The following is a 57,130-nucleotide window of genomic DNA, read 5'->3' on the forward strand; positions in this document are numbered from 1 at the left end:
TCGATGCCGGGGCGGGAATCGTCGAGGCGATGGTCGACGCCATGGAAGAGGAGAAATCGCCGATGGTGCCGCCGATATTGCCAGGGCGGAAATCACCGGAATACCAGATCGGCGCGTAAGCTGCCGCGGCAGCACCTGCAGCGGTGGCGAGCCAGGTCTCGAAGGCGCTCGACCAGGGCTTCTCCACCCCGAGAGCGACCGCATAGGGTAGCAGCTTTTCGAAGTGCTGTGGCGACATTTGCGGCGCGCCCTGCATGTTCATCCGGTCGCGTTCGGCGAGCGTCAGATATTGCCTGAGACCGGCGATGCCATCCATCATCTTCCGTCCGAGCGGCGTCGGGGCGCCCATGATGAAAAAGAAGACGACGTTGAGCGCGAAAATGCCGACGATGCCGGCGACCAGCGGCAGCAGGCCCGCTTCCCACAGCGGCACGACCGCGGCGGCAAAGCCGTTGACGACGACGGATACCAGGACGAAGCCGAAGAAGGCGCAGATCAGAACGGAAAGAATTCGCTGGCCCAGCCCGGCGCCAGGGCGCCGGAATCTGCGGCCGATGATGTTGGTAAAGATCGTAACAAAGATCGACAGGACACCGGGCATCACGATCAGCGGCACCGCATTTTCATGCAACCGCCCAAAGATGATGATGGATGCCAGGATCAAAACCGAGAGAGCAATACCGATCACGACATAGAGCGAATTGGCCTTATAATATTCGCCGCGATGATCGCGCTCGATCGCGCTGCGAAATTTCGCACCCAGACGCTGTACTGCTTCGCCATTCTCCTTGTCGATGACGAGCGGCGCGAATGGTCCGACGGCCTGAATGAGCACCTTGTCGCCGCCGCTGAGATCGTTGCCGGACTTGCCTGTCGGGCGGATAACGACCTTTTCCTTCAGATCGTCGAGAATGACGTAGCCGCGCACGGCAAGGTCGATCGCGGCTGCGGAGAATGCCGTCCAGCTGGAACTGGCGAAGCCCTTGTTGTCGATATAGTTGACCAGCGCCGGCGAAATGCCTTCAGGCGGATCCCAGCGCGGGACCATGACACCCGCAGGCGGATCGCGGCCGACCGCGATCCAGCTTCGCATGTAATAGGCAAACAGCAGGATCAGCCCACCGATGGCAATGATCGTGTCGAGGTGATCCCGAAGGAACCAGCCCCATTGCTGGCTGTCGCTCGGCGGTGTGATCGCTCCTTTGGCCAGCTTGATGGCGATCGTCAGGCCTTCAGCCGCTGCGAGCGGCCTGGTCGTTGCGAAGGTAACGATATTGTCCTGTTGGCTCGCACTTGCATTCTTGCCGGTAGCGCCGAGCGGCCCCGTAAAGAAGGCAAGCTGCTGCGGCTGCACGCCATCTGGCAGGGTGACGGTTGCCTTTGCATTGAGGATCGGGAACAGCCAGCCATTGCCCGTCACGTTCCAATAAAGCTCGTCATGATCGCCGAAATAGCGCATCTGCCTGTTAGTGTCATAGGTCAGGCGAAATGTATGCGGGCCTGGGTTCAGGATACGATCGGCCTTGCCGATATAGATGCGCTCGCCGCCGCTGATGCGTTCGGTGCGCCAATCTTCCGGCTGGCCGTCACGCTCGACGGAGACGACCTTGAAATCCACTTCGATCTCGCGACCGTTGGCGTCGGTCATCGTCAGCGGGAAATCCCGGAATATCCCGCGGCGGATGTTTTGGCCCTCGGCATTGACCGAGATCGTCTCGACGACTCGCATGGAGCCGTCACGATGCAGCGCGATCGCCTGATCGAAGTTGGTGATGAGTTCGGCTGCCGTCACCGCCGTTGCACAAAGCAGCAGGCACAAAGCCAGGAAGAACCCGCAAAGCCGTGTCATCGCTCCCCCAAAGGATGGCCGCGACGCCGTTGCCGGCGCCGCTCACGTCAGGAACATGCCTGCGCTCAGCCCTTGAGATGGCGGAGCGTCAGTCTTCGTAAGCGACACCAAGAGACGCCAGCACGTTCCAGTAGGACGGGAAGGTCTTGGCGACGCAATCGGGGTCGAGAATGCTGATGCCGCCGATCTTCAGACCGGCGAGCGCAAAGCTCATGGCGATGCGGTGATCGGCAAAGCTGTCGATTTCTGCTGGCAGCACCTTGCCGGCGAGGCTCGGATCGGATGCGACGATGAGATCATCGCCCTCTTCAGTCCCGAGGTTCGGCACGATGCGGGACAGGCCGCTCGACAAGGCGCGGATGCGGTCGCATTCCTTGACGCGCAGGTTCTCGATGCCGACGAAGCGCACCGGCGTTTCATTGAAGGCGGCGAGAACGGCAAGCGTCGGGATGGCGTCCTGCATCTGCGAGCCGTCGATGACGGCGGGCAGATGCGGAAACTTCGAGATCAGGTCATAGGCCTTCGCATCCGGCTGCGAGAATTGCTCTGCCGGCGTGCCGAGATCGATCTTGCCGCCACCAAGCACTTCGGCCGCCCAGAGATAGGTCGCGGCGGAGGCATCCGGCTCGATCACGAAGTCGGCGGCATGATAGCCGGTGGGCTCGACGCGCCAGGCGACCGGGCTCACACGCTCCACCTTGGCGCCGAAAGCGCGCATGGCCGCGACCGTAAGATCGATATAGCCGAGAGCACCGATATGCTCGCCGAGCAGTTCGACATCGACAGCGCGGTCACCGCCGGCAGCCATCATCAACAGGGCCGAAACATACTGGCTGGACAGGCCGCCATCGATCTGCACGCGGCTGGCCTCGAAGCGGCCGGTGCCGTTGATGGTGACAGGCGGGCAACCGGTTTCCGTGGAAGCATCGATGCCGAGCGAGCGCAATGCGTCGACGAGCGGGCCGATCGGCCGCTTGCGCATATGGGCATCGCCATCGACGATGACTTTGCCGTCGACCAGTGCTGCAGCTGCCGTCAGGAAGCGTGTCGCCGTGCCGGCATTGCCGAGGAAAAGCGGAGCAGCCGGTGCCTTGAGCTTGCCGCTGCCGGTCACGATGAAAGTCGTGTCGTCGGGCTCGTCGATGATCACGTCCATGGCGCGCAGCGCTTCGGCCATATAGCGGGTATCGTCGCTCTTCAGCGCGCCGGTCAGCCGGCTCGTGCCCTTGGCAAGGCCCGCCAGCAGCAGCGCGCGGTTGGTGATCGACTTCGATCCCGGCGGCATGGCGCGTCCGGTCAAGGGCTTGCCCGGCGGGATAATCGTGAGTTTGGCTCTACCCATCATCATTCTCTTTGGTCAGTCAGGAAGCCGGCCGATGGCCGGCGGTCGGCATCCTTTACCGCCTCACATGAAAAACCGATAGCGGAAATCTCAGAACTTTACCGTTGGAACGGCACGGTCCGCTTCGTTTGATATCTCGAAATAGGCCTTCTTGGTAAAGCCGAAGGGGCCGGCGATGAGATTGTTCGGGAAGGTCTCGACCTTGACGTTCAGATCGCGTGCAGCACCATTATAATAGCGGCGGGACATCTGGATTTCACCCTCGACGCCTTCCAGCGAGCGCTGCAATTCGAGGAAATTGGTATTGGCCTTGAGATCGGGATAGGCTTCGGCGAGAGCGATCACGCGGCCGAGTGCCTGCGACAACAAGTCCTCTGCCTGGCCTCGGGCGGCGACATCTCCAGACGGCACGGCCTGCGCCTTATTGCGCAGTTCGACAACCTCTTCCAAGGTTTGGCGCTCATGGCCGGCATAGCCTTTGACCGTCTCGATCAGATTGGGAATGAGATCGGCGCGGCGCTTCAACTGCACGTCGATGCCTGACCAGGCCTCTTCAGCCGCCTGACGTGCGCGGACGAAGCCATTATAGGCGAAGACGACATAGAGCGCGGCCAGCACTATGATCGCGAGAAGAATAAGCATCTGAATCCCCCGTGGCGACTGCAACCCAAGGGACACTAGGCAGATTTCACGCCAATGTCACCCGGCTTTAACAGCGGCGCAGAGCCAAGAGGTCGCGATGCCCAATCCCTGAGGAAGTTTGCCTCAGGCGGCCTGCTGGTTCCAATTGATGCCGCCGGCATCGGTCAGCAGAAAAGCCTCGCCGCAAGCCTTGGCAAGCGTGCGCACACGCAGGATGTAGCTCTGACGTTCTGTCACGGAGATGACGCCGCGGGCGTCGAGCAGATTGAAGACGTGGCTCGCCTTGATGCACTGGTCATAGGCCGGGAAAACGCATTTGTGCAGGCGTTGATTATCGCTATCGCCGGGCGCGCCGGCAGCCAGCAATGCCTGGCATTCCTTCTCGGCATCGATGAAATGGCGGTGCAGCATCTCGGTATTGGCATATTCGAAATTATGCCGGGAATATTCCTGTTCGGCCTGTAGGAAGACGTCACCGTACGTGATCTTGTCTTCGCCCTCGAGGCCGTTGAAATTCAGGTCATAGACGCTGTCGACGCCCTGGACATAGGTCGCAAGACGCTCCAGGCCGTAGGTCAGCTCACCGGCGACGGGAGCGCATTCGATGCCGCAGACCTGCTGGAAATAGGTGAACTGCGAGACTTCCATGCCGTCGCACCAGCATTCCCAGCCGAGGCCCCATGCGCCGAGCGTCGGGCTTTCCCAGTCGTCTTCGACGAAGCGGATATCATGCAGAAGCGGATCGAGCCCGATCGCCTTCAACGAGCCGAGATAGAGCTCCTGCAGATTAGGCGGATTGGGCTTCAGGATGACTTGGTACTGATAATAATGCTGCAGACGGTTGGGGTTCTCACCGTAGCGACCATCGGAGGGGCGGCGGGACGGCTGGACATAGGCGGCCCGCCACGGCTTCGGCCCCAGCGAGCGCAGCGTGGTGGCAGGATGGAACGTGCCGGCGCCGACTTCCATGTCGTAGGGCTGCAGAACCGCGCAACCCTTGTCGGCCCAGTAATTGTGCAGCGTCAGGATCAGCGCCTGAAAGGAGCGCTTCGGATTCATATGGTCGGGCACGTTGGCAGTCATGGGAACTGATTTCTTCCGCTAGCGAATTGTTTGGCGGACAGGTGCCACGGCGTGGCGAACGGGTCAAGTTTTTACTCTGCGGAGTGCAAGGACATTGCCCGCACTTGATCCCAGGGGTCAGAATGGATTGACGATGGTCAACTGCTTCTCGACTATCAGGCCGGCGTGCAGATCTTCCGAATAAAACCGCTCGCAGCCAGCCCCGATCGCTGCGGCCATCATAGTCGCATCGTAGAAAGAAAGCTGATAGCGCTGGGCAAGATCGAGCCCTGCCAACGTGATCTTCTCGCTTACCGGAACAATGGTCGCCGACAAAGCGACGACAGCATCAACCGCTTCGCGAATATCAGCCCACGACATATTGAGTTTCTTACGCCCCACATTGCCAAACTCATTCAGCGCCTGAGCGCTGATAACGAAGGGCTGGGTCAACAGCGCTTGTGCCTTTTCGGCCCGCTCGTCCTCCGAAAGAGCATAGAGGAGAACATTCGTGTCGAGAAAATCCAAAACAGGGCGCATCAACGAGAATTGGCGTCTTCGCGGTCAAACTTCCAATCCTTAGGGAGTTTGAGCTTGAACGATCTGATCTTTTCCAGGGCTTTCTGTCGCCTGTCGTCGCGTTCGATCTCGAAGGCGTTTCCCGTGCCGACACGCACAACGATATCGTCACCCTCCTTGAGATCGAGCGCATCCACAACCGCAGAAGGAATGCGGATGGCTAAACTATTCCCCCATTTTGCGATCTGCATAAAACACTCCAATGATATACATTAGGCAAAGTATATCAAAAACTCACGAACGAAGCAATTTGACTTACTCATCCTCGCGCTTCACATGATATTCGCCGGTCTTCGGGTCCTTGACCAGCGTTCCCATCGCGCCGGTACGGCGTTCCGTTTCGGCGCGGCGGGATTTTTCGGCGAGCCGCTGGGCATCGCGCACGAAACGCCGATAGAGCAGCCAAAGGCCGCCGACGGCGACGACAAAGAAGATGATCTGGGGCATTACCCAGCGCTCCCGCTTACAATCCGTACCGGCTCCACAATGCCCTTTCCTCTGCTGCTTCTGCAAGTCCGGATGCGAGCCCCGCGCCGAGGTTATCGATGCCTCCCAATGAAATGCCCGGAGCCTTGCGGCCGAAGAGGCTGCGCGGCGTGGTGATCAGCGTCGGCTTGACCTTGTCACCGAAGCGCTTCCGCAATTCCTGGCGCATATCGCCGAGGCCATCGATCAGGCCGAGCTCCAGCCCGCGGCTGCCGGTCCAGAACAGGCCGGAGAACACCGTTTCGTCGGCCGAGAGTTTTCCTGTGCGACGCTCGAGCACCATGTCGATGAAGACCTTGTGGATCTCCAGCTGCAGGCTCTTCAGATATTCGATGTCCTTTTCCTTCTCCGGCTTGAAGGGATCGAGGATCACCTTGTTGTCGCCGGCAGTATAGACGCGACGTTCGACGCCGATCTTCTTCAACAACTCCGGAAAACCGAACCCACCGGAGACGACGCCGATCGAACCGACGATGGAGGTGGCATCGGCAATGATCTCGTCACCCGCCAGCGCGATCATATAGCCGCCTGAGGCTGCGACATCCTCGACGAAGACCAGCACCTTCTTGTTTTTCTCGGCGGCAAGATCGCGAATGCGATTGTAGATCATGCGCGATTGCACCGGAGAACCGCCCGGCGAATTGACGATAATAGCGACAGCCGGCGCCGTCTTCATGCCGAAGGCTTTTTCAAGAGCCTGGGATGAGCCTGCCAGATTCAGCGATTGGCGCAGCGGCCCTCCACCGGAAGAGATGACGCCGCTCAGGCGGACGACAGGGACGATCACCTCCTCCTTGCGGAAGCGCTTCGGAAGCATGCGTCTCAAGAACCCAACCATTCGTCATCCCTGTTTCATGATGTTTGCTGCCTCGTGATGTATGCATGGAAACGACAAACGCAATATTGCGGATCGTATTTGATGCCCTGATACTGAGGGCAACCGGATGGCTATCGGCGCGGATACGAAGCGCGGCCATTGTTCATATCATCGACGAAATCGGTGAATTTATGCGTCCCTTCGCCGTGCATGATCAGAGGCGCGCGCAGTGCCAGCCTCGCCCTCGAACCCTTGATCGCCGTCACCAGAATGCGCACCGCACTCTCGCCCTCGCGGGGATGGATCGGCGTGATTTCAATGCCGCCAAAGCGGCGGCCACAGGCGGCGATGATCCCGCCAATCGATTCCGGCCGCGCGATCAGCGAGAGCTGGCCTCCCGGGATCATGATCGCGCCTGCCGTGCGGATCCACCGTTCGAACAGCCCCTCGGTCATGGCATGCGCTTCGGCCTTCAGCGCGTCAGGCGTCAGCCGGTCGCTGGCATCGTTGAAGGGCGGGTTCATGATGACGTGGTGGAAGCTGTCGTCGACAAGGCCCGCTTCATTGCGGTCTTTACCGGTCAGCGTGACATCGGCTTCGATGACCGAGACGCGGCCGGCAAAACGGGCATTTTCCGGCAGCTGGAGGCTCTTGCGCGCGAATTCGGCCATATCGGATGAGCGCTCGAACAGCACGACCTCCGCCCGATCGAGTCTCGAGGCCACGGCCATTCCGGCTGCTCCGGCGCCCGCACCGAGATCCGCCACCCGGATCGTACGCTCATCTGTCACAAGCGCCGCCAGCAGCATGGCATCCATGCCGGAGCGGTGCCCCCTGCCCTTCGGCTGCACGACATGGAAGGCGCCGCGATGGAAGGCATCGATGGTTTCGGAGGGCTTGCCGGTCATGGCTGATCTCAGGTCCGCACCGGGCGCAACTCGTCACCGAGACCGGCATCGATGAGGATGCGGCGGGCCAGATCGGCACGCTCTTCCTCCACCAGAAAGCGTCGAGGCAGCATGCCGAGCGAACCTTCCAGAACGCTCATCGCCTGATCCGCCACCAGGCAATGGATTCCTGCATCCTTCATCAGACTCTCCGCAAATGAGAGGAGGACCGGGTCGTTGGTGCGGATCAGCTCGTGCATAAGCCTTAGAATTCCTGTCAAATTTACGCGACGAGACAATTCGCCTCTTGCCGCCTCTTTCGCCCCTTCTTATTGTGCTTTGCAGGAAATGAACAGGAGTCCGGATCGTTGGGCGTCGTGATACCGCTGGAAGAAAGCAAGAATAAACTGGCATCCATCAAGCCATTGGTGGACCTGACCAAGGCGGACATGGAACGCGTCAATCAGCTTATCCTGTCCAAGGCCGGCTCCGATGTGCAGATGATCCCCGAGGTTGCGGAGCATCTGATCTCCTCCGGCGGCAAGCGTTTGCGGCCGATGCTGACCATCGCGTCTGCCGCTCTTTACGGCTATCAGGGCGACAATCACATCAAGCTCGCGACATCGGTCGAATTCCTGCATACGGCCACCCTGCTGCATGACGACGTGGTCGACGAAAGCGATCTGCGCCGCGGCAAGTCCACAGCCCGGATGATCTGGGGCAATCAGGCAAGCGTGCTGGTCGGCGACTTCCTGCTCGGCCAGGCCTTCCGCATGATGGTGGAGGTCGGGTCGCTCGAAGCGCTTGACGTCTTGTCGTCGGCCGCCTGCGTCATCGCCGAAGGCGAGGTGCTGCAACTTTCCGTTTCCAAGAATATGGAAACGACGGAGGACGATTATCTCTCGGTCATCCGCGCCAAGACCGCGGCATTGTTTGCCGCCGCAGCCGAAGTCGGCCCGATCGTTGCCAATGCCGGCAAGGCCGAGCGCAATGCGCTGAAGTCCTACGGCACAAATCTCGGCCTCGCCTTCCAGCTCGTCGATGACGCGCTCGATTACGGCGGCAAAGCCGCCGATCTCGGCAAGAATGTCGGCGACGATTTCCGCGAGGGCAAGATCACGCTTCCGGTGATCCTCGCCTATCGCCGCGGCACGGAGAAGGAGCGCGCCTTCTGGCGCGAGGCCATCGAAACCGGCAACAACAGCGACGAGAATCTGGAAAAGGCGCTTGGCCTGATCACGAAATACGGCGCGCTGGCCGACACAATTGCCCGTGCCGTGCACTACGGCACGATTGCCCGCGACGCTCTGGCACCCCTGCCGGAAACGCCTTGGAAATCGGCACTTCTCGAAGTGATCGATTTCTGCATCGAGCGCGTTAATTGATGGTGGCGGCCTGAATTTGTTGCAGGGCCGCTTCAAAAAAGCCATCCTGTTGTGAATCAGTTGACACGAATGCGTTGTGCCGCCGGCGACTTCGCCGGCCATTCCCTTGATGAAAGGCTTTCTAATGCGGCAGAGACTTGCCATCCGTTTCCTTTCGGGCGTAGCCTTGGCGGCAATCCTTTCGGTGTCCGCCCTGACTGGCGCGCGCGCAGAGGATAAGCCGGCAGCGCCGGAGGCCAGTGCTCCGGTCACTTCTTTCGATCCGGATAGCGTCGATACCTTCGCAGGCGCTTTCCTGGCCGCCCGTACCGCCGATGTCGATCACGACTACGATACTGCCATCGCACTCTATAAAAAGGCGCTGATGATCGACCCGAGCAATCCGGAGATCCGCCAGCGACTGATGATCTCGCTGCTGCTGAACGGTAATCTGGAAGAAGGCGTCAAATACGCCAATGAGCTGAAGAGCGATCCTTCCGTCGAACGCGTGACTACCATCGTGCGCGGCATGGACGCCATCCGCCGTCACGAATACCGCACCGCGCAGGAAATCCTCAAATATAACGGTCCGAACGATCTCGACCGGATGATGACCAACCTGCTCGCCGCCTGGGCGCGCGCCGGATCCGGCCGGGGCAAGGAAGCGATCTCGATGATCGACAAGATGAAGGGCCCGGATTGGTTCAACATCTTCAAGAACTATCATGCCGGCGCCATTGCGCTGACGATGGGCGACCTGAAGTCGGCACGCTCGCATCTCAACGATGCCATCCTCGACAAGACCGGCGGCGCGACTGCACCTGACACCTTCATGCGCGCCGTCATGGCGCTCGCGCGCCTCGAAGCCAAGGCCGGCGACAAGCAGAAAGCCTTGGATGCGATTTCGGTCGGCGACAATCTTGTCAGCAATTATGCGCCACTGAATGCGTTGCGCGACAGCATCAGCAAGGGCGATACGCCGGACCAGCAGGTCACCAATGCCAGCGAGGGTGCGGCCGCCGTTCTCTTCACCATCGGTGCCGCACTGAACCGTGATGGTGCCGAGGATGTCGTCTCGCTTTACCTGCAGATCGCCAACTCCCTCGATCCGAAGGCCGCCGATACGCTAGTCCTGCTCGGCGGGCTGGCCGAAAAGCAGGAGCAGACCGATCGCGCGATCGGCTTCTACAAGAAGGTACCCGATAATTCGCCGATGGCCCGCATCTCCGAGCTGCAGCTCGGCCTCGCACTCGCCCAGGCGGGTAAAGTCGACGATGCACGCAAGCATCTGAAAGCATTGATTGATTCCGATCCCAACGATGTCCGCAGCTATCTCGCCTATGGCAGCGTCCTTTCGGATGCCAAGGACTTCCAGGCCATGGCCGACAATTACGACAAGGCTGTGCAGATCATCGGCCCCGTGCCGAAGCGCAGCGATTGGGCCGTGTTCTTCCAGCGCGGCATTGCCTATGAGCGGCTGAAGAAGTGGGCGGATGCAGAGCCGAACTTCAAGAAGGCCCTTGAGCTCAATCCGGATCAACCGCAGGTTCTGAACTATCTCGGCTATTCCTGGGTCGACATGAACATGAACCTCGACCAGGGTCTGGACATGATCAAGAAGGCCGTCGATCTCAGGCCGGACGACGGCTATATCGTCGATTCCCTTGGCTGGGCCTATTTCCGCCTCAATCGCTTCGACGATGCCGTGAGCGAACTGGAGCGGGCAGCGCAGCTCAAGGCCGGCGATCCGACGATCAATGACCACCTCGGCGACGCCTATTGGCGCGTCAATCGCAAGCTCGAAGCCGTCTACCAATGGAATCGGGCGCTCGCTTCGAAGCCGGAAGAGGCCGATATTCCGAAGATCAAGGAGAAGGTCGAGAAGGGCTTGCCGCCGCTCGACAACGATCCGAAGACCGTCGACAAGAGCAAGCTGCCCGATCCAGCACCAGCGCCCTCGCCCGACACGAACGCTCCGGCGCCGATCGACAAGAAGTCCTAAGATTCCATGAGCACGATCTTGGCTGCGGGCGCTTTCGACCTCACGGAAGAGGCGCCCGCAAAGATCAATCTTGCACTGCATGTCACGGGCCGCCGAGCCGATGGCTATCATTTGCTCGACATGCTCGTCAGCTTTGCCCGCCACGGCGATCGTCTTTTCTTTCGCGCAAGCGAGGATGACGATTTCAGCCTTTCCGGACGGTTCGGCCCGTTGCTTTCCGCCGATGCCGAGGCCGGCGACAATGTCGTTCTCAAGGCGCGCGATCTCTTGCGGCAGGCAGCCAAATCGGCCGGCTTCGATGCGCCCCCTGCCCATATTCATCTGGAAAAGAACCTGCCGATCGCATCCGGCATTGGCGGCGGCTCGGCGGATGCGGCGGCGACCTTGCGCGGGCTGATGCGGCTATGGCGCGTTACCCTGCCGGAGGCGACAGTCAAGACCATCGCCTTGAAGCTTGGCGCCGATGTGCCGATGTGCCTTGCCAGCCAGCCGCTGGTCGCGCGCGGCATCGGCGAGGCAATCGACCTGTTGCCAGGATTTCCCGCCTTTGCCATGGTTCTCGGCAATCCGCTTGTCGGCGTCTCGACATCGGATGTGTTCCGGCAGCTCACCCGCAAGGACAACCCGCCGCTCTTGTTTCCATCGCAGATGCCACAGGGACACGGCGAATGGATCGACACGATCAAGATCCTGCGCAATGATCTCGAACCGCAGGCGCGCTCGATCTGCTGCGAGATTGGTGTGCTTTCCGGCTTGATCGAAAGCGAATCCCCAATCCTGACACGCATGTCCGGCTCCGGTGCGACGTGCTTCGGCATTTTCAACGATATCGAACAGGCGACGGCCGCCGCCGCTTCGCTTCACAGGCAGCGGCCGGGCTGGTATTTCCAGGTAACCGAAACGATCGCGGGAGAGGCATGATGGCAGCGTCAGGCAACGAAAGATCCTTCATTCCCGTCGGCATCGCCGTATTGACCGTTTCCGATACGCGCACGCTCGCCGACGATAAATCCGGCGATACGCTGGTTGCTCGCATTGCAGAGTCGGGCCACAGGCTTGCTGCCCGCGCCATCGTGCCAGACGACAAGGAGCGCATCCGCGCGCAGGTGGAAGCCTGGACGAAGGACGATGCGGTCGACGTCGTGATCACCACCGGCGGCACGGGCTTTACCGGCCGCGACGTCACGCCGGAGGCGCTGGAGCCATTGTTCGAGAAGCGAATGGATGGGTTTTCAGAAGTCTTTCATCGCATTTCCTACGACAAGATCGGCACGGCGACGATCCAGTCGCGAGCGACCGGCGGCGTCGCCAATGCCACCTTCATCTTCGTGCTGCCGGGCTCTCCCGGCGCCTGCAAGGATGCCTGGGACGGCATCTTGAAGGCGCAGCTCGACTATCGCCACATGCCCTGCAATTTCGTGGAGATCATGCCGCGTCTCGACGAGCATCTGAAGCGCGGCGCCGGCTCGAGATAGGTCTTCTGCTCGCCGCGATATTGGGCGTTGGTCATGCCTTCGGAAGGACAGGAATTGATTCCCAGGAATCGCCACTGAGTATGATGCAGCTCCGGCCGGATACATCACTCATCAGCAGTGTCCAGTTGCCGCTCTCGGCGGCGTAGATCTCGACAATCGTGCTCTGATCGAGCTTGCCGACGGCCGAAAGCTTTTCCGAAAGATGGTCGCCAAGAAACGCGACGATATCGACGTGCTGAGCGCAGGCGAGCGTTACCTGGGAGGCGGCGACGCGAGGATAGAGGATCGATGTTGCCACGAGGGCCGTTGCCATGAGGCGGGTGAGCATTGTGCGTTTCATAACGCACCTCCTTTCGCCGAAATCCCGGCGGAAAAGGAGAGTTCCGCTGACCAGTTCCGCCTGATATCGGCATCTTCATGGTCGGCCGCCTGACGCGACACGCGTAAGGTGCCGCCACACGCAAATTATCGCAGCTATTCGCGCGTTTACAAATGGAATCTGCTGAACGCTGGGGCCTATCGCGCCGCGCGTGCTACCCAGGACGGAATGAGCTCGCTTGAAAGCCGTCGGCCCTTCTGTCCCTTGGCGAACTCCGCCAGCCCCATGCCCGACCTGGCGACGGCGATCGCCTGGTGCTTGGAAAGCAGCAAACCCAGTTCCAGCGGCGCCATACGACGGCCGATTCGCTTCAGAAACGGGCGACGATAACCGCGCGATGCTGTAAAGCGCGCCGGCATCTTGTTCAGCGAGACATATTCGGCGACCTCGTCGATCCAGCCCGCTTGCGGTCGCGCGCCCGGCTCGACCAGCAGCAACCATTCGCCACGGGCCGACCGCAATATATCCTTGATATCCCATTGCGAATAAAAGCGGCAGCCGGCAGCATCGGCCACTTTCGATGTGCCGTCCCTGGAACCGTGATCGAGCACGACCACGTCGCTGACCAGCCCCTCGACCGCGCCTGCCACCAATGCCGCCAATGTCTGCGCCAGCTCGGGTTCGTGATCCTGGCATTCGATGATGACCGTCAACATTGCCCATTTATAGAGCGCCGCATAATTTATTGCCAGCACCTAACCCTCAGGCTCGAGCGTTTAAGAAAAGCATCATAAGCGGCCGAAATTCTCACAGCCGGCCCCGCCGAATGCCTCCGTGAATGAGATGGAAAATGACGGTCGCGGATTTTTGTTCTTGCAATGTTCTCATTTGTCGGATAGGAATTTAATCATCTTAGACGCGACATGCGATGGCATGAGCCGCCCTGGAGCTACCGATGAACGAGCAGTCCCTTGCAGGGCAGGCCGCTTTCGCGCCTGCCAATACGGCAGATGTTGCCAACGCTTTGATCGCCGATTCCGGTCTTAGGGTCGACGTCGAGCGTCGACGCGGACGCGGCGCCGGATTGAACCCGAGCGGCCGGTTCGAGCCGCAGCAGCGCGAAGCCTTCGACGACGGCTGGCAAAGCTGGGAAGAGTTGCCACCCTTCAAAACCGAAGTGCAGGTGGAGAAGCCGCGCACAGCCATTACCCGCAACGAATCGCCCGATATTTCTTTCGATCGTTCCATCAATCCCTATCGCGGCTGCGAGCATGGCTGCATCTACTGCTTCGCGCGGCCGACGCATGCCTATATGGGGCTTTCGGCGGGGCTGGATTTCGAATCGAAGCTGTTTGCCAAGCCGGATGCAGCCAAGCTTCTGGAGCGCGAATTGGCAAAGCCCGGTTACAAGCCGCGTGTTATCGCCATAGGCACGAATACCGATCCCTATCAGCCGATCGAGAAGGAATGGCGGATCATGCGCCAGATCCTTGAGGTGCTGAACCGGGCAAACCACCCGGTTGCCATCGTCACCAAATCGGCGTTGGTCATGCGCGATATCGATATTCTGAAGGAGATGGCAGCCAAGAATCTGGTGCGGGTGGGAGTATCGGTGACGACGCTCGACCGGAAGCTCGCACGCACCATGGAACCGCGGGCAGCGACACCGCCACGGCGGCTGGAAGCGATCCAGGCTTTGAACGAGGCAGGCATCCGCACCGCGATCATGGTGGCGCCGATTATCCCCGCGCTCAACGATCATGAAATCGAGCGTATCCTCGATGCAGGCAAAACGGCCGGCGCGCAGGAGGCGAGCTATGTCATCCTACGGCTGCCGCTGGAAGTGAGCCCGCTGTTCCGCGATTGGCTGCTGCAGCATTATCCGGATCGGTATCGCCACGTCATGTCACTGATCCGCTCGATGCGCGGCGGCAAGGATTACGATGCGGAGTTCGGCAAGCGCATGAAGGGTGCCGGGCCTTATGCCTGGCAGATCAGCCGCCGCTTCGAAATGGCGACGCGCCGGCTTGAGCTCACGCGCCGCAATATCGCTTTGCGCGACGACCTGTTCGTGCCGCCCGATGGCAGCGGCGTGCAGCTGTCGCTGCTCTGATATTCCTTGCGGGTTTTCCCTGACCCCGCTGGAAAAGCCCCCCGGTTCGCCGCCATGATCCACCGGGGGCTTGCAGGAGATCGGGTGGTGTGCGAGCTTCGCCGCATGACACGCAGCACATCACCCGATTCTCCAATGCTCTTCGAGGACGTCCCACTCGTTCCCACTTTCGAGCTGGAGCTGATTGCGCGCCGGGCCGGCCATTGGCCTGTCGCCGGGGCCGATGAGGCTGGCCGAGGCCCGCTTGCCGGGCCGGTCGTAGCCGCCGCCGTCATTCTCGATCCAGAACGTATCCCGGATGGGCTCAACGATTCCAAACAGCTGACCGCGGCCAGACGCGAAGAGCTGTTCGTGGAGATTCTCGCAACAGCCACGGTCTCTATCGCCTCATCAAGTGCGGGCCGTATCGACACGACCGATATCCGCAAGGCAAGCCTCGATGCGATGCGGCGCGCCATTCGCGGACTTGCCGTGCCGGCAAGCTATGTACTGACCGATGGGCTCGATGTGCCAGTTGGACTCGCCTGCCCCGGAAAAGCCGTCGTCAAGGGAGATGCGCGCTCCTTCTCCATCGCTGCCGCCTCGATCGTCGCCAAGGTTACCCGCGACCGAATGATGGCCCGCGCAGGTATTGTCTTTCCGGCCTATGGCTTTGCAGCCCATGCCGGCTATGGCACTCCTCAGCATCGTGCTGGCATCGAGGAACATGGTCCCTGCCCGCTGCACCGCATGAGCTTCCGCCCGTTGCGCAAAGAGGCCGTTTGAAACTCAGCCCGTCAGTCCGGCGACGATTTCAATCGAGTATTTTCTGACATAGGCGATGTCTTCCCTGTAGATACGATCATGTCCTTCCTGGAGATTCCGGCGATATCTCTCGATGCCGCGGGCAGCTTCCCGTTCCATGAAAGCCAATAGCGCCTCAAGCCGCTCGACGATGATTCCAGGCAATGAGGGACGCTCGGCAATGGACAAGCCATAGGCGTCGGCAAAGATACGGGCACGATCGACTTGGGCGGCAAGTGTGTCCATTTCCTCGAGAGCGATGCTGGAGGACAGCGGCGCCCAGCGATAGACGGCATAGGCCAGATCCCATATTCGCTGACCGGGATGCGCAGCCTCGAAATCGATGATGCCGGTCACTTCGCCATCATTCAGCACGACATTGTAGGGGGCGAAATCTCCATGGCAGATGACCTCGCAAGGCGAGCGGGTCGGCAATTGCCACGTATAATCGGCTTCAAGGTCCTTTGCGAACAAACTAGAACAATCATGATAGCGATGCAGCAGCGATGCAGCCGAACGCAGCGCCTTTTCGCCGCGCATAGCGGCGTGGCCATCGAGATCGCCGGTATCTCCGGGCAGATAGGTTACCCGCTCCCAGGCCTCGTCGTATCCAGCCGAAATCGGAGCTGCATCGAAACCATGCCGATGTAACGCAACCAGCAAGGCGTGCACGCCCGGTGTCCATGCCGCAACCGGCCTCACGATGAGATCGCCTTGACGAAACGGTTCGCTACCCGTCGTTGCCTGCATCCACTCTCCCCTCATGCACTGATCTTGCCTCCCGTTGCGGTAATGATCAATCATGGCTGGGCATGAAACAAAAAAAGCCCTACCGAAGCAGGGCTCTTTCGAGTTTCGATAGTCCTGCGCCTTAGTTCAGCCGCGTCTTCACTTCCTTGACGGCGTCGCTGAAGAGGCCTGACTGGACGTTGCCATCGGCCTTCTTTGCCAGAACCGATTCAGCAGCAGCGATCGCAAGGTCGACGGCGGCGGAGCGGACCGCCTTCATCGCATCGGCTTCGGCCTGCTTGATCTTCTGCTCGGACAAAGCGGTGCGGTTGGCGACGAACTCCTCGGTCTTCTTGCGAGCCTCGGTCGTCAGCATTTCCGCTTCGCGCTCGGCTGCGGCAACGATATGTGCCGCTTCAGCCTCGGCTTCCTTGCGCTTGCGCTGATATTCGGCCAGCAGATGCTGGGCCTCTTCGCGCAGACGCTTGGCTTCGGCCAGCTCGTTGCGGATCTGATCGGCGCGGTCGTCCAGCGACTTTGCCATCATGCCCGGAACCTTGAGGTAAACGATCAGGCCGAGGAAGATGAGAAGGCTGACAAACGCGAAGAAGGTGTTGTCGAAAGCGAATTCCATGGATCACCCCTCCTGCTTGGCGGCAGCAGCCGCAACCGCAGAGGCGACATCGGCCTTGCCGGCGACATTGCCAACCAGCTGCTCGACGACAGCACCGGCCGTCTCTTCGGCAATTGCACCGACATCACCGAAGGCTTTCGCCTTGATTTCGGCAATGCGGCCTTCTGCGGCCTTGAGCTTCTCAGCCAGGCTTGCCTCGATCGCCTTGCGATCCTCTTCGGCTTTGGCCTTGGCGGCATCGCGGGCAGTGGCGGCGATGGAATTCGCCTTGGCGCGCGCAGCGGCCAATTCGCTTTCATAGGTCGCGACGGCGGCGTCGGCCTCGGCCTTCAGACGCGAGGCCTCTTCGATATCCTGGGCGATCCGGTCATGCCGGCTTTCCAGAATGGTGCCGACGCGCGGAATAACGATCTTCTGCATGGCCACGTAGAAGATGACGAAGGTGATCACCAGCCAAAACAGCTGTGACGGATACGTCGTATGGTCAAACGGCGGGAATACGCCGCCGTGATGGCCTTCATTCGGCGCACCCGTTTCCGTGTGCACCGCTCCGGCGGCCGGCGGTGCTTCTTCAGCATATGCCGGGGTCACAAACATGCTCACCTCCAGGTGGTCTGCAAATACAAAGAATCACGGCTCGCTGCCCGCGAACCGTGATCTATGACGCCGCTGATATCAGACGGCGAAAAGCAGGAGGAGAGCGACGAGCAGCGAGAAGATGCCCAGAGCTTCCGTAACGGCGAAGCCGAATACCAGACGGCCGAACTGGCTGTCAGCAGCCGACGGGTTGCGCAGTGCGCCGGACAGGTAGCTGCCGAAGATATTGCCGAGGCCGAGAGCCGTGCCGGCCATACCAAAGCAAGCCAAACCTGCGCCGATGAACTTTGCTGCTTCCGCGTCCATGTTGAACTCCTTTGAAATGGTTGTGCGGTGAATGACTGACGCCCGTTAGACGCCAATGTCTTTATCCTTAGTGGCCACCCGGATGGATTGCGTCGTTGAGGTACATGCAAGTCAGCACCGCAAAGACGTAAGCCTGAAGGAAGGCGACAAGGAACTCGAGACCGGTGAGGGCGACGGTCATGATAAGAGGAAGAACAGCTCCGCCGATACCAAGCGCGCCAAGTGCTCCGAGCGAGGCGACGAAGCCTGCGAACACCTTAAGCGTGATATGACCGGCCAGCATGTTGGCGAAAAGACGAACGGAGAGCGAAACCGGACGGGATAGGAAGGAGATGATCTCGATCGCCACCACCAGCGGCAGAAGAACACCCGGAACACCCTCAGGAACGAAGATCTTGAAGAAGCCGAAACCATGCTTGATCAAGCCGTAGAAAATAACGGTAAAGATGACGAGGAGCGCAAGCGCAAGCGTCACGATGATCTGGCTGGTGACGGTGTAGAAATAAGGAACAAGACCGAGCAGGTTCGCCGTCAGCACGAACATGAAGAGAGAGAAGACCAGCGGGAAGAACTTCATTCCCTTCGTCCCCGCCCCTTCTTTCAACATCGAGGCGATGAACTCATAGGCCATTTCCGCCACCGACTGCGAGCGCGTCGGGATGACACCGCGCGGCGCGCTGGCGAAATAAAGGAAGCCTGCGGAAAGCGCTGCGGAAGCAACCATGAACAGCGATGCGTTGGTGAACGAAAAATCAATTCCGCCGATATCGATCGGGATAATCTTGAAGATCAGGAACTGATGGGTAGGATCGTTTGCCACCGCTTGTTCTCTTTCATTTTTCCGCTCCACCGAGCGGATGCTTCTCATCTGGAAACAGCGCCGCAGCGTTGCTTCCGCTCATTTCTTATTAGGTCCACCCTCGCCCGGCACCGGTGTGGCCACCTTGCCCGCAGAGCGCAGCACATTCAAAACGCCGGCACAAAATCCGAGAAGCAGCAAGATAATCATGCCCCACGGCGCCGTACCGACAAAACGGTCGAAGATATAGCCCAGAACGGCGCCAACGATGATTGCGGCTATGAACTCGCTGGAAAGCTTCATCGCCTGAGCATAGCCCTTACGGCTTTCCTCGGCGCGAACCTCCCCGCGTTCATCCTCTCTCACCGCAGCACGCTTGGTCGCCAATTCGGCTTCCAGCTGCGCCCGCCGCTGTTCCAGACCCTCGTCGCGGTCATCCGTCATAGTGGCATCCTCCCCATTTTCGTTGCGCGCAATCCCTGTACCCCGGTCAAACGCGTAAACGAACAGCAGGTTTCGCCACCTTTCGGCCCGTTTTGAAGTCGCGCGCAACATAGTTTTAGGAAAAAGCATAGTCAAGGCGTAGGCGTCATCTGTCCAGCCATAAATTAGCCCAATTAAATCATGAGCTTAGAGCGAAAGAGCCATATTGACCGAAAACAGAGCGGAAGAATCCTCTTCAGCCCGCGCTTCCCTGTGGCTTTTTTGCCAGGGGAAGCTGCCCTCGCCGCCGTGTCAATCTGCCGGAACCGGCCGCCTCAGCTCCAGCCGCCGCCATAAGTCCTGTAGAAGATGTGCATGCCTATGCGGCCGACCTTCACCATTTCAGCGGCCCATTTCGGGCGGACATAGACAGCATGATAATGGGTGGCGGAACCGACTTCCGGCAGCCAGATCTTGCCGGCGGTCACCGCCATGGCGACCTGGCGGGCAATGCGCCAGTGTTCGGGAGAATTGACACGCTCCTTGACGTTGTCACAGGCGAAGGAAAACTGGCAAGCGTTGGTCCAATCCTCGTTCTGATAGACGACGCCGCAAATGGTCTTCGGATAAGCGGGGTTGCGGACACGGTTGAGGATGACCTGGGCAACGGCCGCCTGTCCTTTCACGGACTCGCCCCTCGCCTCGAAATAGATGCCGGTCGCAAGGCATTGCTGCTCATCCGGCGAGAAGACCGAGGGCGGCAGGACATTGGCTGCCCAGGCATGATCCTTCGGGCCGATCTGCGGCACGAAGCGGCCCTCGCCGTCCTGATCCTTGGCGAGAATGGAATCGAAGGGCGAGACACGGGCATAGTCCGGCGCCGGCGAGGCATAGGCCGCCGCAAGAACATCGGCATTCTGATTGGTGACCAGATTGGCGATATAGGCCGGTACGCTCTCGTCCAGCTTCGGCGGCTCTTTCTTATAGAAGGCGGTGGCGATCTGGATTTCCTTGCCGCCGAGCTGCGGCTTCAGGAAGGCGGTACGCTCACCGGTCGCGGATTCCGGCCGAAGCAGCATGCTCTGGCGCTGCAGCACAGAGCCTGCGGAAAAATCCTTCGGCGGCTGCATCGGCGTGATGGCCACCACTCTGCCCTTCTTGTCCTGCCGGTTGATGCGATCCTCGTCGGGCCGGGGATCGCTGCCCTTGACTTCGGACTGGAACGCGACACGGCGTCCGTCCGGCAACACCAGACCGCCGTCTCCAATGGCGGCAGAGGCCTTGACGTCACCGAAGGCCAGTTCGGCCTGATGGGTGGAACCGGCTGGCGAGTCGGTCATCACCATGCGCCAGTTGGCTCCTTCCCTATCGATCCCGGCAAGCAGGCCGGCAAGATCGCCATAGGCTGCTGTCGACGGAAAAATAAGCCAGGCGCAAAGCCCGAAGACGGCTGGAGAGGTCCAATTTTGTGGCACGAACCGCGACTTGCGGCTGACATAACGCGAGCGAGACAATACCGGACTCCAAACGGCACTCGAAACTAGGAGCCGGAATAATCTCCCATTAACCTTGATGGATGGTTAATTCAGGCAATTCTATGGTTACGAATGTGACGGCACGCAAACAGATGTCATCGTACCCGATACATAAGGCGTCAGGATTGTCGCGCAAAGCCGCTATTCTCTCTGCCTGAACAGCCCATTACGTAAGAGCCGTGAGCAACTCTGTTCCAGGCGGAGGCTCGATATGTTCGGCCTCCATGTATCGGCGCACGAGAACGACTGAGACATAAGTCCAACCAATGGCCTGCAGCAAGTTGGACCCCAAAGAGATCGCGACAGCAGGGATATTCAAGCGACCATTCGCGATAAGATCCGCGCTCCCAACGTTAGTCGTAAGAACCAAGACGATAACCGCAGCGACGAGCGGGACGGCCAGCCCCAGGAATACCAGAGATGCCGTCGACGGAAAACGCGCCAGGCCTCTCCGCAAAGCCCCTCCTATACTCGTGTTGGTGCCATGGAGCTTCGCTGGCAACCACGTGCCAGCAAGTGAAAAGATAATGGTGAACACTGCCAAAAATGCCAGCATTGCCCATAATCCGAAGTAAGTCTTGCCGGCACCATCCGAGCTCAAAAGAAAAACAAGAGCAGGCAACATTACCAGGAATGCAAGCAGCGTCAGCGCGAGGCTCCTCAACATATATCCACCGATTGGAAGCTTTCCGGCCTTAGCCGCCGCGGTGAAATTCAGATTGCGTAGAACAGAGCTCTGTACATTCATCGCCAACATGCTCGACAAGAAGAAAGTCACGCCTGCCGTCGCGGATTTCCCGGAATACTCATCGAAAATCGAAGCGCCAACCGAACACAACACGAATATCACGTAAAATGCCGGATTATTCCGGGCGATGGATAAAGTCTGTCTGAGCATCTGCGTTCGCTTCCCCCGAGAGCATTGCATCGCTTTCGCCTTTAAATTGAATAGGCCAGCACCCCGCTTGCGCAATAGAAAAATGAAGAGGCCCGGCGGATATCCACCGGGCCTTGAACAACCAGCAAGAATATCCGTGTCAAATGATGACGTGCGATCCGAGCTCCACCACGCGATTGGCCGGCAGGCGGAAGTAATCCGATGGGTCGGTCGCGGCGTTGGCGAGCGCGATATAGAGCCGGTCCTGCCAGTGCGGCATGCCGGATTTCGCATCCGGCACCAGCTTGCGCCGGCCGAGATAGAAGGAGGTCGACATGATGTCGAACTTCAGGCCCGTCTTGCGCAGGGTCGCGAGTGCCTGCGAGACATTCTGCGATTCCATGAAGCCGAAGCGCAGTTCGACACGCGAGAAACGATCCGAGACCTTCTCGACCGTATAACGATCCTCCTGGGCGACGCGCGGCTTGTTGATGGTGCGGATCGTCAGGATGACGTTCTTGTCGTGCAGGACGTGATTATGCTTCAGATTGTGCAGCAGCGCGGCGGGCGCGGATTCCGGATCGCTGGTCAGGAAGATTGCCGTACCGGGCACATGCGCGGGCGAATGATCGCTTTTACGCTCGATGGAGCTGACGAAGGAGGACAGCGGGATATCGGTGTGCCGCGTCTTTTCCATCAGGATCGAGGTGCCGCGACGCCAGGTCCACATGATCACGGTGAAGGCCGTCGCGATCATGACCGGAACATAGCCGCCGTCGTGGATCTTCAGAAGGTTAGCGCCGAGGAAGACGAATTCCAGCAGCAAGAGCGGCGTGAGCACGGCAACCGCCATCGGCAGCGTCCAGTTCCAGCGGACCCGGACGAATTCAAACGCCATAATCGAGGTGACGACCATCGCGCCGGTCACCGAAATACCATAGGCCGTTGCCAGCGCGTCCGAGGTCTTGAAGGCCAATACGAGGAAGATGACGCCGAAGAACAGGACCGTATTGACCGACGGCAGGAAGATCTGCCCGGTATTGGTCTCGGAGGTAAAGAGGATTTCCATGCGCGGCAGGAAGCCGAGGTGAATCGCCTGACGCGTGAGCGAGAAAGCACCGGTAATGACGGCCTGGCTGGCAATGATCGTCGCCATCGTGGCAAGAATGACCACCGGCAGGATCGCCCAATGCGGATACATCAGGAAGAACGGGTCGGACATGGCCATGGGATCGCGCAGAACCAGCGCTCCCTGGCCAAAATAGTTGAGCGTGAGGGACGGAAACACCAGCACGAACCAGGCCCACTGGATCGGACGGCGGCCGAAATGGCCAAGGTCGGCATAGAGCGCTTCCGCGCCCGTCACGGTCAGGAATACCGCGCCGAGAACCACAACGCCAAGAAAGCCTTCGCGCATGAGGAAGCTCACCGCATACCAGGGATTGAGCGCTGCCAGAATGCTGTAGTCATCGGAAATGTGCATGATGCCGGCAAGGCCCATGACGATGAACCAAAGCGCCGTGATCGGGCCGAAGAAGCGGGCGACCGCACCGGTGCCATGCGACTGGATCGCAAACAGCAGCGCCAGGATCGCGACCGATATGGGCACGATATAATCCGACAGTTGCGGCGTGACGAGCTTCAGACCTTCGACCGCGGAAAGGACCGAAAGCGCCGGGGTGATCATCGCGTCGCCGAGGAAGAGCGCGGCACCCAGGAGGCCCAGCAGCATCAGGACGGCCGTATGGCCATTCGCCGTCTTCATCAACAGCGCGAGAAGCGACAAGGTGCCGCCCTCGCCGTCGTTGTCTGCACGTAGCAGAAAAAGGACATATTTGATCGTGACGATGATGGTCAGCGTCCAGAACATCAGCGAGACGACGCTGATGACTTCGCCGCGCGTCAGACCGTCGGCGGCCACCGGCTTCAATGCTTCGCGAAAGGCATAGAGCGGGCTCGTACCGATATCGCCATAAACCACGCCGATCGAACCGAGCGCGAGGTATGCGAGCTTACGAGCGTTCATTTTCCCGTCGGGAGAATGATGGGTTTCGTTAGACATTCAGGATCACTAGACTCTCAGAGCCAGCCTTTCCAGCGAAAAAAGAAAAACGGAACGATGGCGGAAACCACCATCAACAACAACGATGTCGGGTAACCGTAGGCAAAATGCAGTTCGGGCATATGCTCGAAATTCATGCCATAGACGGACGCCACCAGCGTCGGCGGCAGAAACACCACGGAAGCGATCGAAAAGATCTTGATGATGGCGTTCTGCTCGATATTGATCAGCCCGAGCGATGCATCCAGCAGGAAGGTGATGTTTCCCGCGACGAAAGACGCATGCTCCGACAGTGACTGGACATCCCGCGAGACGTTGCGACACAGTTCCCTGGCCTCGTGGTCCTGTTGCATGGCTGGGATGGTATGAAGAAAGGTCAGCAGCCGGGACAGCGAACTCAGGCTGTCACGTACCTTGCTGAGCGTACGGTGATAGCCTGCGATGTCCTTGAGCTTTTCTTCCAGATAGTTGCCCGGGCGGCGGATCTTCTTTACGCGATCGCCGAACACGTGCACCGACAATATATCGATACCCGCAACGGTCTGTTCAAGGACCTCGGCGGTACGGTCGGCGATGGTTTCGAGAAGCTTGGCAAGAAGCGCGACACCCGTGCGCCGCTCCTGCGGAATGCGCTGCAGCGCCGCGATGAAGAGCGCGAAGGACTTCGGCTGCGCATAGCGGATGGTGACCAGCCGATGTCCCGTCAGGATGAAGGCGACATCGGTGAGCATCGGCAGATTAGTGTCGGCCTTCCACAACAGCGACGCCGTGAGAAAGACGGAGCCGTTTTCGACATAGAGGCGGCTCGATGGCTCGATGTCCTTCATGTCCTCCCGGGTCGGCACCTCAAGGCCCAGCAGACGCTCGATGCTGGCTTCCTCCTCGCGGGACGGGTCGACCATGTCGATCCAGACCGCATTGTCCGGCAGCCGGGAGGCAGCTGAAAGATCGGGAAGCTCGAGCCGCTTCTGGTCTGAGCAATAGGCAGTTATCAACTGCTCGCTCCCGCAGCAGCGGAGACGACGCTAAGGCCGAGGCACATTGCGCGCACTCGCTGCGATCCCACCAATGGCCAATGAAAAAAGCTCATAAAACCCCGGTCGTATCCCGCCGGTCCGGCCAGGAATCCGTGTCCATGTTCCATTGCGCTGCTGTACCAATCCTTCGCCCGTCCTGGCGAAGCCGCCTGCTCGGACGAAATAAAACCACCATGCGGCGGAGGGCGGTCATCGGAAATGCTCGACCAGTTCCACGCCGGCGGCGCATATGCAGCAAAGCTCGCAAAGAATCAAGTCACAACCTCTTCATTGCGCGATTTCACCGCAGTTTGGCTAAACTTGCGAAGTCATAGCACAGGATGCCGACAAGACAATCCGTCACTATCCGGAAAGCTCAGATGTCTTTGTGAATTATTCAAATACGATCGATGGCGCCGCGCGCTGCGGTGCTTCTGCCACTTGCTTCCAGACATTCGCTGCTATCTCGCGGTAAATATTCGCAACCACTCCATTGGGCTCTGCCGCCACGACCGGCGTGCCGGCATCCGAAGTTTCGCGGATGCCCATGGTCAGCGGCACTTCACCGAGGAAAGGCACACCGATGCGTTCCGCTTCCCTGCGGGCGCCGCCATGGCCGAAAATATCGTAGCGCGCACCGGTATCCGGCGCGATGAAGTAGCTCATGTTCTCGACGATGCCGAGGACGGGAACCTCGACCTTGCGGAACATGTTCAGGCCCTTGCGCGCATCGATCAACGCCAGATCCTGCGGCGTCGAAACGATAACGGCGCCGGCAAGCGGCACCTGCTGCGCCATGGTGAGCTGGACGTCGCCGGTGCCGGGGGGCATGTCGACCACGAGCACGTCGAGCTCGCCCCAGGCGACTTCGCGCAGCATCTGCAATAACGCCGATTGCACCATCGGCCCGCGCCAGATCATCGCGGTCTCCTCTTCGACGAGGAAGCCCATCGACATCACCTTGAGGCCATAATTCTCCATGGGATTGATGATGCGCCCATCGATCTGCGTCGGGCGTCCGGAAATCTTCAGGAGGCGCGGCATCGAAGGGCCGTAGATATCGGCATCCAGAATGCCGACCTTCAGGCCGTTGGCAAGCAGCCCCAGCGCCAGATTGACCGCCGTCGTCGATTTGCCGACGCCGCCCTTGCCCGAGGCGACCGCGATGATGGCCTTGACGCCCGGAACACCGATCTTGGCAGCGCGGGGCGGCTGTTGCGGCGCGTGCTGGTGAGGATGCGAATGGCCTTGCGGGGCAGCTTGCGCAGCCGCGGGCCGGGGCGCCGGAGCGCCAGCCTTCTTGTCAGCCGTCAGCGCGACCAAGGCACCTTTGACACCGGGCATATCCTTGACGACCCGCTCGGCGGCAAGACGCATCGGCTCCAGATCCTTGGCGCGCTCGGCGGGAACGGTGATGGAGAAATAGACCTTGCCATCGGAGATGAAGACATCCGACACCATGCCGAGTTCAACGATGTTGTGCTCCAGGTCCGGGCCGCGAACCGTCCTCAACGTTTCCAGCACCTGTTCCTTGGTGACGTCTGCCATTTCATCCTCACTGCAGAATCTTTTTCGGCAGCGCCGCATGGGGCGGACGCTTTCCGAAATCATTCTGGCTTAGATAGTAGAGAGGCGGGCCTTCGCCAAACGAAATCCGGCACGTCGTCGATAAAATGCGTCTTCGTTGCGGCCGGCAGGTCCGCCGGGTCCATAAAGGACCCTTACCAGCCGCAACGCGCTCCCAATTCGGGAAGACATGATCGCGCGCCGACATAGAACACTCGTCTGAAAGGAATAGGGCAAAGGCGCGAAAATCGTCCCACGAGCGCGCCCGAACTTGCTAAGCGTGTTAAATGAGCAACAACCGCCGCCGATCCCTTCGCCGGGAGAAGGCGACGGGCATCGGCGACGGTCGTTTGATCCGCGCACGTTTCGTCGGCGCTGTTATCAAAGTCCCCTCTGGACCTCTGTCTTTTTAGAAGCAGGAAGCGTGCCAGTTTTCAGAAAATCCGGGAAACGACGGTATTTCAATTACTTATTCGCTGTTCCGCCTGAATCGACATGAGCCACCCCCGCCGCAGGGTTCATTATATTTTATTCGCAGCGCACAAAATTCATTCACACCCTGCTCGAATCTCGATCATCGCATCGAGATGGCGACGCCATTATTTGATCAATCCGACGCGCAAAGCTTTGGCGACGGCCTGAGTGCGGTTGACGGTGTCGAGCTTCTTGGTGGCGCGATTGAGGTAGTGATTGACCGTATGTTCGGACAGAGACAGGATTTCGGCGATTTCGGCGCTGGTCTTTCCGGCGGCCGTCCAGTTCAGGCAATCGATCTCCCGGTCGGTCAGAGCATCGACGACGCGAACATCGAGATTGCGGATTTCCGCAAGCCGGTCGTAGACATGAACTGCTATATAGAAAAGGTCCTTGACCTCTTCCATCGAAAAGAGCTCGCGATCACCAGCCAAACAAACCGCGCCGCGAAGACCGGAGGCATCGTGCGTCGGGAAATAGACGAAACGCGTCATGCGGAAACGTTCGAACAGAGCCACGACGAGTTGCGACTTGCTCTCCTCGCGGTTGGAGCTTTTCGCTACCTCATAAAAGAAGGGCAGCGTGGAGCCGCGCAGACGCTGCAGGGCGGGGCTGGTCGACAATAGGTTTTCCTGATCGTAGATCGACAGCAGCTCTGCCGGCCAATTGTTGATGACTGAATTGCTCTGCAGGTCCGAGGACGTAATAGGCGGCAGATTGAGCACCATGAAGGCTCGGCAACGATAGGCCTCCGTCAACCCCTTCATGAAACGGAACACATCGAACTGCGTCTTAAGCCTACTGATTTCCTCGATAAAGTCCTCACCACGAGGGGACATGCCCGCCTGTATCAATGCCGCCATCATCAGTCTTCTTTATGTAAAAGAGGAAAAAAATACGAAACTTCCGTTTCTTGTCCCTCACGATTATCGTACGGCAGCCTGTCTCAGCCGCTCGGCAAAATATAAGTTTTCCAAAATCGCGACTGCATCAACGCCCGTTACTAGTATGTCCGCTCAACACCTCGCAAAATCCTATATGGCTTCAATAATCACCTGCGGATAATGGCAGTTCTTCCGCATATCTCAACAGTAAAATTCAAGATAAACGAGCAATTTTGCTAAGATCCGGCGCCTACAGCATTAAATCCGCGAGTTTCCGACAGCCGTTGCGCGAAATTTATGGAGTCAGCGCTTAGGCCCCATGCGGTTGCGCATATCCGTCATGATCGAATCAGCAGCGGCAACCACCAAAGGCGCCCATGCCCGTAACTTTTCCAGTGTGACGCGATAGGCCGGGCCGGTCACCGAGATACCGGCCAGCATATGTCCATCGTCGGAACGGATCGGCGCGGCAACGCAGCAAATGCCGCTTTCATGTTCCTCGAGATCGAAGGCATAGCCCCGCGCCCTAATCTCCGAAACATCGGAAAGCAGCTCCGAGACATCGCGAAGCGTATGCTCGGTATAAGGGTGATATTCGAGGCGTGAGATTCTCGCGTCAAGCTCGGCATCGTCGAGCGCGGAGAGCGCCGCCTTGCCGACACCGGTACAATAGGCCGGAGATGCATTGCCGACCTGCGAATACATGCGAACGGATTGGCGCCCCTCGACCTTGTCGAGATAAATGACCTCCGTGCCGCGCAGGACGCCGAGATGGACGGTTTCGCCGGTCACCTCCTGCAAGCGATGCAGGTGTGGCTCGGCGACCGCGCGAAACTCGTTGCGCGCCCAACTGCGCGAGGCAAGCGTCAAGAGACGCAATCCGATCAGATAACGACCATCGCGGTCGACCTCCAGAAGCCCTTCCTCGACAAGGTGCGACAATTGGCGATGCAATGTGCCGCGCGGCTGATCAGAGAGGGAAAGGATGTCGGTAAAGCGCATCGGGCCATCGGCGAGTGCGACGAGATCGAGCAAGGAGACGAGCTTTCCCAGCGTCCCGGTTTCCCGGTCGCGATGCCCTTTATTTTTTCCACCCTCTGAACCCAGATCCATGCTCATTCATTTATCTCTGGCAGAGCCGCGCTATCCTTGACACCGTGCAAAGGTAGATCGATAATTCCATATAGTCAAATTATGTTCCGAATAATGGAACTTCGATTGATCCGGGAGGAGACATCTTGGTGGATACTCAGGCGCAATTTCCCGATCTGAAAGATCGCACCGTTCTCGTCACCGGCGGCGGTTCCGGCATCGGCGCAAGCCTCGTGGAAGCCTTCGCCAAACAGGGTGCAAAGGTGGCCTTCATCGACATCATCGAAGAGTCGAGCAAGGCTTTGGCGGCTAAGCTTTCAGGCCAATCGGCCCATCCCGTTTCCTTCTATCACGCTGACCTGCGTGATGTCGGCGCGATCAAAAGCACGGTTGCGGCGGTCGAGTCCGATCTCGGAGCGGTCCGCGTCCTCGTCAACAATGCAGCCTGGGACGACCGTCACGATATCGACACCACGACCGAAGAATATTGGGACAACAATCAGGCAATCAACCTGAAGCAGGTCTTCTTCGTCTCGCAGGCGGCTGTACCCGGCATGCGCGCCGCTGGCGGCGGCGCGATCATCAACTTCTCCTCAATCGTCTTCAAGATGAACCCGCCGCAGCTCGCCTCCTACGCGACCGCAAAGTCGGGCATCATCGGGTTGACCAAGAGCTTTGCCGGGCGCTTCGGCCCCGAGAACATCCGCGTCAACGCCGTTCTGCCGGGAATGATAGTCACCCAGCGGCAGCTAGACCTCTGGCTGACGGAGGACGGCATGGAAAAGACGATAGACCGGCAATGCCTGAAGCGCGTGCTGAGCGCCGACGATCTGGTCGGGCCGGTGCTCTTCCTGGCTTCGGACTGCTCCGGCGCCATGACCGGGCAAGCCATCACCGTCGATGGCGGTATTTTCTGATCTCAAGATTTCTGACGTAAGATTTGGAGCATTTCTCATGACGAAACCCGCATACGTCGCGGTGGACTGGGGCACCAGCAGTTTCCGGCTGTGGCTGATCGGTGAAGACGGCAGCATACTGGCTGAGCGCCGCAGCGGCGAAGGCATGACCACGGCGGCTCAGACCGGCTTTGCCAAGGTCCTGCAAACGCATCTCGATGCCGTATCGGCGCCGGACGCCCTTCCTGTCATCGTCTGCGGCATGGCCGGAGCGCGCCAGGGCTGGGTGGAAGCCGGATATATCGACACGCCAACCTCGCTTGCCGCCATCCTGACCGGTGCCGTTTCCGTGCCCGGACAATCCCGCGACGTGCGCATCCTGCCGGGGCTCGCACAGAGAAGCCAGCAGGTACCTGATGTCATGCGCGGCGAGGAAACGCAGCTCCTCGGCGCGATTGCGGCCGATGCCAAGGGCGAACAGCTCGTGTGCATGCCAGGAACGCATTCGAAATGGGTGCGCGTGCTGGATGGTCAGGTGGCGGGCTTTTCCACCTTCATGACCGGTGAGCTTTTCGACGTCATTACCAAGCACAGTATCCTGTCGCATGCCGTTGCCGGCGCTGCAGACATGCCGGCCGACACGAAGACATTCGAGACCGCCCTCAAGATCACCCTGGACAAGCCGGCCCTCGTCACCAACCTGCTGTTTACGGCCCGCTCCGGCCAGCTCCTGAACGGGCTTACGGCCGCAGGCGCCCAGGCACTGATCTCGGGCACACTGATCGGTGCGGAAATCGCCGGTGCGCGCGCGTCGGCAGGGCAGAATGCAGCCATCACGCTCGTCGCCTCCGGCCGTCTCCAGGCTCTCTATGAAGACGCCTTCCGCACCCTCTCCCTCAATTACAAGACCATCGATGCCGATGCCGCCGTCCGTCGCGGATTGTCCGCCGCGGCCGAAGCGATCTGGTTCAAGAAAGAAAGCAAAAGCTGATGACGACCCGCACCCCCTTCCCGCCCATGAAGCGCCCGCTCATTGCCATTCTTCGCGGCATCAAGCCGGAGGAAACGACTGACATTGTCGGCACGCTGATCGAGACAGGCTTCACGGCAATCGAAATCCCGCTGAATTCGCCCGAACCGTTCCGCTCTATCGAGATCGCCGCCAAGATGGCGCCTGCCGATTGCCTGATCGGCGCCGGCACTGTGCTGACGGTGGAAGACGTCGACAGGCTGGATGGCGCCGGCGGCAAGCTCTTGGTAACGCCGAATGTCGAGCCTGCGGTTATCAGCCGCGCCCGCGACAAGGGCATGGTGACGATGCCTGGCGTGTTCACCGCCACGGAAGCGCTTTCGGCGGCCCGCGCCGGTGCCACCGGTCTCAAATTCTTCCCCGCCGGCGTGCTCGGCGCCTCCGGCATCACAGCCATTCGCGCGGTCTTGCCGCCCGAGCTCGTCATTGCGGCGGTCGGCGGCGTGTCGGACAAGAATTTCGCCGATTACACCAAGGCTGGCGTGCTCGCCTTCGGCCTCGGCACCAGCCTTTACAAGCCGGGAATGACGGCGGCGGAGGTTGCCGAACGCGCCAAGGTCACCATTTATGCCTATGATGCAGCCGTAGGAGCCTGATCTATGACCGATATTCATGATTTCCAGGGCAATATTCTCTGCAACACCTCCTCCGTTCTGGGAGAAGGCCCGACCTACGACCCCGATAGCGACACCGTCTGGTGGTTCAACATCCTCGGCAAAGAACTGCATGAATTGCACCTGCCGACCGGCAAGAAACAGGTTCACGAACTGCCGATGATGGCCAGCGTCCTGGCCCGTGTCGATGCGGAACGGCAGATGATCGCAACCGAACAAGGTCTCTTCCTTCGCAACATCGGAACGGGCGAATTGAGCTTCTATACGGCCATCGAAGCCGACAAGCCGGAAAACCGCTCCAATGACGGACGCACGCATGTTTCCGGATCGCTCTGGATCGGCACCATGGGAAAGCGCGCCGAGATGCAGGCGGGCGCCATCTATCATGTTGCCGGCGGCAAGGTCACCAAAATCTTTGACCAGATCAGCATTCCGAATTCCATCTGCTTCTCGCCGGACGGCACGATCGGCTATTTCACCGATACCCGCGTCAGCCAGCTGATGCGCGTGCTCGTCGACCCGGAGACGGGGCTTCCGACCGGCGAGCCGATCGTCATGGTCGACAGCATGGAAGATCCTGGCGGCCTTGACGGTTCCGTCTGCGACGCGGACGGCTATATCTGGAATGCGCGCTGGGGTTCCGGCTTCGTCGACAAATACAGCCCGGACGGCCTGCGCATCGAGCGCTATCGCGTGCCCGCGATGCAGCCGTCCTGCCCGGCCTTCATCGGCAAGAATGCGGACCGGCTGGCCGTGACCACTGCCTGGGAAGGCTTGGATGAGGAGGCGCGCTCGACGCAGCCGCAGGCGGGTGCTCTTCTGGAACTTGGCCTGACGGTGAAGGGCGTTTTCGACCCTCTATACAAGCTTTGATTGAAGGCCGCCTTCAGCCGATCCGGCTGAAGGCGGTATTATTTTGCCGGGCCACGCAAGGTGCAAGGCACGTTGGGCATCGGAAAAATTGAAATTCGAGTTGAATCGTTTTTCTGCGATCCTAATAATCTTTCTGGTTGTTTTTTGAAGCCGTAGCTATTGATTTCCCAACATATTCCTTTTGCTTTCGAGCTGAATGAAGCAATTTTCTGCAACTTTTGACGGAACCAAAACCTCCCTGAGCCATTGCTTCTAGGACCGGTACGATAAGGGCCGGCAGCACAAAAGTTCCACTCGCGCTGGTAAGCATGCGCGTATGACGAAGCATGCCCATCAGAATGAAAGGTAGGTTCACGATGACTGGGAAACTCTTCACTTCCGTTGCCGCAGGCGCCATCTTTGCCACGGCGTCCGTGCTTTCACCCATGGCTTTTGCCCAGGCGCAACAGCCATCAAACGGCGCTGGCAATAATGCGCCGGTGACGCAAAGCGCGCCGGCAACGCCGGATGCCACCAAACCTGATAGCTCGGCAGCACAGAAAAGTGCTCAGGCTCCTGCCCCCGCCACGGGTGGCCAGGCTGGCTATCTGACCACGCAGTCCGCCGATCAGATCAGCGCCAAGACTTATATGGGCCAGTCGGTCTATAATGGTCAGAACGAAAGCATCGGCAGCATCAACGACCTGATCCTGCAGAAGCAGGGTGGCGTCGTTGCCGCGGTCGTCGGCGTCGGCGGTTTCCTTGGCTTGGGCCAGAAAAACGTCGCTGTTCCTTTCGATAAGATCAGCGCCACCCAGAACCCGCAGGACGGGACGGTGAAGCTGACGACGACGGAAACGGCCGATTCCCTGAAGGCCGCACCGGAGTTCAAGACCCTCTCGATGCAGGCTTCCGAAAAGGCGGCTCAATCGTCCGGTACGTCGACGATGCCGGCAACCGACAACACCACGACTTCGTCGACCACCAATAAGTAAATATTGGCAAAATCGACGAAATGCAGAGGCGGCGACCCTTACGGATCGCCGCCTCTTTGACATTTTTCGGACCCGCTTTTCAGAATCAGGCGATTTCGCGTTCGTGGCTGAGATCGAAATAATGGGTCTGCAGGTAGCGTAACGTCCCGGCACCGTCGACCGGCTTTCCGAAGTAGTAACCCTGCCCCATGGCGCAGCCCAGCGCCTTCAGCTTCGCCGCTTCGGCATGGTCCTCGATACCCTCCGCGACAACACGCAGATCAAGCCCCTCGCACATGGCAAGAACAGCCTTGATGATATGTTCGGAGGCCCTGTCCGAATTCATGCGCGAGACGAAAGCCCGGTCGATCTTGACCTTGTCGAAGATGAACTCGCGCAAGCGCCCAAGGCTGGACTGACCGGTGCCGAAATCATCGAGAGAGATGCGTACGCCGACGGCGCGAAGATCGGCAATGATGCGATGAGCCGTATCGGCCGAGCTCATGACGGCCGTTTCCGTGATTTCAAGTTCGAGGCGGTGCGGGTCCAGACCGGCGCGCGTCAGGATGGCGAGAATGCTGCTGCTGGTGCCGGGATCCATCAGCTGCGCCGAGGAGAGATTGAAGGACAGGAACAATTCGCGGGGCCACGAGAGCGCTGCCTCCGCCGCCTTTCGCAACAAGGTCTCGGACAGCGCGTCGATAAAGCCTCGCTCCTCGGCAAGCGGCACGAAGACTGCGGGAGAGACGAAGCCGAGATCCGGATCGTTCCAGCGCGCCAGAGCCTCGAAACCGAGAACCATGTTGTTGGCAAGCGATACGATCGGCTGGAAGTGTACGTCGATGGAGTCGGAGATGATGGCGTTGCGCAGCGCCTGCTCCAGCTGCGTCGCACGCTTCATCTCCTGCGCGATCTCTCTGGAATAGACGGTGATCTGGCCGCGGCCGCGACGCTTGGAGCGATAGAGCGCCGTATCCGCATTTTTCAGGAGATCGTCGAACTCTTCTCCGGCGAAAGGGTGGATGGCAAAGCCGAAAGATGCGGAAAGGCGGACATTGCGGTCGCCGAGATCATAGGGCGCCGACAGCACTTCGCGGATCATTTGCCCGAATTTCTCGGCACCGACGCGTTCGAAGACAAGCGGCAGCACAAAAGCGAATTCATCGCCGTCATGACGCGTCACGAGCGCACCATCGGGTATGCAGGCCTTGAGACGATGGGCAACCTGGCAGAGGATCTCATCGCCCGCCTCGACGCCGAACAGGTCGTTGATCGGCTTGAAGGCATCGAGATTGACGATGCCGATCGTAAAGGGTGCGGGATCGCCGGCGCGCTCGAGTGAAAGCGCGCGCGCACGCTCGCGCATGCGATGACGATTGCCCAACCCGGTGAGCGGATCGGTATAAGCGATTGCTTGCGGCTCTTGACTGGCTGGCCCCGGCAGCATCTCAGTCGATTTCATATTTGGTTCCGACCTTTTCTCCACCCGGGGGAAAAGCATGCCGAGGAAGTCTTAATAAAGGATGCCAAGAAGACGGTCATTCGGCGCCGGCGATAAGTTGCCGTCAATGGTGAGATCATTGTAACATTTATCTATTTTGCGCCTTCAGGGCACCACGCATATATTTCTGAAAGACGGTCTCGATGATGTCGGGGCTTACCGGCTTCAGAATGACGTCGTCCATGCCGACCTCGGCGCATTCCTTGCGGTCCCGCTCGAAAGCCTGAGTCAGGACGCCGATGATTGGAGTATGGGTGCCGCTGCCCTTTTCCGCGCCGCGGATCAGCCGGGTAGACTCAAAACCGTTGAGCCCCGGTAGCGAAATGTCCATCAGGATCAGTTCAGGACGATTCTCCTGCCACAGGCGCACTGCCTCATCACCGCTTGCGGCGATCACATAGCTGTATCCCAACCCTTCGAGGATCTGCGAGAAGACGATCTGATTGATGTCATTGTCTTCGGCGACCAGGATTTGCGCCCGGCGCTCCTCACCGGCCGCACGCCGCCATTCGGATGCAAGTCCCGGCTCGACGATCTCGCCCAGTTCGCCACGGATGTTGCGATTGAAATGACGCGCGATCAGGAAGGCAAGCTCGGTTGCGAGCTGCGATCCATTCAGCGACAGCGCGGCGAGGTTCTGCCGCTCGGCCAGCTCAATCCCGCGCTTGCCGAGCTGGTTGTCGACGATGACCAGGTCGATCTTGACGCCATGCGCGCTCGCCACATCCAGAAAAGCCGCCTCTTCATTCTCGTTGTGAACGACGCAGGCTTCGAAGCCATATTTCTCGAGCGTCTTCAGAGCCGCGGTTTCGGCAGCGAAATCCGGCGTGACCACCAGCACCTTGCGGCCGCTGAAATTCTCCGGAACGAAGGTCTCCATGGCGGCCGGACGGCGCGAAATGGTCTGCAGCGCGACCATCGGAACATAGGCGCGGCGATAGGAGCGATCGCTGTTTTCCCGAATGCTCGACGCCATCGCAAACTCGTCGAAGTCGCTGCCATCCTTGGGCAGGTCCTGCATGGTGCAGACCAGAAAATGGCGGCCGGGCTTGCCGATGCGCTGCTTGCGGGTGACGATGTCGCGCTCGACGCCGTCGCGGGCGATCTGGCGCTGCCGCGAGATCGACATTTCACCGGTCTCGATCACATGCCGATCGCTCTCATGGAAGCGATTGGCAAGATCGGTGGAAAATATATCGATGCTCTTGCGGCCGCGCACCTCGTCCGCTGCCGTCTGGTACTTGTCGCAGAACGCCCGGTTGACTGCGACGTAGACGAGGTTCTGGTCCTTGACGAAAACCGGAAAGGGTAAGTTGTCGAGGATATCCTCGGTTAGCTGCACGCGCTCCATATCGACGCGCCATTGCTCTTCGCGTTTCCTGACTTCGGAAACATCGGAAATGATGCAGAAACCGATACCCGAGGATAGTCGTCGGTTGAGGATGCGCACCCAGCGGTCGTCGATGAAATGCTCGGTCGTCTCGTAGCGTTCGCGCCAATGGGTGGCTATGCGCTGCGATATCCAATCGTCGCGATTGGCGGCCGTTCTGGTCTGGTTGCGCTGATAGCGGACACCGGTATCGAAGACGGCGCTCAGAAAATCGCGCAGCCGCGTGGAGGGTTTCAGGAATTCCTGCTCAATCGGAAAGAAGTTCAGAACCTGACGGCTGGCAAACAGCAAGAGGTCGTTCTTGTCATAGGCGAAAAAGGCGCTGGAAAGACCATCGCAAAGGGCATCGAAGAACATCGTCTGCAGACTGCCGCCGAAAGGCGTATCAGCCGTCATCATTGCCAAAGCTGCCTTTTCAATCTCGGCAGTCATTCGTCGGATTCCTACACTCAACCAGTTTCACAACACGGCAAATCGACAAAGCGGCATTCGCTCTGCAAGGCAAATTCGTGGAAGTTGCATGCTGGCCTTGGCACTTGAAGCAGATGGCACCTGGCTCCATTTTGACTGATGGCCACCAACCTGCCATCGAGAGCCGTCAGCATGCACGAAACGCGCCACCTGCGGTCATTTCAAGTTCTGTCTCCGCAACCTGTCATCATTCCCTTAAACATTGATTAAATTTCTTAACAAAGCTCCCAGGTAAACGGGTGGATCAAGGCCGCAAAATCGCCTTTCCTCTTCCCTCGCCGCCGCGAATCCACGAGAATGCAGGCATGGCCATCAAGCAACTTTCCGAGACCCTGATCAATCAGATCGCCGCCGGCGAAGTCATCGAGCGCCCGGCGAGCGCCGCCAAGGAACTGATCGAAAACGCGCTCGATGCCGGCGCGACCCGCATCGAGATCGCGACCGCAGGCGGCGGCAAGGCACTGCTGAGAGTGACTGACAACGGCTCGGGCATGGAAGAGGCGGATCTGGAGCTTGCGGTGCGGCGCCACTGTACCTCGAAGATTTCCGAAACGCTGGAAGACATTCGAACCCTGGGCTTTCGCGGCGAGGCCCTGCCCTCCATCGGCTCGGTGGCGAACCTTTCGATCGCAAGCCGCAGGGTGGGTGCGGCTGGCGGCGCCGAAATCGCCGTTGCCGGCGGCAAAGTCCTGCATTTACGCCCGGCCGCCGCCAATCCGGGCACGATCGTCGAGGTACGCGACCTGTTCTTCGCGACGCCGGCACGCCTCAAATTCCTGAAGACGGAGAAGGCGGAAGCGGCGGCGATCACCGAAGTCGTCAAGCGCATGGCGATCGCTTTTCCGCGCGTGCGCTTCGTCCTGTCAGGCAGCGACCGCTCGACGCTGGAATTTCCAGCGACCGGTGATGATCATCTCGCCCGCATGGCGCAGATACTGGGCGCCGATTTCAAGGACAATGCCATCGCGCTCGATGCCGTGCGCGAGGATGTGAGCCTCAGCGGTTTTGCCGGCGTGCCGACCTTCAACCGCGGCAACTCTGCTCATCAATATGCCTTCGTCAATGGCCGGCCGGTGCAGGACAAGCTGATCCTCTCGGCAATCCGCGGCGCCTATGCCGAGACCATTCCCTCCGGCCGTTATCCCGTCGCCGTCCTTTCCCTAAGGCTCGATCCGGCGCTGGTCGATGTCAACGTGCATCCGGCGAAATCCGACGTGCGCTTCCGCGATCCGGGGCTGGTGCGCGGGCTGATCGTTGGCGCCGTTCGCGAAGCGCTAGCGCGCGAGGGCGACCGGGCGGCCACGACTGGTGCGGATGGCATGCTGCGCGCCTTTACCGCCGGACGCTCCGGCTTCCAATCGGGCTGGCGACCCTCGCCCGCAGCGCCGCCGTGGACCGCCGAAGCCTCGCCCTTCCGCCCCTATGAAAGACCGGCGACGCCGACGGGCCATGGTTTCTCGGAAAGACCACAGGCGGCCTTCGAGGGACTTTCGACGCCTACCGCCCGCGCAGACGTGGCGCCCCCGCCGGAGCCTATGCGAGTTGAAGAGCCGGCACGCTTTCCGCTGGGTGCCGCGCGGGCGCAATTGCATGAGAACTATATCGTCGCCCAGACGGAGAACGGGCTTGTCATCGTCGATCAGCATGCGGCGCATGAGCGGCTGGTGTTCGAAGCCATGCGCAAGGCCCTGCATTCGAAGCGGCTGTCCTCGCAGGTGCTGCTCATTCCCGAGATCGTCGACCTGCCTGAAGAGGATTGCAACCGGCTGATGGTGTTTGCCGAAGAGCTGAGCGAGCTCGGGCTCGCGATCGAACGCTTCGGGCCAGGCGCAGTTGCCGTTAGGGAAACGCCGGCCATGCTCGGCGAGGTCGACGCGCAGGGTCTGATTCGGCAGCTGGCGGACGAGATCGCCGAATGGGATACAGCCTCGGGGCTTGCCGCCAAGCTGGAATATGTCGCGGCAACCATGGCCTGCCACGGCTCCGTGCGCTCAGGCCGACGCCTCCGCCCGGAAGAGATGAATGCGCTTTTGCGCCAGATGGAAGCCACGCCCGGCTCCGGACAATGCAATCACGGCAGGCCGACCTATATAGAGTTGAAGCTAACAGACATCGAACGGCTGTTCGGGCGCAGCTAGCCTCAGCCGTTTCCAAAAGGAACTTTCCGGGAAATAGTCTGGAAAAGTTGTGCCTGCTGCGTAATTTTAAAGTGCCGCAGCGACCTTTGCGCATCATATTTGACGCGCGGCGCTGTAGTGCGGTATGGCAAATGGATGACAGAGATCAAGGACGGCATCAGATGAATCTTTTCGAAGGACATGGAAACCGCGAGGCGAAAGTTCGCTATCTCGACGGCGATTTCCAGATCCTGATGCCTGGCTCCTACGTGGTCTGCGCCATGACCGGCAAACATATTGCGCTCGATGAACTGCGCTATTGGAGCGTTGCCCGGCAGGAGCCTTATGCCGACGTTATCACCTCGCTCGAAGCCGAAAAGCGCGCCGGCGCCTTGCCCAATCAGAAGCGCTGATTTCTCGCTGAGTAGCTGATCTAGTTTTAAGCCGTTTTGCCGTGCTTTTCCCGCAAACGCCGCTCTCGCGCGGCTGCAATGGCCCTGTCGATAATCAGGGCTGGAGCCTGCGGATCGGCAAAGACCATATCGATCTCGATCACCCTGCAGCGCCGCAAGAGTTCATCGGCCCGGCCATGATGGCCGATCAGGCGCACGTAGTCCTTCGATGTGGTGACGATCTCCAGCCCTTCACGCGAGGCGATCTCGAGCATGTCGGAGACGTCGTCCTCGCCAGGATGCTCATGATCGCCGAAGCTGCGTGCGACGGCGATATCGGCCCCCAGCGTCTCGACCGTGCGGAAGAACTTGGTCGGATCGGCGATGCCGGCGAAGGCAAGCACCTTGCGGCCGCGCAAATCCTCCTGCCCGCGCACTCTGACGCTTGCAGAAAAGAAGGGCTTCCCCGCCCTTGCCGCAAGTCGAACGACACGATCGGCGGCAGTGCCCTCGCCGACTTTCAGGAGGCCGGACGCATAGAGGAGCTGCGTGCGCAGTGGCGCACGCACAGGACCGCCGGGAACGAGATGGCCATTACCGATGCCTCTGCTGGCATCGATCACCACCAGCGCGTAATCGATCGCAAGCTGCGCACTCTGGAAGCCGTCATCCATGATGATGAGGTCGGCGCCCTCGCGCACCAGCCTTTCCGCACCATCGGCTCGGCGACGGGCAATGACCGTCAGCGCCTCGCGGGCGAGCAGCAGCGGCTCGTCGCCAACGGCCGTGGCATGATGATGCGAGGGATCGACGATCGTCGTGACATCAAGCGAACCGCCATAGCCGCGGCTCAGAAAGCCCGGGTTCAACCCCTTTGCCTTGGCAGCCTGAGCGAGCGCAAGCGCCGTCGGCGTCTTGCCGGCGCCGCCGACCGTGAAATTACCGACGCAGATAACAGGCACCGGCACGGAAGCCCGTTTGCTATTCGCCATGCGATGCCCGGCGATACGGCCGTATAGGAACGAAAAGGGTGAGAGCCCCCAGGCACGCCAATCCGGCTTTCGCCACCAGAAGGGTGGGGCTTCCGATACCATGCGTCTAGTCCAGCCCTATTCTCGTGCCTGCAACAAAGCGGCAAGAAAGGCCAGATTGCGTGAAAAAGCAAGCCACTGCCAGGATCAGGCCGATTGCGCCACAGGCATGAGCAGGCCTTCCAGCTCGGTAATGTCGTTGAGGCAATAGTCCGAAGCGGCCGTCAGCGTCTCGCGCGAGCCGGTGCCCGTCAGCACGCCGACGGTCAGGCCGACGCCGGCGTTGCGGCCCATATGGAGATCGTGATTGTTGTCGCCGACGACGGCGACCTGTGCGGGCGAAAGACCAGTCGCCGCGTAGAAGCCGAGCACCATGCCCGGCTCCGGCTTCGTGCCGAAGCCGCTGTCATAGCCGGCGATGTAATCGATATAGTCGATGAAGCCGAAGCGGCGCGCCGTCTGGCGGATGGAGCGCTCATTGTCGCTGGAGGCGACACCGAGCTTGTATCCGCGCTCATGCAGGCGCTGGAAGAAGGCGGCGAGATCGGTGACGGGCGAGGAGAAATCGGCCGCATGCGCAAAAAGCGCGTCGAGCTTTTCAACGAGCTCCGTGACGCTTACTTTCGAGCCGGCAGCCACCAACCCCTCGGAGATCTGCCTGGTATTGCCGGCCGCGAGCAGGCTGTCGGGCACGATATGGCCTGTGATCGGGTCCATACCACAAGCGGACAAAAGATGATCTGCCAAGATCGGGTCATCCTGAGCAGCGATCCTGGCGAGCTCACGATTGACCGGCAGCCAGCTCTGGTCATAGTCGAGCAACGTGCCGTCCTTGTCGAAAAGAATGCCCGCAATCGCTCCCAGCTTCGCCGCTGTCATACCCTTCCCTTCTTATCCGTTCGCCATCGTCTTCGGCATCAGCCGCGCCTTGACCGAAAGCGGATTGATATAGGGCTCAAGGCCCTTGACCGTTGCGGCCAGCGCGCCTCGCATTTCATGCACGGCTGCGAAGCCGGCATCGATCATACCGCGTCGTGCCGTGTCGTTGGTAAGCAAATAATGCACGCCGCGCGCCAGCATCTCGGTATCGCGCACCATGCGGGCGCTGCCGCGGCGAGCGAGCAACTGATAGGAGTCGCGAAAATTCTGGACATGACCGCCCGTCAGGATCGCGCAGCCGAGCATGGCCGGCTCGAGCGGGTTCTGGCCGCCTTCGTTGAACAGCGACTTGCCCATGAAGGCAACTTCGGTCATCCGCAGATAGAGTCCCATCTCGCCGATCGTATCGCCGAGAAAGACATCGACATCGGGCGAAAGGATGTCGTTGCGGGTGCGGCGCGCCACTTTCAGGCCTTGCTCCACGAGCATCGCCTCGATCGCGTCGCCGCGCTCGGGATGGCGCGGCACGATGATGGTGAGTTGGCCATTATGCTCCTTGAGCATCGAATGGACGGAGGCTGCAGCGCCCTCCTCGCCCTCGAAAGTGGAGACAGCGGCCCAGGTCTTGCGGTTGCCGATCTGCTTCGTGTAGCTGGCAAGCGTCGGCGCATCGTAGGACGGCGCGTCCGTATCCACCTTGAGATTGCCCGATTTCAGAACCTGCAAAGCGCCGAGATCGCGGAAGCGTTCGGCATCGAGGTCGGACTGGGCCACGACCAGCGCCAGATTTTCAAACAACGCCTCGGCAAGCGAGAGATGCCGGCTCCAGCGTTCAAAGGATCGATCCGACATGCGGGCATTGACGAGGATCTGCGGGATTCGCTTGCGGCTAAGTTCCATGATCGTCGTCGGCCAGATCTCGGATTCGGCAAAAATAGCGCAATCGGGCTGCCAGTATTCGAGGAAGCGCTTCACAGCGGGCTTGAGATCGAGCGGCACGTATTGATGGATGACTTCTTCGCCAAGGCGCTGGTGCGCAACCTTGGCCGAGGTCATCGTGCCCGTCGTCAGGATGACGTGAATGTCGCGGCGACGGATCTCGCGGATCAACGGAATGACGGCCGAGGTTTCCCCCACGCTTGCGGCATGGAACCAGATCAGCGGCCCCTGCGGACGGTTGGCGCTCGCATAACCCGAGCGCTCCAGTTTGCGGGAACTATCTTCCTTGCCCTTGGCCGCGCGGACGGCGAGATAAGGCCCGATAAACGGATAGACGGCGATTCCACCAAAGCGATAGGCGCTCAAGGCAAGACGCGCCCTGAGGCTACTCATTTTGTTCGCCTCCTATCCCAGCTGATCACCATCAATGCCAAATCCCGATTATCAAACGGCCGAATAAACAGCCGAATTTTCGTTCTTATTGTGTCAAAGATACTGCTTCATGACCGGATTTAAAGCGACGAGGCTGTACCGGATAGAGATATCAAATGCAAAATTTGGTGCGAGGCGAGCTCAGGATGCCGCTTTTTCCTGCGGATCGAGCAAGCGATGCAGGTGGACGATGAAATAACGCATATGGGCGTTGTCAACGGTCTGCTGCGCCTTGGATTTCCACGCCGTCAAAGCGCTTGCATAATCGGGATACATGCCGACGATATCGAGCTCATTGAGGTTGCGGAACTGGACCTCTTCGAGGCTTTCCAATTCACCGCCGAAGACAAGGTGCAGGAGCTGCTTTTTGCCGCTGGTATCAGTCATTTTCGTCTCTTTCTACTGTCGTCCCCCTCCGCCCTTCATCTGCGGGATTTTGACCGAAAGGTCAACCGTCTCGTCGATGTGAAAGCTGGCGGAGAAACTCAGGTAATTGCGATGCCGATGCACCGCAAAGCTCTTCATGCGATACTTCGGCGCGGTTGTAGCTGAGGGTATTGCCCGAAAGGTCCACAAGCGCGCCGCCGGCCCGCTCCAGAATGAGATCGGCGGCGGCGAGATCCCAGTCATGCGAGTTGCGCTTGACGATCGTTCCCTCCAGCCTGCCGTCCGCCACCATGGCGAGACGATAAGCGAGCGACGGCACGTGCTTCACACGCTCGACCATCTTGCGGAAATCCGGATCGACGCCCTTCAGCATATCCTCGCCGGTCGCCAGCCGATGAACATCATCGCCCACCCTTTGCGAAACGCGGATCGGTTTGCCGTTCTTAATGGCCTCACTGCCGGCCGTCGCCACGAAGAGCTCGTCCAGCGCCGGCGCATAGAGGACACCCGCCACCGGCCGGCCGTCTGTGACGACGGCAACGCTGACGCACCATAAATCCAGGCCGGAGAGAAAACCTCTGGTGCCATCTATCGGATCGACGACGAAGACGGTCGCGTGCTTCAGACGCTCGGCGTCATCATCGGTTTCCTCGGAAAGCCAGCCATAATCGGGCCTTGCGGTACGAAGCGTGGCGGCAAGGCTTTCGTTCGCGGCAAAATCCGCGGCGCTGACCGGGGACTGGCCGTTATTCTTCCACCAGACTTCCGGCGATTGCCGGAAGAAACCGAGAGCGATCTTGCCCGCCTCGAGCGCGGCACCCACGATCAGGTCCACGTCGCTCAATTGGCTGGCCTTGCTATCGATCATTGACTAATTCCAATCTCCGCTCGTTTATCAGCGGCCCGCCAGCGTCATGCCCTCAATGGCAAGCGTCGGGGCAGCGATGCCGAAATCGCGGTCGATGTCGTTTGCCGGCGTCACACGCATGAACATGTCCTTCAGGTTGGAAGCGATCGTCACCTCCGAAACCGCGAAGGTCAATTCGCCGTTCTCGATCCAGAAACCGGTAGCGCCACGGCTGTATTCGCCTGTTATCATGTTGACACCCTGGCCGATCAGCTCGGTAACATAGAAGCCCGTACCGACGTTGCGGATCAGCTCCTCGGGCGAAATATCGCCGGGTTCCAGCGCTAGGTTGGTGGAAGCAGGCGATACGGACGTGCCGCCGCGCACACCGCGGCCGTTGGTCTTCAGCCCGCCGCCGATTTCCCGCGCCGTCGCCGTGGACAGGAACCAGGACTTCAGCACGCCGTCCTCGATCATGACGAGCCGCTTGCCGGACACCCCTTCGCCGTCGAAGGGGCGCGAGGACGGACCGCGCACGATCAGCGGATCGTCCGTGATCGAAAGCCCGGCCTTCAATACCTGCTGGCCCATTTTGTCGCGCAGGAAGCTGGTCTTACGGGCGACGGAAGCGCCGTTGATAGCACCGGCAATATGGCCGACGAAGCCGCGCGCTACGCGCGGGTCGAAAACGACGGTGACGTTCTTGTCCGTCGGAACCTGGCGCGGATTGAGGCGCTTGACCACACGTTCGCCGGCGCGGCGGCCGATCTCCTCGGCCGCATCAAGATCGGTAAAATACAGGCGGCTGTCGAAATCATAGTCGCGCTCCATGCCGGTGCCTTCACCAGCAATGACGCTGACGGAGCGCCCGAAGCGCGAGCCCATATAGTGGCCGGCAAAACCATGCGAGGTGACGAGCACGAGGCCGCCCATACCAGCCGAGGCGCCAGCCCCGGAAGAATTGGTGACGCCCGGAACAGCGAGCGCCGCGGCTTCGGTCGCAAGCGCAGCTTCGCGCAGTTGCTCCGTGGAAACTTCGGTCGGATCGAACAGTTCGAGATCCGGGTAGCTCTTGGCAAGATCGGCATCGTCAGCAAGGCAGGCGAAGGGGTCTTCCGGCGAAACCTTGGCCATTGCGACTGCGCGCTCGGCAAGCGCATTCAGATCGAAGCCTGGATTGGCGGAAACGTTGGCAACACGGTTGCCGACAAACACCCGCAAGGAAAAGTCATCGCTCTCGGAGGATTCCGTACCTTCGACCTTGCCGAGGCGGACGCTGACGGAATGGGCTCTCGACCGCACCACAACGGCATCGGCCGCATCCGCACCGGCTTTCCGGGCGAGGTCGATCAGCTGGCTGGCACGGGAAAGCAGAGTGGCGGAATCGATTTCAGAGGTCATGACTTGGCCTTTCCTTCGCGTTCCATTTATTGTGCACTACATAAAGCATCAAGGGCGGCAAAGCCGATTCTTGTTCTAATCCCTTCACGCATGGCTGTTTATCATGACCAAGCGCCGCAACACCGCCTGCCCCACGGAAAGAAACAGACGATGTCCGCCCCCAATACGCTTTTCACCGAAACCCTGCTGCTGCTCGGCGGTGCCGTCGTCACGGCGCCGATCTTCAAGAAACTAGGGCTTGGCACGGTGCTCGGCTATCTCGCCGCAGGCGTTGTGATCGGGCCTATTCTCCACAGCATCAGCGACAGCGAGGCCGTGCTCGCCGTCGCCGAACTCGGCGTCGTCTTCCTGCTCTTCATCATCGGGCTGGAACTGAAGCCGTCCCGCCTCTGGCAGATGCGCCGGGATATTTTCGGCCTCGGCACGGCGCAGGTTGTTCTCAGCGGACTTGCATTGATGGTGGCCGCCTATGTCGGCGGCGTTGCCGGCTGGAAGGGCAGCAGCATCATCGGCTTCGGCCTGGCGCTTTCCTCGACCGCCTTCGCGATGCAGATCCTCGAACAGCAAGGCGACGTCAACACGAAATACGGTCAGCGCTCCTTCTCGATGCTGCTGCTGCAGGATCTCGCCATCGTGCCGTTGCTGGCGCTGATCACCGTTCTCGATGGCGCGCAGGAAACCGCCAATCCCCTGCCGAGTCTCGCCATTGCCATCGGCGCGGTCGCGGCGATGATCATCGCCGGCCGCTACCTATTGACGCCGCTATTCCAGGTGATCGCTCGCACCGGTGCACGCGAGGCGATGATTGCCGCAGCCCTGTTCGTGGTCATGGGATCGGCAACGCTGATGCAGCTTGCCGGCCTTTCGATGGCGATGGGTGCCTTTCTCTCCGGCGTGATGCTGGCGGAATCCTCCTATCGGCATGAGCTGGAAGCGGATATCGAACCCTTCCGCGGCGTGCTGCTCGCCATTTTCTTCATCGCCGTCGGCCTGTCGCTGAAACTCGACGTCATCCTCGACAACTGGGTGATGATCGTGCTCGCTGTCCCGGTGATGATGGTCATCAAGGCGGTCGTAATCTATGCGCTCTGCCGCATAGCAGGCTCGCCGCATAATGATGCTGTCCGTATCGCCGGACTGCTGCCGCAAGGCGGCGAATTCGGCTTCGTGCTCTTCAGCGCGGCCAGCGCCAGCGGCAATCTTTTCTCGGCGAACACGGCATCGATGCTGATCGCCATCGTGACGCTATCGATGGCGCTGACACCGCTCAGTTCCGCGCTGGCGAAACGGCTGGTGAAGGGCGATACGCGGGAAGAGCTGGACGAGGATTTCGAGGGCGCCGGTTCCGATGTGCTGATGATCGGCTTTTCGCGTTTCGGCCAGATCGCCGCACAGATCCTGCTTGCCGGCGGCCGCGATGTCACTGTCATCGATTTCTCCGCCGACCGCATCCGCCAGGCATCGAGCTTCGGTTTCCGCATCTATTTCGGCGACGGCACCCGCAAGGACGTGCTGCGCTCCGCCGGCATCGACCGCGCCAAAATCGTCGTCGTCAGCACGCATCTGCGCGAGGTGACCGACAAGATCGTCGAACTCGTGCAGACGGATTATCCGCATGCGCGCCTTTTCGTCCGCTCTTATGATCGTATTCACTCGATCGAACTGCGTCACAAGGGCGTGGATTATGAGCTGCGCGAGACGCTGGAATCCGGCCTGCTCTTCGGCCGCCGCACCCTGGAAGCACTTGGCGTCAGCGAAGCCGAGGCCTATGAAATCGGCGAGGATATCCGCAAGCGCGACGAGCAAAGGCTCGTACTGCAGGTGAGCGAAGGCCTGCAGGCCGGGACAGACATGCTCTATTCGCGCCCGGTCAAGCCAGAACCGCTGGTCAAGCCGAAGCGTGCCGCCGAGAGCTACAGCGACGCAGACGATCTCGTCGCTCTGCCGCAGGAGGAGCCGGAGCGGGCTTAGTCGCTTCGTTTGCGCGGTCCTGGAGTAAGCACAGCCAGCAGCTTATAGGCGGATACTAATTCTTCGCGGTTATCACCCGGTCGAGGGCGAATTTCAGCTCGTCCTTGACGCCGGCCGACATGGCGAGGATATCGCGCGCCTTCAGAAAATCGAGGACGCCGGTGCGGCCGACGGCGGGGCGCAGGAAGATTTGCGGCGCCTGCAGGCGTAGCTTCAAGGCAATATTGGACTGCATGGTGAGCTGCCCGGCACCGAACAGGCTCTCGATACGGTTCGGAACCTGTCGGCCACTGCCTTCCGGCCCGCCGACGACGTCGATGCCGATGATGATATCGGCAAGCCCGGCCAGATGCTCGTAAGGAACCGGGTTCATGATGCCGCCGTCGATCATCACGCGGTCTCCGAGCTTGACCGGCATGAACACGGCGGGAATGGCGGCAGAGGCGGCGAGCACGGGGAAGAGCTCGCCCTTCTCGATGACGACCTCCGCCTGGTCGTAATAATCGGTCGTGACCACCTTCAGCGGAATGTGGAGCTCGGAAAAGCTTTCCGGGATGGCCGGCGGCAGGAAGGTGCGCAGAATGCGTTCGAGATTGAACTGACCGAAGCGGATGCTGCGCATGCTGACCGGCCGCAGGCTCCAGATTTTGTTGAGAACGGCCGGGCGATTACCGACGGTTGCCAGCGTATAGTCGCGGATCTCAGCGCCACTCATGCCGACGGCCATAGCGGCGCCCATGATCGAGCCGATAGAGGAGCCTGCTATGGCGACGGGGCGGATACCGAGCTCGTCCAGCGCCTCTATGATATGAATATGGGCGAGACCGCGCGCACCGCCGCAGCCGAAAGCGACTGCGACGGTCGGCGTGCCGGAGGCGGCGAGCGGATAATCGCTGCCGACGAAATCAGCATAATCGCCCATATTGTTCTCCTTCCTCCGTCAGGCCGCCAGCGGCTGGTAACGGAAGAAATGCATCTTGCTGTCGCCGAAGGTTCGCTCCTCCAGAAACAGGAAATCCGATGGCGCGGCAACTGTGACATCGGCGCGCTCCTCGAGGATCGCCAGAGCGCCCGGCACCAGCCAGCCACCGGCGGCGGCAGCCGCGAAAGCCTTCTCACCTAGCCCCTTGCCGTATGGCGGATCGGCGAAGAGAAAATCGAAAGGTTCGAGATTGCCGACGCTGCCGAGATCCGTCGCATCGCGCCGCAGCATGCGCGTGCGGCCGTGCAAGCCGAGGGCATCGATGTTTTCCCAGAGAAGCCCCCTACCCTCGACGCTGCTTTCCACGAAGAGCACATGGCGGCAGCCCCGCGAAGCTGCCTCCAGCCCGACTGCGCCGGTGCCAGCAAACACATCCATCATCCGCGTGCCGTCGATGGCTTCCGGATAGGCGTGGTTCAGGATGTTGAACAGGCTTTCGCGCGTGCGATCCGCCGTCGGACGAATATCGTTCGACTTCGGCGTTGCAAGCGAGCGACCGCGAAACTCACCGCCGACGATCCTCACCGCGCGTCAGCCCCTGCCGCCCTTGGGACCGCCCCTGCCGGGGCCACCCCGCCCAGAACCGCCGCGCGGACCGCCGGATGGGCGCCCTGCGCCACCGGGCTTGCCGCCAAAGCCGCGCGAACCACCGGGTCTTCCACCCGGCTTGCCGCCAAAGGATTTGCCGCCGCCTGGCTTCTTGCCAAAAGGCTTGCCTGCCGGCCGATCGCCGAAGGAGCGTTCGCCTTGCGGGCGATCACCGAATGGTCGGTCACCACGCGGCGGGCGATCACCAAACGGACGATCCCCCTGTGGGCGAGCGCCGCGGGGGCGTTCGGAGCGCTGTTCGCCGCCGAAAGATTTGCTACGCGGACGCTCGTCTCCCTCGGCGCGCGGGCGCCGGTCGCCACGGGGTTTGTCACCGAAAGGCCGGTCTCCACGCGCGGGCCGATCTCCGAATGAACGCTCGGAGCGGGCTTCGCCCTGGAAGGATTTCGCACGAGGACGATCGCCACCCTCAGACCGCGAGCCGCGCTCTCCGCGAGGACGGTCACCAAACGGTCGATCGCCGCGGGCGGGACGGTCACCCTGAGGGCGGTCGCCGCGCGAGCGCTTACGATCGAAGCCCTCGTCGTCGCCACGCGAGCGGCGCGGAGCTTCCTCGCTCGAACGGATCCATTCGCCATCACCCTCGTCGACGCGATTGATACGGACGCGCAGGCCTTCGTCCGGACGATCGAAGCCGCTGCGCTGCGGGCGTTCAATCTCGCCACGGCGAGAGGCGGTCTTTGCATTCTTGGCGGCCTTCGCTGCCGCCTTTTCACCGAGCGGGCGGGCGCCTGGTGCCATCCAGACATTGGCGCTGCGGCGTGGGCCGAGCGGCTGGCGCTTCGCGCGATCATCATCCTTGTGACCACCATCACGACGATCGTCACGCTTGGAATCGCGTTTGGTATCGAGGCGGCTCAGCGCACGCTCGCGCTTGTCCTCGGGACGCTCGCGGCGCGGGCGCTCTTCCTTGGCCGTACGAGCCGGCTTGGTATCCGCCTCTTCGGGCTCGGCAACGGCCGGGGCGTTATAGAGCGGCGCATCGAAATTCGCCTTGGCATCCTCGACCAGGCGGGGACCGAGCTGGTCGCGCAGCGTACGACCGCGCACCTCTAGCACGTGGCCTTCCGGCAGCTCGCCGAGCTGGAACGGGCCATAGGAGATGCGGATCAGGCGATTGACCTCGAGGCCGAGCGCGCCGAGCACGTTCTTGATTTCGCGGTTCTTGCCTTCGCGCAGGCCCATGGTGATCCAGACGTTGGAACCCTGCGTACGGTCGAGCGTTGCATCGATCGAGCCGTAAAGCACGCCGTCGACGGCAATCCCTTCCTTCAGCTTGTCGAGCGCTTCCTGATCGATCTCGCCATGGGCGCGGACGCGGTAGCGGCGCAGCCAGCCGGTGGTCGGCAATTCCAGAACGCGGGCAAGACCGCCGTCATTGGTCAGCAGCAGCAAACCCTCGGTGTTGATGTCGAGACGGCCGATCGACAGGACGCGCGGCAGCTCTTCCGGCAGGTTGTCGAAAACGGTTGGACGCCCTTCCGGATCGGCATTAGTGGTCACGAGGCCTGCCGGCTTGTGATAGAGCCACAGACGCGTGCGCTCGATGCCGCGGATCGGCACGCCATCGACTTCGATCTTGTCGGCGAGGGTCACGTTGACCACGGGCGTATCGAGGAGCACGCCGTTCAGCTTCACGCGGCCATCCAGGATCATGCGTTCGATATCGCGGCGCGAGGCCACGCCGGCGCGCGCCATCACCTTGGAAATGCGCTCGGCCTTTCCATCCTCGACCGCGCTCTCGTCCGCAGCTTTGACGGCTGCGACCTTCGCAGGCTTCGCGCCATCTCGTTTTACCGTCTTCTTGTCGCCAGCAAAGGGTTTAGACCCAGGCCGCTTGGGCTTGTCATTCATCGTCATTTGTTGTTTGCCTGAATTTTTAACGCGTGTTCCTATCAGGTCACGCCCTTGCGGTTAAGTGGAAAAACTTGAATGGCGGCTACAAATCAATTCATGGAGCTTGCTTTGGCCGAAGCGCGCCGTGCCGGAGAGCGTGGCGAAGTGCCGATCGGCGCCGTAGTCGTGCTCGACAACAAGGTCATCGCCACTGCCAGCAACCGCACCCGTGAGCTCAACGACGTCACCGCACATGCCGAAATCGTCGCCATCCGCCTGGCCTGCGAGGAGCTGGGCCAGGAACGTCTTGCGGGCGCCGATCTCTATGTGACGCTGGAACCCTGCACCATGTGCGCCGCTGCCATTTCCTTCGCGCGCATCCGCCGGCTCTATTATGGTGCCGAAGATCCGAAGGGCGGCGGTGTCGACAATGGCGTGCGCTTCTATCGTCAGCCAACCTGCCACCATGCGCCGGAGGTCTATTCCCGCCTCGGCGAAACCGCATCCGCCGACATCCTCAGAGGCTTCTTCCAAGCGAAACGCTCCGAAGACTGAAAAGCGGCGGTTTACAGCGTCGTGCGTCTTTCAAGACACGCGACGCTGTAACACTTTAAAATTCTGCATAATTTTCCCTTAAATCGATTCCGATTTAAGGAATTATGCAGCTGCCGCCGCCTTGAAATCTTTTTACTGGAAAGGCTTCCACCAGCTGCTGTTGTTGGTCTGCTGCGCAGCCTCGGCATCCTTCTTGCGCTTCTTTTCCTTCTTCGACTCAGGCGTGCCGAGATCGTTCAAAGCAGCCTGATCGGATACCTGGCGATATTGCTGAGGCGGGTCGATCAGATAGCGACGTTGATCGATATAGGTGCCGGCCTGGTCCTGACGGGCGGCGCGATAGGCAGCCGTCTGCTGCGCTTCGCTCAGATGGTTCTTGGCGCTGTCGGCCTGAGCCAGCGGCGAGCGATAGTTGACATCGTTCTTCTTCTCGTCGGCTTCTGCGGCAAGGCGCTTGCGGGCATCTTCCGGCGATTCCAGCCAGGCCGGGTTGTCCTTGCTGGCCAGCGACTGCTGCGGCTGAGTCAGGGTGTTCTTGTCACCAGCGACAACCAAGCCGGGTCTGTTCGGGTATTTTACACCCTTGTCCTTCGGCGTCGCGGCAGAAACGGAGGCGATATCGCCGAGGTCATCGAGGAGCTGAACGCCGGCCGTCTTGTCGGTGCCGTAAGTCGGGCTGCTAAGGCAACCGGACATCGCGCCGCAGCCAACCACAAGTGCCGCCAAGCTGACGCCGACACGAACCTTATGCATCGCTCTCATGAAAACCCTTCCCAGCCATGCCGGAATAAACGTAACAGGACCCCATTTCACGGCAACTGCCGTAAAAATCAGGCCATTTTCAGGCAGCTTTTACCGGATGAACGCCGCAAAGGCAATTCACCCGGCAATTTTCTTCAGTTGACAGCGGCAAGTTCGCGCAGCGCCGCAGCGTCGCGCGCCGAGACATCCGGATATTCCGGATCGGAGCCGACATCCGTCGTGATGCGCCAGGAACGGGCGCACTTTCGGCCTTCCGCGAGCTTCGGAACGACGCTGACCTTGGCATCGTCATCAAGGCGGAAGGCATCCGCAGGCCCCTGTTCGCCAAGGACGGTGATACCGGAGGTGATGCAGATTTCCGAGAAGTCCTGGCCTTCGAGCACCTTCAGCAGCTCTGGATCGGCGATGTAAACGACCGGGGCAGCTTCCAGCGACGAGCCGATGCGCTTGTCCTTGCGCTCGATTTCCAGCGCGCCAGTGACGACGCTGCGCACGGCGCGGATCTTCTTCCACTTCTCGGCCAGCCCCTCGTTCTTCCACTCGGCCGGAACGGTGACGAACTGCTCGAGATGAACGGAGACCGCCGAGGGATTGCGCGACAGCCATGCCTCTTCCGTGGTGAAGGGCAGCATCGGCGCCAGCCACGTCACCATGCAGTCGAAGATCGTGCGGATGACGGCCAGCGAGGCGCGGCGGCGCAGGCTCGACGGAGCATCGCAGTAAAGGGCATCCTTGCGGACGTCGAAGTAGAAGGCCGAAAGCTCGACATTGGCGAAATCGATCAGGGCGCGGGCGATGCGCTTGAAATCGAAGGCGTCGTAGCTTTCGCGCACCAGCTCGTCGAGCTCGGCGAGACGATGCAGCATCAGCTGCTCCAGCTCCGGCATGTCGGTATAGGCGAACACTTCGCCCTTGTCGTGCGCCAAAGTGCCGAGCATCCAGCGGATGGTGTTGCGCAGCTTGCGATAGGCATCGACATTGGTCTGGATGATGGCCTTGCCGACGCGCAAGTCCTCAGAATAGTCCGACGTCATGACCCAGAGGCGGAGGATGTCGGCGCCGGCATCCTTCATTACCTCTTGCGGCGAAGTGACGTTGCCCTTGGACTTCGACATCTTCTCGCCCTTCTCGTCCATGGTGAAGCCATGGGTGAGGACGGCATCGTATGGCGCACGGCCACGCGTCGCGGCACTTTCGAGCAGCGACGAATGGAACCAGCCGCGATGCTGATCGGAGCCTTCGAGATAGAGGTCGGCCGGCCATTTCAGATCCGGGCGGTCTTCCAGCGTGAACGTGTGGGTCGAACCGGAATCGAACCAGACATCAAGGATGTCCATGACCTGCGTCCAAGGCTCGTTGGCCTTCTCGCCGAGGAAGCGCTCGCGCGCGCCTTCCGCGAACCAGGCATCGGCGCCCTCCTGCTCGAAAGCCTCGAGGATACGGGCGTTGACGCCATCGTCCTGCAGGATGTTGCCCTGCTCGTCGACGAAGATCGCGATCGGCACGCCCCAGGCGCGCTGGCGCGACAGGACCCAATCGGGGCGCTGCTCGATCATGGCGCGCAGGCGGTTCTGGCCGGCAGCCGGCACGAAGCGGGTGTCGTCGATCGCCTTCAGAGCGCGCGAACGCAGCGTCGAACCATCCGCGAAGTCCTTGTCCATATAGACGAACCATTGCGGCGTGTTGCGGAAGATGACCGGCTTCTTCGACCGCCAGGAGTGCGGATAGGAGTGCTTCAACCTGCCACGCGCAAAGAGCGTGTTCGTCTCGATCAACGCCTTGATGACGAGGTCGTTGGCATTGCCCTTCTTGCCGTTGTCGTCCATGACACGGCCGCCTTCGAAGCCCGGGGCATCGGCGGTGTAGAAGCCCGCGTCGTCGACCGGGAACGGGATGGCGGAGGAGATGCCGCGCTTTTCGAGATCGCGGGCGTGCGACGTCCAGGCGTCAAAGTCTTCGCGGCCGTGGCTGGGCGCCGTGTGCACGAAACCCGTGCCGGCATCATCGGTGACGTGGTCACCGTCGAGCAGCGGCACCTTGAAGCTGTAGCCAAGCGAGGCGAGCGGATGAGCACAGGCGAGCGCGGCCAGATCGGCAGCGGTCACGTCGCCGAGGCGCTTATATTGCAGCTTTGCCTTGGCGAAGGATTCCTCGGCGAGCTTGTCGGCAAAGATCAGCTTCTCGCCGGGACGCGGGCCGAAATCATTGGCAGCTCCCGTGACCTCATAGAGGCCGTAGGACACGCGCGAGGAGTATGCGATCGCGCGATTGCCGGGGATCGTCCAGGGGGTGGTCGTCCAGATGACGACGAAGGCGCCGGCGAGATGCGCCGGGCCTTCAGCCACCGGGAACTTCACCCAGATCATGTCGCTCTCGACATCGGCATATTCGACTTCGGCTTCGGCAAGCGCCGTCCGCTCGACCACCGACCACATGACCGGCTTGGAGCCGCGATAGAGCTGACCCGTGCGAGCGATCTTCAGGAGTTCGCCGGCGATGCGGGATTCCGCATGGAAGTTCATTGTGAGATAGGGATTGTCGAAATCGCCCGTGATGCCCAAGCGCTTGAACTCCTCGGACTGGATCTTGATCCAGCCGGCGGCGAAGTCGCGGCATTCCTGGCGAAACTCGTTCACCGGAACCTCATCCTTGTTCTTGCCCTTCTCGCGGTACTTTTCCTCGATCTTCCATTCGATCGGCAGGCCGTGGCAATCCCAGCCGGGTACGTAGTTGCTGTCATAGCCGCGCATCTGGAACGAGCGGGTGATGACGTCCTTGAGGATCTTGTTCAGCGCATGGCCGATGTGAATATGGCCATTAGCGTAGGGAGGGCCGTCATGCAGCACGAACTTTTCGCGGCCAGCGGCGGAAGAGCGCAGCTTCTTATAGAGGTTCATCTCCTCCCAGCGCTTCACCAGCTCCGGCTCCTTCTGCGGCAGTCCGGCGCGCATCGGAAAATCGGTTTCCGGCAGGTAAAGGGTCTTGGAGTAATCCATCTTTTCAGCGGTATCGGTCATAGTCGTGACAATTGCCTCGGTGTCTCGGGCGTCTTGCGCCTGAACTGGCGCAGCCATACGGGGATTTTTCGGCGGCGGAAAGCGCCTCTTGAACGAGACGCCAAAAACCCGGACCTTCCGGCAGCTTACAGCGCGCGGAAGGCCGGGCCAATAATTCGTATCGCGTGGCTCAGCCGAAATTGGGTCATGGTCGCCGGTTCATAGGCGTTTTTTCCAGGGAAAGGAAGAGGAAACAGTCGCGGCAACGCACAGAAAGGCCGCGGACGTTTCCGTCCGCGGCCAATTTGAGGGTCTATCTAATCAGGCTCGTACTGCTGCCCGTGTTGGCACGACCGCATTGACGATAACGGCCACGACGATATTGGCGAGAAGCGCCAACAACCCCGTATAGACGGTGAAGCCGGTTTCGCCGAGCGGAACCATGTGCAGCGGCTTCCAGCCAGCATCCCAGACCAGATAGGTGCCGCCAAAAAAGCCGACGAACCAGCCGGCAAGCAGACCGGGCGCACGGAACCATTTGGTATAGAGACCGAAAACCAAGGCCGGCAGCGTCTGCAGGATCCAGATGCCGCCGAGCAGCTGCAGATCGAGCGCGAACTGCGTCGGCAGGAAAATGATGACCAGCAGCGCGCCGACCTTGACGACAAGCGAGGTCATCTTGGCGACCTTTGCCTCGTCGGCATCGGAAACCTGCGGATCGACATAGGCCTTCCAGAAGTTGCGGGTGAAGAGATTGGCAGCGCCAATGCTCATCACGGCCGCAGGCACCAACGCCCCGATAGCGATGGCTGCGAAGGCGAAGCCTGCAAACCAGCTGGAGAACAGGGTCTGGAATAGCGCCGGAACGACATCGTTCGGGCTGTCCAACTTGAGCTGCGCAGCATGGCCCATATAGCCCAGCAGTGCCAGCAGGCCGAGCAGCAACGTATAGGCCGGCAGGAGCACCGCATTCTTGCGGATGGTGTTGCCGCTGTTGGAGGCGAAGATGCCGGTCAGCGTATGAGGATACATGAAGGCTGCCAGTGCCGAGCCGAGCGCCAAAGTCGCGTAGGCGACGTACTGGTTGCCGCCAAGCAGCAGGCTACCCGCCCCCTTGGCCTTGAAATCCGCATCGGCCGCCGCAAAGACATTTGCATAGCCGCCAAGCTTGGCGGGGATAAGGGCAATGGCCGCGATCACAACGATATAGATCATGATGTCCTTGACGAAGGCGATCAGCGCCGGAGCGCGAAGGCCGGCCGAATAGGTATAGAGCGCCAGGATGATGAAGGCGATTGCGAGCGGCAGTTCGCCATGAAGTCCGAGCGCCTTGAACACCGCCGTCATGCCGACGAGCTGCAGAGCGATATAGGGCATGGTGGCGATAACGCCCGTCAGAGCGACCGCCAGTTCCAGCGCCCGCGAGCCATATTGCCCGTGGACAACATCGCCCGCCGTGACATAGCCGTGATCCTTCGCGCGCTTCCAGAGAAGCGGCATAACCATGAAGACAAAGGGATAGACGACGATCGTATACGGCAGCGCGAAGAAGCCATAGGCACCGACCGTGTAGACCAGGGCTGGAACTGCGATGACCGTATAGGCGGTGTAAAAGTCGCCGCCAACGAGGAACCAGGTGATCCAGGTGCCGAAGGTGCGGCCGCCAAGGCCCCATTCGTCGATATGGGCCAAGGTCTTCGGCCTACGCCAGCGGGCGGCTACAAAGCCCATAACAGTTACAAGGGCCAGGAAGAAGATGAAGACGGCAAGCGCGGTCGGATCGATATCAGTCATCATGGCGCATGCTCCGATAGGCGATCCAGGTCAGGATAGCTGTGATCGGCACCCACGCCAGCTGATACCAGTAGAAGAAGGGGAATCCCTGCAGAACGGGGTCATGGCTGTTGTAGAAGGGAACCCAAAGCAAACCAATATAGGGAATAACGAGCAGCCAGCAGGCTGCTGTCCCAAAACGTTTATCCATCTCGTGCGCCTTTCGGAAAATGGGCGCGGCGACTCGCACCCGGCTATATGAGCATTGCAGCATCCTTCCAACCCGCTCAAGGCAAAAAGATATTGCAGCGCCGCAATCCCCGCGCGCAATTTGGCAGGTAAAATCAGCTGAAAGCGATGACCCGGTCGAGCTCGCTGAGCGGCTGGACACCGGCGAGCAGCGCCCTCGCCTCATCTTCGTCTTTACGGATTTGCGCGACCAGCGGGTCCAAGCCGTCGAACTTCAGCTCGGGGCGGAGATAGCCGAAGAAGGAGACCGAACAGACCTGTCCGTAGAGATCGCCGCTGAAATCGAAGACGAAGGTCTCCAGCAGCGGCGCGCCATTGTCCGTCACCGTCGGGCGCCGGCCGTAGCTGGCGACGCCATCGCGGATGGTGCCATCGGCCGTCCGGAAGCGGACAGCATAGATGCCTGCCCTCAGCGATGACTCCGGCGGCAGCTGCATGTTTGCCGTCGGGAAGCCGAGCGTGCGGCCGAGCTTCTCGCCGCCGATGACAGGCGCCTGAACGGTATAACGATAGCCGAGCAGACCGGCAGC

At 60.4% G+C, this 57,130-nt stretch carries 55 protein-coding genes and 1 pseudogene (1 of these 56 cut by a window edge); 15 read left to right on the forward strand and 41 right to left on the reverse strand.

Features of this window, described 5'->3' with window-relative positions:
• The 10 genes from AC13RM_RS19155 to AC13RM_RS19200 form a co-directional block, all read right to left on the reverse strand.
• A partial coding sequence (locus tag AC13RM_RS19155; RefSeq protein WP_488555428.1) for a DUF2207 domain-containing protein occupies positions 1-1,849 on the reverse strand: 1,849 nt, incomplete at its 3' end.
• 88 nt (positions 1,850-1,937) lie between these two features.
• The gene (locus AC13RM_RS19160) at positions 1,938-3,194 is read right to left on the reverse strand and encodes a 3-phosphoshikimate 1-carboxyvinyltransferase (protein ID WP_440478812.1); all 1,257 of its coding nucleotides are present in this window, start codon (positions 3,192-3,194) and stop codon (positions 1,938-1,940) included.
• A gap of 87 nt (positions 3,195-3,281) precedes the next feature.
• Positions 3,282-3,833 (reverse strand): LemA family protein, encoded by a 552-nt coding sequence (locus AC13RM_RS19165; protein ID WP_488555429.1) that lies wholly within the window; start codon positions 3,831-3,833, stop codon positions 3,282-3,284.
• 123 nt (positions 3,834-3,956) lie between these two features.
• Positions 3,957-4,916: a glycine--tRNA ligase subunit alpha gene (locus AC13RM_RS19170; RefSeq protein ID WP_374820217.1), complete on the reverse strand. Its 960-nt coding sequence runs from the start codon at positions 4,914-4,916 to the stop codon at positions 3,957-3,959.
• Between the two features lie 117 nt (positions 4,917-5,033).
• Positions 5,034-5,435: a PIN domain-containing protein gene (locus AC13RM_RS19175; RefSeq protein ID WP_488555447.1), complete on the reverse strand. Its 402-nt coding sequence runs from the start codon at positions 5,433-5,435 to the stop codon at positions 5,034-5,036.
• On the reverse strand, positions 5,435-5,665 hold the full coding sequence (locus AC13RM_RS19180) for an AbrB/MazE/SpoVT family DNA-binding domain-containing protein (RefSeq protein ID WP_374820213.1): 231 nt from the start codon (positions 5,663-5,665) through the stop codon (positions 5,435-5,437). The genes AC13RM_RS19175 and AC13RM_RS19180 overlap by 1 nt, the downstream gene beginning before the upstream one ends.
• 64 nt (positions 5,666-5,729) lie before the next feature.
• Positions 5,730-5,921 carry an NfeD family protein gene (locus AC13RM_RS19185; protein ID WP_095434098.1) on the reverse strand — a complete coding sequence of 64 codons (192 nt, stop codon included), beginning with the start codon at positions 5,919-5,921 and terminating at the stop codon, positions 5,730-5,732.
• Positions 5,922-5,937: 16 nt separating this feature from the next.
• The gene (locus tag AC13RM_RS19190; protein ID WP_374820211.1) at positions 5,938-6,798 is read right to left on the reverse strand and encodes a S49 family peptidase; all 861 of its coding nucleotides are present in this window, start codon (positions 6,796-6,798) and stop codon (positions 5,938-5,940) included.
• Positions 6,799-6,908: 110 nt separating this feature from the next.
• Positions 6,909-7,685 (reverse strand): tRNA1(Val) (adenine(37)-N6)-methyltransferase, encoded by a 777-nt coding sequence (locus AC13RM_RS19195; RefSeq protein ID WP_374820209.1) that lies wholly within the window; start codon positions 7,683-7,685, stop codon positions 6,909-6,911.
• A gap of 8 nt (positions 7,686-7,693) precedes the next feature.
• Positions 7,694-7,924 (reverse strand): putative signal transducing protein, encoded by a 231-nt coding sequence (locus AC13RM_RS19200; RefSeq protein WP_069612438.1) that lies wholly within the window; start codon positions 7,922-7,924, stop codon positions 7,694-7,696.
• Positions 7,925-8,032: 108 nt separating this feature from the next.
• Between AC13RM_RS19200 and AC13RM_RS19205 the strand changes: the two genes are divergently transcribed.
• The 4 genes from AC13RM_RS19205 to moaB all read left to right on the forward strand — a co-directional run bounded on the left by AC13RM_RS19205 (position 8,033) and on the right by moaB (position 12,505).
• A complete protein-coding gene (locus AC13RM_RS19205) occupies positions 8,033-9,049 on the forward strand; it encodes a polyprenyl synthetase family protein (protein ID WP_106996770.1) in 1,017 nt (338 codons plus the stop codon).
• Between the two features lie 124 nt (positions 9,050-9,173).
• Positions 9,174-11,030, forward strand: coding sequence for a tetratricopeptide repeat protein (locus AC13RM_RS19210; RefSeq protein WP_374820207.1), 1,857 nt, complete (start codon positions 9,174-9,176; stop codon positions 11,028-11,030).
• A gap of 6 nt (positions 11,031-11,036) precedes the next feature.
• On the forward strand, positions 11,037-11,951 hold the full coding sequence (locus tag AC13RM_RS19215; protein ID WP_488555430.1) for a 4-(cytidine 5'-diphospho)-2-C-methyl-D-erythritol kinase: 915 nt from the start codon (positions 11,037-11,039) through the stop codon (positions 11,949-11,951).
• Positions 11,951-12,505: a molybdenum cofactor biosynthesis protein B gene (gene moaB / locus AC13RM_RS19220; RefSeq protein WP_167078196.1), complete on the forward strand. Its 555-nt coding sequence runs from the start codon at positions 11,951-11,953 to the stop codon at positions 12,503-12,505. The genes AC13RM_RS19215 and moaB overlap by 1 nt, the downstream gene beginning before the upstream one ends.
• Positions 12,506-12,536: 31 nt before the next feature.
• On the opposite strand, the gene AC13RM_RS19225 is transcribed toward moaB, so the two are convergent.
• Entirely contained in the window at positions 12,537-12,845 is a 309-nt protein-coding gene (locus AC13RM_RS19225; RefSeq protein ID WP_167078194.1) for a hypothetical protein, read from the reverse strand.
• Positions 12,846-13,021: 176 nt separating this feature from the next.
• Positions 13,022-13,540 (reverse strand): glycosyltransferase family 2 protein, encoded by a 519-nt coding sequence (locus AC13RM_RS19230; protein WP_167078212.1) that lies wholly within the window; start codon positions 13,538-13,540, stop codon positions 13,022-13,024.
• 239 nt (positions 13,541-13,779) lie between these two features.
• Between AC13RM_RS19230 and AC13RM_RS19235 the strand changes: the two genes are divergently transcribed.
• Positions 13,780-14,937 (forward strand): PA0069 family radical SAM protein, encoded by a 1,158-nt coding sequence (locus AC13RM_RS19235; RefSeq protein ID WP_167078192.1) that lies wholly within the window; start codon positions 13,780-13,782, stop codon positions 14,935-14,937.
• A 105-nt stretch (positions 14,938-15,042) separates the two neighbouring features.
• Positions 15,043-15,702 carry a ribonuclease HII gene (rnhB, locus tag AC13RM_RS19240; protein WP_113233194.1) on the forward strand — a complete coding sequence of 220 codons (660 nt, stop codon included), beginning with the start codon at positions 15,043-15,045 and terminating at the stop codon, positions 15,700-15,702.
• A gap of 3 nt (positions 15,703-15,705) precedes the next feature.
• Here rnhB and AC13RM_RS19245 read toward each other — a convergent pair.
• From AC13RM_RS19245 to AC13RM_RS19305, 13 genes and pseudogenes are all read right to left on the reverse strand, one after another.
• Positions 15,706-16,527: pseudogene (locus AC13RM_RS19245) on the reverse strand (phosphotransferase); the annotation flags it as partial.
• 64 nt (positions 16,528-16,591) lie between these two features.
• Complete coding sequence (locus AC13RM_RS19250) at positions 16,592-17,083, reverse strand: F0F1 ATP synthase subunit B (protein WP_113233180.1); 492 nt, start codon at positions 17,081-17,083, stop codon at positions 16,592-16,594.
• A 3-nt stretch (positions 17,084-17,086) separates the two neighbouring features.
• Positions 17,087-17,680, reverse strand: a complete 594-nt coding sequence (locus AC13RM_RS19255) for a F0F1 ATP synthase subunit B (RefSeq protein ID WP_374820204.1) — start codon at positions 17,678-17,680, stop codon at positions 17,087-17,089.
• A gap of 78 nt (positions 17,681-17,758) precedes the next feature.
• Complete coding sequence (locus AC13RM_RS19260; RefSeq protein WP_015338972.1) at positions 17,759-17,986, reverse strand: F0F1 ATP synthase subunit C; 228 nt, start codon at positions 17,984-17,986, stop codon at positions 17,759-17,761.
• A 67-nt stretch (positions 17,987-18,053) separates the two neighbouring features.
• Positions 18,054-18,806, reverse strand: a complete 753-nt coding sequence (locus AC13RM_RS19265) for a F0F1 ATP synthase subunit A (protein ID WP_374820201.1) — start codon at positions 18,804-18,806, stop codon at positions 18,054-18,056.
• Positions 18,807-18,884: 78 nt separating this feature from the next.
• Complete coding sequence (locus tag AC13RM_RS19270; RefSeq protein WP_285174400.1) at positions 18,885-19,229, reverse strand: AtpZ/AtpI family protein; 345 nt, start codon at positions 19,227-19,229, stop codon at positions 18,885-18,887.
• A gap of 314 nt (positions 19,230-19,543) precedes the next feature.
• Positions 19,544-20,722, reverse strand: a complete 1,179-nt coding sequence (locus AC13RM_RS19275; RefSeq protein WP_285174401.1) for a cell wall hydrolase — start codon at positions 20,720-20,722, stop codon at positions 19,544-19,546.
• A gap of 187 nt (positions 20,723-20,909) precedes the next feature.
• Entirely contained in the window at positions 20,910-21,641 is a 732-nt protein-coding gene (locus AC13RM_RS19280) for a hypothetical protein (RefSeq protein ID WP_440478794.1), read from the reverse strand.
• Positions 21,642-21,780: 139 nt separating this feature from the next.
• Positions 21,781-23,646, reverse strand: a complete 1,866-nt coding sequence (locus tag AC13RM_RS19285; RefSeq protein ID WP_440478795.1) for a potassium transporter Kup — start codon at positions 23,644-23,646, stop codon at positions 21,781-21,783.
• A 53-nt stretch (positions 23,647-23,699) separates the two neighbouring features.
• On the reverse strand, positions 23,700-24,677 hold the full coding sequence (locus AC13RM_RS19290; protein ID WP_285174404.1) for a magnesium transporter CorA family protein: 978 nt from the start codon (positions 24,675-24,677) through the stop codon (positions 23,700-23,702).
• 414 nt (positions 24,678-25,091) lie between these two features.
• The gene (apbC, locus tag AC13RM_RS19295; protein ID WP_285174405.1) at positions 25,092-26,246 is read right to left on the reverse strand and encodes an iron-sulfur cluster carrier protein ApbC; all 1,155 of its coding nucleotides are present in this window, start codon (positions 26,244-26,246) and stop codon (positions 25,092-25,094) included.
• A gap of 617 nt (positions 26,247-26,863) precedes the next feature.
• Positions 26,864-27,604, reverse strand: a complete 741-nt coding sequence (locus AC13RM_RS19300) for a helix-turn-helix transcriptional regulator (protein WP_374820194.1) — start codon at positions 27,602-27,604, stop codon at positions 26,864-26,866.
• Positions 27,605-27,925: 321 nt separating this feature from the next.
• Complete coding sequence (locus AC13RM_RS19305; RefSeq protein WP_285174570.1) at positions 27,926-28,735, reverse strand: IclR family transcriptional regulator; 810 nt, start codon at positions 28,733-28,735, stop codon at positions 27,926-27,928.
• 125 nt (positions 28,736-28,860) lie between these two features.
• Between AC13RM_RS19305 and AC13RM_RS19310 the strand changes: the two genes are divergently transcribed.
• From AC13RM_RS19310 to AC13RM_RS19330, 5 genes are all read left to right on the forward strand, one after another.
• Positions 28,861-29,631, forward strand: coding sequence for an SDR family NAD(P)-dependent oxidoreductase (locus AC13RM_RS19310; protein WP_440478796.1), 771 nt, complete (start codon positions 28,861-28,863; stop codon positions 29,629-29,631).
• Positions 29,632-29,668: 37 nt separating this feature from the next.
• The gene (locus tag AC13RM_RS19315) at positions 29,669-30,601 is read left to right on the forward strand and encodes a 2-dehydro-3-deoxygalactonokinase (RefSeq protein WP_440478797.1); all 933 of its coding nucleotides are present in this window, start codon (positions 29,669-29,671) and stop codon (positions 30,599-30,601) included.
• Positions 30,601-31,236 (forward strand): 2-dehydro-3-deoxy-6-phosphogalactonate aldolase, encoded by a 636-nt coding sequence (locus AC13RM_RS19320; protein WP_374820191.1) that lies wholly within the window; start codon positions 30,601-30,603, stop codon positions 31,234-31,236. The genes AC13RM_RS19315 and AC13RM_RS19320 overlap by 1 nt, the downstream gene beginning before the upstream one ends.
• 3 nt (positions 31,237-31,239) lie before the next feature.
• Entirely contained in the window at positions 31,240-32,127 is an 888-nt protein-coding gene (locus AC13RM_RS19325) for an SMP-30/gluconolactonase/LRE family protein (protein WP_113233168.1), read from the forward strand.
• A 356-nt stretch (positions 32,128-32,483) separates the two neighbouring features.
• Complete coding sequence (locus AC13RM_RS19330) at positions 32,484-33,101, forward strand: PRC-barrel domain-containing protein (RefSeq protein WP_113233167.1); 618 nt, start codon at positions 32,484-32,486, stop codon at positions 33,099-33,101.
• A gap of 85 nt (positions 33,102-33,186) precedes the next feature.
• On the opposite strand, the gene AC13RM_RS19335 is transcribed toward AC13RM_RS19330, so the two are convergent.
• Positions 33,187-34,542, reverse strand: coding sequence for a putative bifunctional diguanylate cyclase/phosphodiesterase (locus AC13RM_RS19335; RefSeq protein WP_374820187.1), 1,356 nt, complete (start codon positions 34,540-34,542; stop codon positions 33,187-33,189).
• A 127-nt stretch (positions 34,543-34,669) separates the two neighbouring features.
• Positions 34,670-36,403: a response regulator gene (locus AC13RM_RS19340; RefSeq protein ID WP_374820185.1), complete on the reverse strand. Its 1,734-nt coding sequence runs from the start codon at positions 36,401-36,403 to the stop codon at positions 34,670-34,672.
• Between the two features lie 344 nt (positions 36,404-36,747).
• Between AC13RM_RS19340 and mutL the strand changes: the two genes are divergently transcribed.
• Together mutL and AC13RM_RS19350 are read left to right on the forward strand one after the other, a co-directional pair.
• Positions 36,748-38,580, forward strand: coding sequence for a DNA mismatch repair endonuclease MutL (gene mutL / locus AC13RM_RS19345; protein WP_374820183.1), 1,833 nt, complete (start codon positions 36,748-36,750; stop codon positions 38,578-38,580).
• 161 nt (positions 38,581-38,741) lie between these two features.
• Positions 38,742-38,972, forward strand: coding sequence for a DUF2093 domain-containing protein (locus tag AC13RM_RS19350; protein WP_069612411.1), 231 nt, complete (start codon positions 38,742-38,744; stop codon positions 38,970-38,972).
• 26 nt (positions 38,973-38,998) lie between these two features.
• On the opposite strand, the gene lpxK is transcribed toward AC13RM_RS19350, so the two are convergent.
• The 6 genes from lpxK to AC13RM_RS19380 all read right to left on the reverse strand — a co-directional run bounded on the left by lpxK (position 38,999) and on the right by AC13RM_RS19380 (position 44,867).
• A complete protein-coding gene (lpxK, locus tag AC13RM_RS19355) occupies positions 38,999-40,045 on the reverse strand; it encodes a tetraacyldisaccharide 4'-kinase (RefSeq protein ID WP_440478799.1) in 1,047 nt (348 codons plus the stop codon).
• Between the two features lie 84 nt (positions 40,046-40,129).
• On the reverse strand, positions 40,130-40,861 hold the full coding sequence (locus tag AC13RM_RS19360; RefSeq protein WP_285174413.1) for an HAD family hydrolase: 732 nt from the start codon (positions 40,859-40,861) through the stop codon (positions 40,130-40,132).
• A 12-nt stretch (positions 40,862-40,873) separates the two neighbouring features.
• Entirely contained in the window at positions 40,874-42,193 is a 1,320-nt protein-coding gene (gene waaA, locus AC13RM_RS19365) for a lipid IV(A) 3-deoxy-D-manno-octulosonic acid transferase (RefSeq protein ID WP_374820178.1), read from the reverse strand.
• 180 nt (positions 42,194-42,373) lie between these two features.
• Positions 42,374-42,619, reverse strand: a complete 246-nt coding sequence (locus tag AC13RM_RS19370; RefSeq protein WP_092709484.1) for a DUF4170 domain-containing protein — start codon at positions 42,617-42,619, stop codon at positions 42,374-42,376.
• A gap of 61 nt (positions 42,620-42,680) precedes the next feature.
• Positions 42,681-43,487, reverse strand: coding sequence for a 3'(2'),5'-bisphosphate nucleotidase CysQ (locus tag AC13RM_RS19375; RefSeq protein ID WP_374820176.1), 807 nt, complete (start codon positions 43,485-43,487; stop codon positions 42,681-42,683).
• Between the two features lie 27 nt (positions 43,488-43,514).
• Positions 43,515-44,867 (reverse strand): TldD/PmbA family protein, encoded by a 1,353-nt coding sequence (locus AC13RM_RS19380; protein WP_374820174.1) that lies wholly within the window; start codon positions 44,865-44,867, stop codon positions 43,515-43,517.
• Between the two features lie 150 nt (positions 44,868-45,017).
• Here AC13RM_RS19380 and AC13RM_RS19385 point away from each other — a divergent pair, with 150 nt between their 5' ends.
• On the forward strand, positions 45,018-46,838 hold the full coding sequence (locus tag AC13RM_RS19385; RefSeq protein ID WP_374820172.1) for a monovalent cation:proton antiporter-2 (CPA2) family protein: 1,821 nt from the start codon (positions 45,018-45,020) through the stop codon (positions 46,836-46,838).
• A 55-nt stretch (positions 46,839-46,893) separates the two neighbouring features.
• On the opposite strand, the gene AC13RM_RS19390 is transcribed toward AC13RM_RS19385, so the two are convergent.
• From AC13RM_RS19390 to AC13RM_RS19400, 3 genes are read right to left on the reverse strand one after another with little or no spacing between them, the layout of a single operon-like run.
• On the reverse strand, positions 46,894-47,760 hold the full coding sequence (locus tag AC13RM_RS19390; RefSeq protein WP_374820170.1) for a patatin-like phospholipase family protein: 867 nt from the start codon (positions 47,758-47,760) through the stop codon (positions 46,894-46,896).
• 18 nt (positions 47,761-47,778) lie between these two features.
• Entirely contained in the window at positions 47,779-48,345 is a 567-nt protein-coding gene (gene rsmD / locus AC13RM_RS19395) for a 16S rRNA (guanine(966)-N(2))-methyltransferase RsmD (protein ID WP_095434065.1), read from the reverse strand.
• A gap of 6 nt (positions 48,346-48,351) precedes the next feature.
• A complete protein-coding gene (locus tag AC13RM_RS19400; protein ID WP_488555431.1) occupies positions 48,352-50,289 on the reverse strand; it encodes a pseudouridine synthase in 1,938 nt (645 codons plus the stop codon).
• A 72-nt stretch (positions 50,290-50,361) separates the two neighbouring features.
• Here AC13RM_RS19400 and AC13RM_RS19405 point away from each other — a divergent pair, with 72 nt between their 5' ends.
• A complete protein-coding gene (locus AC13RM_RS19405; protein ID WP_374820168.1) occupies positions 50,362-50,820 on the forward strand; it encodes a nucleoside deaminase in 459 nt (152 codons plus the stop codon).
• Between the two features lie 132 nt (positions 50,821-50,952).
• Here the strand turns inward: AC13RM_RS19405 and AC13RM_RS19410 are convergent, their stop codons facing one another.
• The 5 genes from AC13RM_RS19410 to AC13RM_RS19430 all read right to left on the reverse strand — a co-directional run.
• Complete coding sequence (locus AC13RM_RS19410) at positions 50,953-51,582, reverse strand: hypothetical protein (protein WP_095434063.1); 630 nt, start codon at positions 51,580-51,582, stop codon at positions 50,953-50,955.
• A gap of 134 nt (positions 51,583-51,716) precedes the next feature.
• Positions 51,717-54,599: an isoleucine--tRNA ligase gene (ileS, locus tag AC13RM_RS19415; protein WP_374820166.1), complete on the reverse strand. Its 2,883-nt coding sequence runs from the start codon at positions 54,597-54,599 to the stop codon at positions 51,717-51,719.
• Between the two features lie 300 nt (positions 54,600-54,899).
• The gene (gene mctP / locus AC13RM_RS19420) at positions 54,900-56,375 is read right to left on the reverse strand and encodes a monocarboxylate uptake permease MctP (protein ID WP_113233152.1); all 1,476 of its coding nucleotides are present in this window, start codon (positions 56,373-56,375) and stop codon (positions 54,900-54,902) included.
• Positions 56,365-56,562 carry a DUF3311 domain-containing protein gene (locus AC13RM_RS19425; RefSeq protein WP_374820164.1) on the reverse strand — a complete coding sequence of 66 codons (198 nt, stop codon included), beginning with the start codon at positions 56,560-56,562 and terminating at the stop codon, positions 56,365-56,367. The genes mctP and AC13RM_RS19425 overlap by 11 nt, the downstream gene beginning before the upstream one ends.
• A 133-nt stretch (positions 56,563-56,695) precedes the next feature.
• Positions 56,696-57,130, reverse strand: the 3' portion of a protein-coding gene (locus tag AC13RM_RS19430; RefSeq protein WP_374820162.1) for a bifunctional riboflavin kinase/FAD synthetase. 549 nt of this gene lie beyond the right edge of the window; the window shows 435 of its 984 coding nt (coding positions 550-984); its start codon lies off the right edge, out of view — the gene reads right to left on this strand; it ends in the stop codon at positions 56,696-56,698.

The sequence above is a fragment of the Martinezella sp. CNPSo 3732 genome, assembly GCF_057784515.1.

Bases quoted from the DNA above. Each gene is read 5' to 3' on its own strand.
- AC13RM_RS19390 (WP_374820170.1), bottom strand. From the start codon at position 47,760: ATGGGCGATTATGCTGATTTCGTCGGCAGCGATTATCCGCTCGCCGCC.
- ileS (WP_374820166.1), bottom strand. From the start codon at position 54,599: ATGACCGATACCGCTGAAAAGATGGATTACTCCAAGACCCTTTACCTG.
- AC13RM_RS19215 (WP_488555430.1), top strand. From the start codon at position 11,037: ATGAGCACGATCTTGGCTGCGGGCGCTTTCGACCTCACGGAAGAGGCG.
- AC13RM_RS19270 (WP_285174400.1), bottom strand. From the start codon at position 19,229: ATGACGGATGACCGCGACGAGGGTCTGGAACAGCGGCGGGCGCAGCTG.
- AC13RM_RS19250 (WP_113233180.1), bottom strand. From the start codon at position 17,083: ATGGAATTCGCTTTCGACAACACCTTCTTCGCGTTTGTCAGCCTTCTC.
- AC13RM_RS19180 (WP_374820213.1), bottom strand. From the start codon at position 5,665: ATGCAGATCGCAAAATGGGGGAATAGTTTAGCCATCCGCATTCCTTCT.
- AC13RM_RS19320 (WP_374820191.1), top strand. From the start codon at position 30,601: ATGACGACCCGCACCCCCTTCCCGCCCATGAAGCGCCCGCTCATTGCC.
- AC13RM_RS19370 (WP_092709484.1), bottom strand. From the start codon at position 42,619: ATGACTGATACCAGCGGCAAAAAGCAGCTCCTGCACCTTGTCTTCGGC.
- AC13RM_RS19410 (WP_095434063.1), bottom strand. From the start codon at position 51,582: ATGAGAGCGATGCATAAGGTTCGTGTCGGCGTCAGCTTGGCGGCACTT.
- AC13RM_RS19280 (WP_440478794.1), bottom strand. From the start codon at position 21,641: ATGCTCAGACAGACTTTATCCATCGCCCGGAATAATCCGGCATTTTAC.
- AC13RM_RS19425 (WP_374820164.1), bottom strand. From the start codon at position 56,562: ATGGATAAACGTTTTGGGACAGCAGCCTGCTGGCTGCTCGTTATTCCC.
- AC13RM_RS19340 (WP_374820185.1), bottom strand. From the start codon at position 36,403: ATGACTGCCGAGATTGAAAAGGCAGCTTTGGCAATGATGACGGCTGAT.
- lpxK (WP_440478799.1), bottom strand. From the start codon at position 40,045: ATGGTATCGGAAGCCCCACCCTTCTGGTGGCGAAAGCCGGATTGGCGT.
- AC13RM_RS19195 (WP_374820209.1), bottom strand. From the start codon at position 7,685: ATGACCGGCAAGCCCTCCGAAACCATCGATGCCTTCCATCGCGGCGCC.
- AC13RM_RS19330 (WP_113233167.1), top strand. From the start codon at position 32,484: ATGACTGGGAAACTCTTCACTTCCGTTGCCGCAGGCGCCATCTTTGCC.
- AC13RM_RS19170 (WP_374820217.1), bottom strand. From the start codon at position 4,916: ATGACTGCCAACGTGCCCGACCATATGAATCCGAAGCGCTCCTTTCAG.
- mutL (WP_374820183.1), top strand. From the start codon at position 36,748: ATGGCCATCAAGCAACTTTCCGAGACCCTGATCAATCAGATCGCCGCC.
- AC13RM_RS19190 (WP_374820211.1), bottom strand. From the start codon at position 6,798: ATGGTTGGGTTCTTGAGACGCATGCTTCCGAAGCGCTTCCGCAAGGAG.
- AC13RM_RS19165 (WP_488555429.1), bottom strand. From the start codon at position 3,833: ATGCTTATTCTTCTCGCGATCATAGTGCTGGCCGCGCTCTATGTCGTC.
- AC13RM_RS19225 (WP_167078194.1), bottom strand. From the start codon at position 12,845: ATGAAACGCACAATGCTCACCCGCCTCATGGCAACGGCCCTCGTGGCA.
- AC13RM_RS19400 (WP_488555431.1), bottom strand. From the start codon at position 50,289: ATGACGATGAATGACAAGCCCAAGCGGCCTGGGTCTAAACCCTTTGCT.
- moaB (WP_167078196.1), top strand. From the start codon at position 11,951: ATGGCAGCGTCAGGCAACGAAAGATCCTTCATTCCCGTCGGCATCGCC.
- AC13RM_RS19235 (WP_167078192.1), top strand. From the start codon at position 13,780: ATGAACGAGCAGTCCCTTGCAGGGCAGGCCGCTTTCGCGCCTGCCAAT.
- AC13RM_RS19350 (WP_069612411.1), top strand. From the start codon at position 38,742: ATGAATCTTTTCGAAGGACATGGAAACCGCGAGGCGAAAGTTCGCTAT.
- AC13RM_RS19300 (WP_374820194.1), bottom strand. From the start codon at position 27,604: ATGATGGCGGCATTGATACAGGCGGGCATGTCCCCTCGTGGTGAGGAC.
- AC13RM_RS19210 (WP_374820207.1), top strand. From the start codon at position 9,174: ATGCGGCAGAGACTTGCCATCCGTTTCCTTTCGGGCGTAGCCTTGGCG.
- AC13RM_RS19360 (WP_285174413.1), bottom strand. From the start codon at position 40,861: ATGACAGCGGCGAAGCTGGGAGCGATTGCGGGCATTCTTTTCGACAAG.
- AC13RM_RS19315 (WP_440478797.1), top strand. From the start codon at position 29,669: ATGACGAAACCCGCATACGTCGCGGTGGACTGGGGCACCAGCAGTTTC.
- AC13RM_RS19385 (WP_374820172.1), top strand. From the start codon at position 45,018: ATGTCCGCCCCCAATACGCTTTTCACCGAAACCCTGCTGCTGCTCGGC.
- AC13RM_RS19260 (WP_015338972.1), bottom strand. From the start codon at position 17,986: ATGGACGCGGAAGCAGCAAAGTTCATCGGCGCAGGTTTGGCTTGCTTT.
- AC13RM_RS19405 (WP_374820168.1), top strand. From the start codon at position 50,362: ATGGCGGCTACAAATCAATTCATGGAGCTTGCTTTGGCCGAAGCGCGC.
- AC13RM_RS19175 (WP_488555447.1), bottom strand. From the start codon at position 5,435: ATGCGCCCTGTTTTGGATTTTCTCGACACGAATGTTCTCCTCTATGCT.
- AC13RM_RS19200 (WP_069612438.1), bottom strand. From the start codon at position 7,924: ATGCACGAGCTGATCCGCACCAACGACCCGGTCCTCCTCTCATTTGCG.
- AC13RM_RS19230 (WP_167078212.1), bottom strand. From the start codon at position 13,540: ATGTTGACGGTCATCATCGAATGCCAGGATCACGAACCCGAGCTGGCG.
- mctP (WP_113233152.1), bottom strand. From the start codon at position 56,375: ATGATGACTGATATCGATCCGACCGCGCTTGCCGTCTTCATCTTCTTC.
- AC13RM_RS19255 (WP_374820204.1), bottom strand. From the start codon at position 17,680: ATGTTTGTGACCCCGGCATATGCTGAAGAAGCACCGCCGGCCGCCGGA.
- AC13RM_RS19335 (WP_374820187.1), bottom strand. From the start codon at position 34,542: ATGAAATCGACTGAGATGCTGCCGGGGCCAGCCAGTCAAGAGCCGCAA.
- apbC (WP_285174405.1), bottom strand. From the start codon at position 26,246: ATGGCAGACGTCACCAAGGAACAGGTGCTGGAAACGTTGAGGACGGTT.
- rnhB (WP_113233194.1), top strand. From the start codon at position 15,043: ATGACACGCAGCACATCACCCGATTCTCCAATGCTCTTCGAGGACGTC.
- AC13RM_RS19185 (WP_095434098.1), bottom strand. From the start codon at position 5,921: ATGCCCCAGATCATCTTCTTTGTCGTCGCCGTCGGCGGCCTTTGGCTG.
- AC13RM_RS19305 (WP_285174570.1), bottom strand. From the start codon at position 28,735: ATGGATCTGGGTTCAGAGGGTGGAAAAAATAAAGGGCATCGCGACCGG.
- AC13RM_RS19380 (WP_374820174.1), bottom strand. From the start codon at position 44,867: ATGACCTCTGAAATCGATTCCGCCACTCTGCTTTCCCGTGCCAGCCAG.
- AC13RM_RS19375 (WP_374820176.1), bottom strand. From the start codon at position 43,487: ATGATCGATAGCAAGGCCAGCCAATTGAGCGACGTGGACCTGATCGTG.
- AC13RM_RS19325 (WP_113233168.1), top strand. From the start codon at position 31,240: ATGACCGATATTCATGATTTCCAGGGCAATATTCTCTGCAACACCTCC.
- waaA (WP_374820178.1), bottom strand. From the start codon at position 42,193: ATGAGTAGCCTCAGGGCGCGTCTTGCCTTGAGCGCCTATCGCTTTGGT.
- AC13RM_RS19160 (WP_440478812.1), bottom strand. From the start codon at position 3,194: ATGATGGGTAGAGCCAAACTCACGATTATCCCGCCGGGCAAGCCCTTG.
- AC13RM_RS19285 (WP_440478795.1), bottom strand. From the start codon at position 23,646: ATGAACGCTCGTAAGCTCGCATACCTCGCGCTCGGTTCGATCGGCGTG.